46 protein-coding genes and 1 tRNA gene (1 of these 47 only partly in view) are annotated in these 57,005 nt (G+C 68.5%); 29 read left to right on the top strand and 18 right to left on the bottom strand.

The features are described 5' to 3' along the window. On the top strand, positions 1-5,200 hold the 3' portion of the coding sequence (locus tag FOB47_RS20530) for a DUF294 nucleotidyltransferase-like domain-containing protein (protein ID WP_174781969.1). It extends 164 nt beyond the left edge of the window; 5,200 of the gene's 5,364 nt are visible here — the last part of the coding sequence; the start codon falls outside the window, past its left edge; the stop codon is at positions 5,198-5,200. A 35-nt stretch (positions 5,201-5,235) separates the two neighbouring features. Here the strand turns inward: FOB47_RS20530 and FOB47_RS20525 are convergent, their stop codons facing one another. Further along, positions 5,236-6,063, bottom strand: coding sequence for a slipin family protein (locus tag FOB47_RS20525; protein ID WP_174781968.1), 828 nt, complete (start codon positions 6,061-6,063; stop codon positions 5,236-5,238). Further along, positions 6,060-7,610, bottom strand: a complete 1,551-nt coding sequence (locus tag FOB47_RS20520) for an NfeD family protein (protein ID WP_217488926.1) — start codon at positions 7,608-7,610, stop codon at positions 6,060-6,062. The genes FOB47_RS20525 and FOB47_RS20520 overlap by 4 nt, the downstream gene beginning before the upstream one ends. Positions 7,611-7,971: 361 nt before the next feature. On the opposite strand from FOB47_RS20520, the gene FOB47_RS20515 reads away from it, so the two are divergent. From FOB47_RS20515 to FOB47_RS20490, 6 genes are all read left to right on the top strand, one after another. After that, entirely contained in the window at positions 7,972-9,198 is a 1,227-nt protein-coding gene (locus FOB47_RS20515) for a YbfB/YjiJ family MFS transporter (RefSeq protein WP_244959486.1), read from the top strand. Positions 9,199-9,320: 122 nt separating this feature from the next. Next, complete coding sequence (locus FOB47_RS20510; RefSeq protein WP_174781965.1) at positions 9,321-10,106, top strand: class II aldolase/adducin family protein; 786 nt, start codon at positions 9,321-9,323, stop codon at positions 10,104-10,106. 54 nt (positions 10,107-10,160) lie between these two features. Then, positions 10,161-10,349 (top strand): 4-oxalocrotonate tautomerase, encoded by a 189-nt coding sequence (locus tag FOB47_RS20505; RefSeq protein WP_006578927.1) that lies wholly within the window; start codon positions 10,161-10,163, stop codon positions 10,347-10,349. 88 nt (positions 10,350-10,437) lie between these two features. Continuing rightward, positions 10,438-11,469, top strand: coding sequence for a threonine aldolase family protein (locus FOB47_RS20500; RefSeq protein WP_174781964.1), 1,032 nt, complete (start codon positions 10,438-10,440; stop codon positions 11,467-11,469). A 68-nt stretch (positions 11,470-11,537) separates the two neighbouring features. Further along, positions 11,538-12,125 (top strand): NUDIX domain-containing protein, encoded by a 588-nt coding sequence (locus tag FOB47_RS20495; RefSeq protein WP_174781963.1) that lies wholly within the window; start codon positions 11,538-11,540, stop codon positions 12,123-12,125. A 55-nt stretch (positions 12,126-12,180) separates the two neighbouring features. Beyond that, entirely contained in the window at positions 12,181-12,408 is a 228-nt protein-coding gene (locus FOB47_RS20490) for a sulfurtransferase TusA family protein (RefSeq protein WP_006578930.1), read from the top strand. Positions 12,409-12,500: 92 nt separating this feature from the next. Here FOB47_RS20490 and FOB47_RS20485 read toward each other — a convergent pair whose 3' ends face one another. The 4 genes from FOB47_RS20485 to FOB47_RS20470 form a co-directional block, all read right to left on the bottom strand. Beyond that, positions 12,501-12,914 carry a HEPN domain-containing protein gene (locus tag FOB47_RS20485; protein ID WP_244959347.1) on the bottom strand — a complete coding sequence of 138 codons (414 nt, stop codon included), beginning with the start codon at positions 12,912-12,914 and terminating at the stop codon, positions 12,501-12,503. Beyond that, positions 12,911-13,249 carry a nucleotidyltransferase domain-containing protein gene (locus FOB47_RS20480; protein WP_174781962.1) on the bottom strand — a complete coding sequence of 113 codons (339 nt, stop codon included), beginning with the start codon at positions 13,247-13,249 and terminating at the stop codon, positions 12,911-12,913. Before FOB47_RS20480 ends, FOB47_RS20485 begins: the two co-directional genes overlap by 4 nt. A gap of 160 nt (positions 13,250-13,409) precedes the next feature. Continuing rightward, a complete protein-coding gene (galU, locus tag FOB47_RS20475) occupies positions 13,410-14,279 on the bottom strand; it encodes a UTP--glucose-1-phosphate uridylyltransferase GalU (RefSeq protein WP_006578933.1) in 870 nt (289 codons plus the stop codon). 146 nt (positions 14,280-14,425) lie between these two features. Then, positions 14,426-17,293, bottom strand: a complete 2,868-nt coding sequence (locus tag FOB47_RS20470) for a valine--tRNA ligase (protein WP_174781961.1) — start codon at positions 17,291-17,293, stop codon at positions 14,426-14,428. A gap of 369 nt (positions 17,294-17,662) precedes the next feature. Here FOB47_RS20470 and FOB47_RS20465 point away from each other — a divergent pair, with 369 nt between their 5' ends. Both FOB47_RS20465 and FOB47_RS20460 read left to right on the top strand, forming a co-directional pair. Then, positions 17,663-18,361: a TetR/AcrR family transcriptional regulator gene (locus tag FOB47_RS20465; protein WP_174781960.1), complete on the top strand. Its 699-nt coding sequence runs from the start codon at positions 17,663-17,665 to the stop codon at positions 18,359-18,361. A 100-nt stretch (positions 18,362-18,461) separates the two neighbouring features. After that, complete coding sequence (locus tag FOB47_RS20460) at positions 18,462-20,822, top strand: UvrD-helicase domain-containing protein (RefSeq protein ID WP_174781959.1); 2,361 nt, start codon at positions 18,462-18,464, stop codon at positions 20,820-20,822. 84 nt (positions 20,823-20,906) lie between these two features. On the opposite strand, the gene FOB47_RS20455 is transcribed toward FOB47_RS20460, so the two are convergent. The 4 genes from FOB47_RS20455 to FOB47_RS20440 all read right to left on the bottom strand — a co-directional run bounded on the left by FOB47_RS20455 (position 20,907) and on the right by FOB47_RS20440 (position 24,516). Further along, complete coding sequence (locus FOB47_RS20455) at positions 20,907-21,698, bottom strand: BPSS1780 family membrane protein (RefSeq protein WP_053823160.1); 792 nt, start codon at positions 21,696-21,698, stop codon at positions 20,907-20,909. A gap of 67 nt (positions 21,699-21,765) precedes the next feature. Beyond that, a complete protein-coding gene (locus FOB47_RS20450; protein ID WP_174781958.1) occupies positions 21,766-22,749 on the bottom strand; it encodes a homoserine kinase in 984 nt (327 codons plus the stop codon). A gap of 179 nt (positions 22,750-22,928) precedes the next feature. Beyond that, positions 22,929-23,369: a hypothetical protein gene (locus FOB47_RS20445; RefSeq protein WP_390884864.1), complete on the bottom strand. Its 441-nt coding sequence runs from the start codon at positions 23,367-23,369 to the stop codon at positions 22,929-22,931. Positions 23,370-23,547: 178 nt separating this feature from the next. Then, complete coding sequence (locus FOB47_RS20440) at positions 23,548-24,516, bottom strand: LOG family protein (protein ID WP_151022577.1); 969 nt, start codon at positions 24,514-24,516, stop codon at positions 23,548-23,550. 4 nt (positions 24,517-24,520) lie between these two features. On the opposite strand from FOB47_RS20440, the gene polA reads away from it, so the two are divergent. The 6 genes from polA (at position 24,521) to FOB47_RS20410 (ending at position 32,002) form a co-directional block, all read left to right on the top strand. Next, positions 24,521-27,334 carry a DNA polymerase I gene (gene polA, locus FOB47_RS20435; RefSeq protein WP_174781956.1) on the top strand — a complete coding sequence of 938 codons (2,814 nt, stop codon included), beginning with the start codon at positions 24,521-24,523 and terminating at the stop codon, positions 27,332-27,334. 127 nt (positions 27,335-27,461) lie between these two features. Next, the gene (locus FOB47_RS20430; protein ID WP_053822242.1) at positions 27,462-28,790 is read left to right on the top strand and encodes an NAD(P)/FAD-dependent oxidoreductase; all 1,329 of its coding nucleotides are present in this window, start codon (positions 27,462-27,464) and stop codon (positions 28,788-28,790) included. 217 nt (positions 28,791-29,007) lie between these two features. Next, a complete protein-coding gene (locus FOB47_RS20425; RefSeq protein WP_174781955.1) occupies positions 29,008-29,883 on the top strand; it encodes a dienelactone hydrolase family protein in 876 nt (291 codons plus the stop codon). A gap of 105 nt (positions 29,884-29,988) precedes the next feature. After that, positions 29,989-30,546 carry a nucleotidyltransferase domain-containing protein gene (locus tag FOB47_RS20420; protein WP_244959346.1) on the top strand — a complete coding sequence of 186 codons (558 nt, stop codon included), beginning with the start codon at positions 29,989-29,991 and terminating at the stop codon, positions 30,544-30,546. After that, the gene (locus FOB47_RS20415) at positions 30,530-30,943 is read left to right on the top strand and encodes a hypothetical protein (RefSeq protein WP_244959345.1); all 414 of its coding nucleotides are present in this window, start codon (positions 30,530-30,532) and stop codon (positions 30,941-30,943) included. Before FOB47_RS20420 ends, FOB47_RS20415 begins: the two co-directional genes overlap by 17 nt. A gap of 213 nt (positions 30,944-31,156) precedes the next feature. Next, on the top strand, positions 31,157-32,002 hold the full coding sequence (locus tag FOB47_RS20410; protein WP_151022622.1) for a ZIP family metal transporter: 846 nt from the start codon (positions 31,157-31,159) through the stop codon (positions 32,000-32,002). Between the two features lie 64 nt (positions 32,003-32,066). Here the strand turns inward: FOB47_RS20410 and FOB47_RS20405 are convergent, their stop codons facing one another. From FOB47_RS20405 to FOB47_RS20395, 3 genes are all read right to left on the bottom strand, one after another. Then, entirely contained in the window at positions 32,067-32,945 is an 879-nt protein-coding gene (locus FOB47_RS20405) for a sulfurtransferase (protein WP_174781953.1), read from the bottom strand. A 183-nt stretch (positions 32,946-33,128) separates the two neighbouring features. Further along, entirely contained in the window at positions 33,129-34,049 is a 921-nt protein-coding gene (locus FOB47_RS20400; protein WP_174781952.1) for a DMT family transporter, read from the bottom strand. Between the two features lie 275 nt (positions 34,050-34,324). Continuing rightward, positions 34,325-35,428 carry an aromatic ring-hydroxylating oxygenase subunit alpha gene (locus FOB47_RS20395; RefSeq protein WP_053822238.1) on the bottom strand — a complete coding sequence of 368 codons (1,104 nt, stop codon included), beginning with the start codon at positions 35,426-35,428 and terminating at the stop codon, positions 34,325-34,327. 337 nt (positions 35,429-35,765) lie between these two features. Between FOB47_RS20395 and FOB47_RS20390 the strand changes: the two genes are divergently transcribed. The 3 genes from FOB47_RS20390 to dxs all read left to right on the top strand — a co-directional run bounded on the left by FOB47_RS20390 (position 35,766) and on the right by dxs (position 38,940). Then, a complete protein-coding gene (locus tag FOB47_RS20390; protein WP_053822237.1) occupies positions 35,766-36,050 on the top strand; it encodes an exodeoxyribonuclease VII small subunit in 285 nt (94 codons plus the stop codon). Beyond that, positions 36,047-36,931: a polyprenyl synthetase family protein gene (locus FOB47_RS20385; RefSeq protein WP_053822236.1), complete on the top strand. Its 885-nt coding sequence runs from the start codon at positions 36,047-36,049 to the stop codon at positions 36,929-36,931. The genes FOB47_RS20390 and FOB47_RS20385 overlap by 4 nt, the downstream gene beginning before the upstream one ends. A gap of 71 nt (positions 36,932-37,002) precedes the next feature. Beyond that, positions 37,003-38,940, top strand: a complete 1,938-nt coding sequence (gene dxs, locus FOB47_RS20380) for a 1-deoxy-D-xylulose-5-phosphate synthase (RefSeq protein WP_174781951.1) — start codon at positions 37,003-37,005, stop codon at positions 38,938-38,940. Positions 38,941-39,007: 67 nt separating this feature from the next. Here the strand turns inward: dxs and FOB47_RS20375 are convergent, their stop codons facing one another. Then, a complete protein-coding gene (locus FOB47_RS20375; protein ID WP_158507263.1) occupies positions 39,008-39,148 on the bottom strand; it encodes a hypothetical protein in 141 nt (46 codons plus the stop codon). Here FOB47_RS20375 and folE2 point away from each other — a divergent pair. Next, entirely contained in the window at positions 39,147-39,950 is an 804-nt protein-coding gene (gene folE2 / locus FOB47_RS20370; RefSeq protein ID WP_053822234.1) for a GTP cyclohydrolase FolE2, read from the top strand. The two genes, FOB47_RS20375 and folE2, sit on opposite strands and share 2 nt — an antisense overlap. A gap of 129 nt (positions 39,951-40,079) precedes the next feature. Here folE2 and tsaD read toward each other — a convergent pair whose 3' ends face one another. Beyond that, the gene (tsaD, locus tag FOB47_RS20365; RefSeq protein WP_053822233.1) at positions 40,080-41,114 is read right to left on the bottom strand and encodes a tRNA (adenosine(37)-N6)-threonylcarbamoyltransferase complex transferase subunit TsaD; all 1,035 of its coding nucleotides are present in this window, start codon (positions 41,112-41,114) and stop codon (positions 40,080-40,082) included. A gap of 254 nt (positions 41,115-41,368) precedes the next feature. Between tsaD and FOB47_RS20360 the strand changes: the two genes are divergently transcribed. From FOB47_RS20360 to FOB47_RS20320, 9 genes are all read left to right on the top strand, one after another. Then, a complete protein-coding gene (locus tag FOB47_RS20360; protein ID WP_244959344.1) occupies positions 41,369-42,586 on the top strand; it encodes a BaiN/RdsA family NAD(P)/FAD-dependent oxidoreductase in 1,218 nt (405 codons plus the stop codon). 71 nt (positions 42,587-42,657) lie between these two features. Beyond that, complete coding sequence (gene rpsU / locus FOB47_RS20355; protein ID WP_006576196.1) at positions 42,658-42,870, top strand: 30S ribosomal protein S21; 213 nt, start codon at positions 42,658-42,660, stop codon at positions 42,868-42,870. A gap of 152 nt (positions 42,871-43,022) precedes the next feature. Continuing rightward, a complete protein-coding gene (locus FOB47_RS20350; protein ID WP_053822232.1) occupies positions 43,023-43,472 on the top strand; it encodes a GatB/YqeY domain-containing protein in 450 nt (149 codons plus the stop codon). Between the two features lie 188 nt (positions 43,473-43,660). Then, entirely contained in the window at positions 43,661-45,472 is a 1,812-nt protein-coding gene (dnaG, locus tag FOB47_RS20345; RefSeq protein WP_174781949.1) for a DNA primase, read from the top strand. 216 nt (positions 45,473-45,688) lie between these two features. Then, complete coding sequence (gene rpoD, locus FOB47_RS20340; protein WP_144425818.1) at positions 45,689-48,268, top strand: RNA polymerase sigma factor RpoD; 2,580 nt, start codon at positions 45,689-45,691, stop codon at positions 48,266-48,268. A gap of 59 nt (positions 48,269-48,327) precedes the next feature. After that, positions 48,328-48,406: transfer RNA gene (locus FOB47_RS20335), tRNA-Ile, on the top strand. 147 nt (positions 48,407-48,553) lie between these two features. Beyond that, complete coding sequence (locus FOB47_RS20330; protein WP_053822229.1) at positions 48,554-48,772, top strand: KTSC domain-containing protein; 219 nt, start codon at positions 48,554-48,556, stop codon at positions 48,770-48,772. Next, positions 48,769-49,560, top strand: a complete 792-nt coding sequence (locus FOB47_RS20325; RefSeq protein ID WP_244959343.1) for a CPBP family intramembrane glutamic endopeptidase — start codon at positions 48,769-48,771, stop codon at positions 49,558-49,560. Before FOB47_RS20330 ends, FOB47_RS20325 begins: the two co-directional genes overlap by 4 nt. A gap of 133 nt (positions 49,561-49,693) precedes the next feature. Next, complete coding sequence (locus tag FOB47_RS20320) at positions 49,694-52,087, top strand: DNA polymerase II (RefSeq protein WP_174781948.1); 2,394 nt, start codon at positions 49,694-49,696, stop codon at positions 52,085-52,087. Between the two features lie 64 nt (positions 52,088-52,151). Here the strand turns inward: FOB47_RS20320 and FOB47_RS20315 are convergent, their stop codons facing one another. From FOB47_RS20315 to FOB47_RS20305, 3 genes are all read right to left on the bottom strand, one after another. Beyond that, entirely contained in the window at positions 52,152-52,838 is a 687-nt protein-coding gene (locus tag FOB47_RS20315; RefSeq protein ID WP_174781947.1) for a hydrolase, read from the bottom strand. A 170-nt stretch (positions 52,839-53,008) separates the two neighbouring features. Beyond that, complete coding sequence (locus tag FOB47_RS20310) at positions 53,009-53,962, bottom strand: LysR family transcriptional regulator (RefSeq protein WP_053822226.1); 954 nt, start codon at positions 53,960-53,962, stop codon at positions 53,009-53,011. Between the two features lie 209 nt (positions 53,963-54,171). Further along, positions 54,172-54,957 carry an IclR family transcriptional regulator domain-containing protein gene (locus tag FOB47_RS20305; RefSeq protein WP_174781946.1) on the bottom strand — a complete coding sequence of 262 codons (786 nt, stop codon included), beginning with the start codon at positions 54,955-54,957 and terminating at the stop codon, positions 54,172-54,174. A gap of 268 nt (positions 54,958-55,225) precedes the next feature. Between FOB47_RS20305 and FOB47_RS20300 the strand changes: the two genes are divergently transcribed. Next, a complete protein-coding gene (locus FOB47_RS20300) occupies positions 55,226-56,914 on the top strand; it encodes an acyl CoA:acetate/3-ketoacid CoA transferase (RefSeq protein WP_174781945.1) in 1,689 nt (562 codons plus the stop codon). Positions 56,915-57,005: the final 91 nt, after the last annotated feature.

Here is a 57,005-nt window from a genome sequence, read left to right as displayed (position 1 = left end):
GCTGCGCGAAGCCGTCTTCGCCGGCGACCGGCGGCGCGTCAAGGATCTGCTGGCCGGCAGGCCCGCGTTGGCATGCACCGCCGACGACGACGGCGACGCGCCGCTGCACTGGGCGGTGCGCGCCGCGGCGCGCCACGACGCCGACGACTGGCGCGTGATCGTGACCTGCCTGCTGGAGGCGGGTGCCGACTGCACGGCCAGGAACCGGCAGGGTTTGACCCCGCTCGATCTCGCCGCGCAGGTGCCGTACGACCCGGCAGTGCTGGGCGCGCTGCGTGCCGGCGATGCGCGTGCGGAGCAGGACAGCGCCGGCGAGGCTGGCGATGCCGAGGGCCGCATCGACGAGGGCGCCGCGGCCGGCGGCGACGGCATGACCGTCCAGCAAGGCCTGCACGGCATCGCGGCCATGCTGCGCGCGCCAGTGCAACCGGCTGTTGGCGAGGCGTGGCTGCTGCGCAGGCTGTCCGCGCTGTATCGGGACGCCGATGCCGACTGCGCCAAGTCCTGTCTGTCCTGCCTGCGCCTGCTGCTGCAGCGGTACCCGGCGCTGGACCGGACCCGCCGCGACGACATGGTGGCGTTGTACGAGGCGCTGGTGCGGGTGTGGATGCGCGGCAGCCATTGGAACGAGGGCTATTGCTACGCGCATCATGCGCGGCGCCTGCTGCCCGCCGGCGCGCGCGGCGGCGCGGTACTCGATGCGGCGATCGACCGGCTCGAAGCGGCAATGGTGCGCGAGCATCTGTCGCAGTGGACGCCACGGGCGCAGGTGCTGCTGCGTGCCGCGCTGTTCGATCTCGGCACGCAATGCGCGTCGGCGGCCGCGCCAATACGCATGCTCGAGCGCGCGCATTGCCTGTTCCAGGCGCTCGCGCGCATGGAATCGTTGATGGCCGTGCACGGCATGGCGCTCGCGCCGGAGGAGGACCCGCGCGAGGCCCTGCCGACACGCCAACTGTCCGGCGCGATTGCCACGGCGCTGGACGGCCTGCGCCGGACCGCCAAGGGGGCGGCCGAATTCATCGATGTCGCGCAGCGCGTGCTGCTGCTGGCGGAATCGGCCGGCGCGATCGGCCTGCATGCGCACGGCGCGGCGTGGTGCGACAGCGTGGTGCGCAACGTCGTGCAGGAGGAGTGCGTGGCCGCGCTCAAGAGCTACTACTGCGGGGCGCATCGGGCCATGGCGCAGACCTTGCGCAGCGGCTCGGCGGCATTGGCCGCGCCCGCCGAGCCGCCGCGGGCGCTGTGGCGCGCGCTGCGCGACAGCCTCGATGCCTTGCGGGCGCAGGCAGCGGCCGATCTGGCGCAGGTGGAACTGCCCGAGGCAAGCGATCGCGCGGCACTGTGCGATTGGCAGACCCCGCTGCCCATCGAGGCGCTGCAGGAACGGCTGACCGCGCGTTACAGGACGCTGGTCGCGCAGATCGCGCGCGCCTGCCGGCACTGGATGATGGCCGAGCCGCCGTGCGCGTTCGCGATCGTCGGGCTGGGCTCGATGAGCCGCGGCGACATGAGTCCGTATTCGGACTTCGAATATGCGCTGCTGCTGGCCGAGCCGGCGCCGGCCGACAGCCTCGCGCACGCCTGGTTCGTCCGGTTCCGGCGGCTGTTTGACCTGGCGGTCTGCAGTCTCGGCGAAACGGCGCCGGGCGCCGACCATCCGTTGCCGGCGCCGGGCGGATTCGAGATCGATGCAGGCGTGCGCGTGGCGGCGCCGGGGCTGGCCTGGGCCGGCACGCCGGAGCAGCTTGCCGACGCGCTGCGCCAGCGCAGCACGGCCAACGCCAACGCCCATCCGGATGCGGACCAGGGTCTGTATTTCTCGTTGTTGACGCCCTGCCTGGCGCATGGCGAGCCCGCGCTGATACGGCGGCTGTCGGCGGCGATGGCGGCCGTGCTCGACGTGCCGTTGCGCGCGGACGATCCCGGACAGCTGTGCGCGCGCGAGGATCTCGCGCTGCGACAGCTGCAGGCCGACATGATGCGGCTCGGCGAGGCGGCGGCGCGTCCCGCCGTCAGCGGCTTCGACCTCAAGCATGGCTATCGGGGGCCGCTGGTGCATACGCTGACGTCGCTGGCGCTGCTGTCAGGCCACCATCAAGCGCCGCCGCGCACGGCGCTGGCACGGCTCGATGCGCTCAAGCGGTTCTCGGCGCCGTTCCTGGCGGACTGGCGCTGGGCCATCGCGGTGGTGCAGACGCTGCGCTGCCGGCTGCAACTGCAGGCGCGCCGGCGCGAGGAGCTGGCCGATGCGGCATGGAGCCAGTCGGAGCGCCGCCTGCTGCAGGCGGTGCAGGACCGCGTGGTGCGGCCGCTGCGGGCGGAGCTGTCGGTGCTCGCCGGCATCGGTCAGGTTCCTTCGTGGCCGGTCGGCGAGGCGGTGCGTGCGCTGCGCCGGCTCGACGACTGCGATCCGGCACTGCATCCGCTCGTGCCCGGTGGGGCGGCCCGGCCGCTGTCGCTGGAGGCAACGCGAAGCCTGGCCGCCACGCTGGCGGTGCGGCGTGCCCCGGCGGCCGAACTGCGCCGTCATTACGAGGCCGCGATGGCAGGAGTGCCGCGCGAGGACGCCATGCGGCGCTGGGGCGTCTGGCGCGATGCGCTGTGCGCGGTGCCCGGCAACGAAGGACGGATGCGCACGCTCGGGATCGTGCCGTGGCCCGACGGCTGGCGTGCGCAATGGGCGGAACGGCAGGCCGCGTTTCGCGCGCGCCTGGACGGCTGGCTGGTCGATGGCGGCAGTCAGGCAAGGGCGGTGTGGGGCGCCGCATGGGATGCCGTGCAGGTGCGTATCGCAGCGTCGCAGGGCATCGTGGTACGCACGCTGGCGCCGCAGATCTCGCGCCAGTTGTTCGACGAGCACGGCAATGTCCTGCCGAAGCCCGCCGGCCAGCCGGGCGCGCACCGCGTGCTGCCGGTCCGTTTCGAGGCGGAAGGGCGCGAGCACGTCCACTGGGTCAAGTTCGATGTGCAGACGGCGGGCAGCGAGGCGATATGGCACGCGCTGGACCGCCGCGTGACCGGTGGGCGGGGCATGCCGGCCAGCGTGCCGATGCAGCTGTGCAGCGGCACGCGGATCTTCGACGTGCAGGTCATCGAGGACGTCGCGGGCCGCTCGCTGGCACAGCTGCTGCGCGAAGAGCCCACCGCGTTGCGCGCCATCCATCCCGCCTCGTTCACGCGGGCGCTGCTGCGCGAATTGGTCGGCGGGCCCGGCGAGCAGGCCGGCGATCCAGCGGATGACCATGTCGTGGTCGAGCGCGGCTCCCGGCACTCGTTGAAGCGGATCGGCAACGGGCCGGCCGCACTGGCCGCGATGGGGCTGGCCGCACCCGGGCGGAGCGCGCTGCCGGTGCGCACCCATCTGCTGTGCCTGGACCAGATGATGCAGCCGCTCGATCTGGCGGTGCTCGAGGAGGTGGGCCGGCTGCAGCCGGACGCGGTGCTGCGCGGCTGGCTCGAGGATGCGGCCCGCCTGCAGCAGGACCTCGGGGCGTTGTTTCCCGGCCCGGATGGTAGAGGGGGGAACGAGGTGTGGCCGCACGCGGGCCTGGTCGGCGCGATTCCGGCGGACGCGCTGCCAGAGCTGCGGCAGCGTGTCGAGACCGTCGTCGGCATGGCGGCCCTGGCCGCGCGCCTGCGCATTGCGCCGACCGGCCTGGCATGGTTGCGCAGTGTCGAGCCGGAACTGGCGGCGCCCTATGTGGCGGCGTTCGAGCGCCATCCGGTGCGCGCCAGCGAGCCGGCGGCACCGGGGCTGCGTTTTGCCAGTATTGATGAGGCGCTTGCGCGCCGGGACGCGCATGGACGCTATGGCGGCACGGATGCGGCCACGCATGCCGCCCGCTTCGCCCTGACGGCGATCCATCCGCGGCCCCAGCCGTTGCCGTGGCGGCCGTCCGATGCGATGCAGACCGCGCCGGGCGGCACCATGTCGGCCATCCGCGCGTTGTCGCGGCTGGCCCAGGCGCCCGCGCGGGATCTTGCCGCGATCGTGCTCGGCGTGCTGGGCGGACGCGATGGCGCCGCGCGGACCTTCGCCACGCTGCCGGCGCGCCAGCGCATCGCGGCGTTCGACGCGATCGGCATGGCGCTGCATGCCGACGCGCGCGCCATCGCGGTCGACGACCAGCGCCGATTGCTGACGGCGCTGGCCGGCACGCCGCTGGCCTGCCTGGATCTGAGCCCCTTCGCCGCGGCGCTGACCGACGCGCTGCTGGAAACGCTGCTGGCCGGCACCGGCTCGTCGCTGCGTCGGCTGGACCTGAGCGGCTGCTCGCGGCTGACGCCGCAGGCGCTGCGTCACGTGCAGGCGTATGCGCCGGCGTTGCGTACGCTGGACGTGCGCGCGATGCGGATGCCGGGCGACTGGATGCCGGGCGATCCGACGCTCGCCGAGCGCGCCGCCGCGCCGCTGGTCGCGCAGCCCGGCCCGCCGCAATCGCCGCTGCTGCATCTGCCCGCGCTCGAAGCGCTCGATCTGCGCGACAACGGCGCGCTGCAGACCGTGCGGCTCGACGCGCCGGCGCTGCGGGTGCTGCGGCTGGACGGCTGCGCGGCGCTGCGCGAACTGCGGCTCGATGGCGCACGGCGGCTGAGCCGGCTCGACGCGCGCGGATGCATCGCGTTGCCCGAGCCGGCGCTGCGCGCGCTGGCGCGCGACAACCCCGCGCTGGACGAGGTGCAGCTCGCGGGCTGCGGCCAGCTGCGCCATGCGGCGCTATGCGAGGCGCATCCCTGGTTGCTGGCGTGGCCATGGGACGGCTGGACGGAACGTGGCCTCGCGCGCCTGCGCGAGTCGCTGTCCCGGCCCGACGGCGGCGCCTACCGGCCGATGCCGCGCTACGTGGTCCGGCAGGTCAACGAGTGGCTGCGCGAACGCGAACGGGCGGTGCAGGCGCTGAACCGGGTCTATCGCGACGCGAGCACGCCGCGGCGGCTGCGCGAGGCCGCCGAGGCGGCGCTGCTGGGCCGCGAGAGCGTGGCGCAGCGCGAGGCGGGCCAGGCCGCCGCCACGCTGATCGGCAATGCCACCGATTCGCAGCCGGCGCTGGGTATCGCCATGCTGCTGCCGGCGCTGTCTGCGGCCGGCAGGGAGGACAGCCGCATCGCGGCGGCGGCCGCGCTGGGCAGCCTGATTGCCATCCCTTCGCGCGACGATGTCGCGCGGTGGGCGCAGCGCGATGCCGCATCGCGGTAGCGGTGCGGTAGCGGTGCGGGGCCGGCCGCGCCGGCTCAATGCGGCGGCTCGTTGCTGTCCGCCGCACGGGCGGCGGGGCCCGCCGCCGCCGGCTCCGCGCCCGTGCCCGTGGTGCGCAGATGCGGCCGCAACGCCTCCATCATCTCGATCGGCACCGGAAACACGATGGTCGAGCTGCGATCGCCCGCTACCTGCGTCAGCGTCTGCAGATAGCGCAGCTGCATCGCCTGCGGCTGCCGGGACAGCATCTGCGCCGCCTCCAGCAGCTTCTCGGAGGCCTGCAGCTCGCCCTCTGCGTGGATCACCTTGGCGCGCCGCTCGCGCTCGGCCTCGGCCTGGCGCGCAATCGCCCGCACCATCGATTCGTTCAGGTCGACATGCTTGATCTCGACGTTGGAGACCTTGATGCCCCAGGCGTCGGTCTGCGCGTCCAGCACCTTCTGGATGTCCAGGTTCAGCTTCTCGCGCTCGGACAGCATCTCGTCCAGATCGTGCTTGCCGAGCACCGCGCGCAGCGTGGTCTGGGCAAGCTGGCTGGTGGCCTCGAGAAAGTTGGCCACCTGGATGATCGCGTTCTGCGGATCGACGACGCGGAAGTAGACCACCGCGTTGACCTTGACCGAGACGTTGTCGCGCGAGATCACGTCCTGGGCCGGCACGTCCATCACCACGGTGCGCAGATCGACCCGCACCATCTGCTGGATCACCGGCAGCACCAGCACCAGCCCCGGGCCCTTGACGCGCCAGAACCGGCCCAGCATGAACACCACGCCGCGTTCGTACTCGCGCAGCACGCGGAAGGCGGAGAGAATCAGCAGGGCCAGCAGGATGACGAGGGTGCCGGCGCTGAGGCTGAAGATCATGGTCGGTCTCCTTGTGGGGACGTGGGGGACGTGGGGGAGGGCGGCGGCGGCCGCGTCGGCGATGCATCGGCGGCCAGACTGTCGGCGGGCTCGACGTCGAGCACCAGCCCCTGGCGGCCGGTCACGCGCACGGCCTGGCCGGTCTGCAGCGGCGCCGCGCTGCGCACGCGCCAGCGTTCGCCCTGCACCTCGGCCCAGCCGTCGTCGATGATGCGGCCGGCATTGCCGACCACGCGGGTGTCGGCGATCACCGCGGGCTGGCGGCGCGCGCGCACGGCGGCCGCCGACACGCCGAAGCTGAGCGCGGCGGCGGCCAGCGACAGCGTGCCGATCATCCACAGCGGCACGCCGAAGCCGGGGATGTCGGTGTCGATCAGCATCACGGCGCCCAGCGCGAATGCGACGATGCCGCCCAGGCCGAGCGCGCCGAAGCTCGGCAGGAAGGCCTCGGCGACCATGCAGCCGATGCCCAGCGCGATCAGCGCCAGGCCGGCGTAATTGATCGGCAGCATCTGCAGCGCGAACAGCGCCAGCAGCAGGCAGATCGCGCCGGCCACGCCGGGCAGCACCATGCCGGGTGTCGAGAACTCGAAGATCAGCCCGTAGATGCCGATCATCATCAGGATCAGCGCGACGCTCGGCTCGGTCAGCACGGCCAGCAGCCGATAGCGCCAGTCGGGTTCGAGCTCGACCACGCTGGCCTGCGCGGTGCGCAGCGTGCGCGACGCGCCGGCCGCGACCACGGCGCGCCCGTCGACCGCGCGCAGCAGCGCCGGCACGTCGGGCGCGATCAGGTCGACCACGCGCTGCGCCGCGGCTTCGTCGGCCGACAGGCTGACCGCCTCGCGCACCGCGCGCTCGGCCCATTCGGCATTGCGCCCGCGCAGCTGAGCCAGGCCGCGGATATAGGCGGCGGCATCGTGCAGCTGCTTGCGCTCGAGGGTGTCGAGCCTGTCGTCTTCCTTGCTGTCCTTGTCCTTGCGGTCCGAGGCGGCGCCGGCCGGCGCGCTGGCGGCGCCCGCGGAAGCCGGACCGCGATCGGCCGGCCGCTCGGCGCGCTGGCGCCGCTCCAGCTCCCGTTCCCGCTCCCGCTCCGGACCGCCGATGCCGAGCCGCACCGGGCTGGCGGCGCCCAGATTGGTGCCCGGCGCCATCGCGGCCAGATGGCTGGCGTACAGGATGTAGGTGCCGGCGCTGGCGGCGCGTGCCCCGCCCGGATAGACGTAGCCGAGCACCGGTACCGGGCTGGCGAGGATGTCCTGGATGATCTGCCGCATCGACGGGTCCAGGCCGCCGGGCGTGTCCATCTCGAGCACGATCAGCTGGGCGCCGGCCTGGCGGGCCTGCTCGAAGCCGCGCCGCACGAAGCTGGCGCTGGCCGGGCCCACCGCGCCCTTGAGCGGGATCAGGTAGACCGGCGCGGCCGCCGCGGGCTGCGCACGCGCGCGGTCCGCCGTGCCGCCTGGCTGCGCCAGGGCCAGCGTCATGCCGACGATCAGCAGCAGGGCGGCGGCGAACCGCCGCGCGAAGCTTGCCTGTGCGTTCATGGGTCTGCGCGCGCGAATGGGAAGGAGCGTGGACACCGCGGCCACGCCGTGCCAACGCTGCGCGAAAGCGCGACAGCGGCTCAACGACCGGCCTGTCTTTCCCGCGAAGGCGGAAATCCAGCGTCGTCGAACGTCGCTGGGCTCCCGCATGCGCGGGGACGACGAGGTGCGTCAGCCGTCCAGGGCACGTTGCGGCGCCGATTCCAGTGTAGGCGACACGACACCGCTTGCCCGGGACGGTGGCGTGGTCTTGGCGGCGCCGCCGTCGCGCCTTGCCGGCTGCGGGTACGATGGCGGGATTGCCGACGCGCCAGAACGGAGAATCCGCATCGTGTCAGTCTCGCCTTCCCGCAATCCCGAGCTGGTCGACGGCGCGCTCGCCGGCAGCCAGGCCGGCCGTCCCGGCGCCTGGGCGGTCGCGCTCGGCGGCCTCGTTTCGCTGGCCGTCGCCATGGGCATCGGCCGCTTCGCCTTCACCCCATTGCTGCCGATGATGCTGCACGACGGCAGCGTGACGCTGCATCAGGGCGGCTGGATCGCGACCTGGAACTACATCGGCTATTTCGCCGGCGCGCTGGCCTGCCTGCTGATCCGCCCCGATGCGGCGCGCATGGTGCGCTGGGGGCTGGCCGCCACCGTCGCGCTGACGCTGGCGATGGCGCTGCCGCTGGGCATGCTGTCGTGGTCGCTGTGGCGGGCCGCGGCCGGCGTCGCCAGCGCGTTCGTGCTGGTCTATACCGCGGCCTGGTGCATGCAGCGGCTGGCCGAGGCGGGCAAGCCGGCGCTCGGCGGCCTGATCTTCTGCGGGCCGGGCATCGGCATCGTCGCCACCGGGGTATCGGCCTTCGGCATGGTCGGCATGAACTGGAGCGCGGCCTGGGGCTGGATCGCGTTCGGCGTGCTGGCGCTGCTGCTGGTGGCGGCCGTATGGCGCATCTTCCGGCCCGACGCGGCGCCCCGCACGGCCGCGGCGTCGGCCTCGGCCGCCGCCGCACCGGCGCGGATGGCGGCGATGTCGGGCGAGGCCTGGGCGCTGACCGTGGCCTACGGGCTGGCGGGCTTCGGCTACATCATCACCGCGACCTTCCTGCCGGTGATCGCGCGCGAGGCGATGCCCGGCTCGCTGTGGGCGGACCTGTTCTGGCCGCTGTTCGGCGCCGCGGTGGCGCTTGGCGCGCTGACGGCCGTGCGCATCGGCGTGCGGCACGACAACCGCGTGCTGCTGGCGCTGGCCTATGGCATGCAGGCGACGGGCGTCGCGATCGCGGCGGTATGGCCGACGCTGGCCGGCTTCGCGCTGAGCAGCCTGCTGGCCGGCCTGCCGTTCACCGCGCTGGTGCTGTTCGCCATGCACGAGGCGCGGCGGCTCGCCGGCGACCAGGCGCCGCGGCTGATCGGGCTGATGACGGCCGCCTACGGGCTCGGGCAGATCGTCGGGCCGCCGTTCGCGACCGCGCTGGTGGCCCGCACCGGCGGCTTTGCCGCGTCGTTGGCGGGGGCGGCGCTGGCGCTGCTGGTCGGCGCGCTGATCTATCTGTGGCTGCGCCGGGTCGCCCCGTTGCCGTCCGCCGCGGCGCCGCAGGCCTGAGCCGGTCACCTGAGCCGGCTGGGGCGGTCCACGGGCCCGCGCGCTTCGGCTACAGTATCGCCTTCGCCGCCATCGGCGGCCGGCTTCCGGGCCGGCATCGCCGAGCGCGCAAGGAGCCATCGATGTCCTTTGCCCTGCAACCCGCCCGCGCCACCGGCGCTTCCGCCAACGCTCCGGCCGCCATGTCGGACGCGGAGCGCCGCGTGCGCGTCGACCTGGCCGCGGCGTATCGGCTATGCGCGCTGGCCGGCTGGGACGACCTGATCTACACGCATATCTCGGCCACGGTGCCGGGCGAGCCGGACCACTTCCTGATCAATCCGTTCGGCCATGCCTTCGACGAGATCCGCGCGTCCGACCTGGTCAAGATCAACGGCCGCGGCGAGGTCGTCGGCGACAGCGCGCACCCGGTCAACGTGACCGGGTTTGCGCTGCACGCGGCGGTGCACGCCGCGCGTCCGGACGCGGTCTGCGTGATGCACCTGCACAATACCGCCGGCGTTGCCGTATCGGCCCAGGCCGACGGCTTGCTGCCGCTGTCGCAGCATGCGATGCGCTTCCATGGCCGGCTGGCCTATCACGACTACGAGGGCCTGGCCTTCACGCCGGCCGAGGGCGCGCGGCTGACCGCCTCGCTGGGCGGCCATCCCGCGATGCTGCTGCGCAACCACGGCACGCTGACGGTCGGCCGTACCGTGGCCGAGGCCTATGTGCTGATGGCCACGCTGATCAAGGCCTGCGAGATCCAGCTCGGCGCGCTGACCGCGACGCGCGTGGTGCTGCCCACGGTCGAGGTCGCGACGCGGACCTCGGCGCAGCTCGACGACGGCGGCGCCGTCGAGGGCGAGCTGGAATGGCCGTCGCTGCTGCGCAAACTCGATAAAATCGATCCTTCCTTTCGGGACTGAGGCCGCGACCGCCGCAGTCCGCGCACCATCCATCGATAACAACAGGAGCCATCCATGCCGACTTTCCACGTAGAGATGTTCGAGGGCCGCACCGTCGAGCAGAAGCGCAAGTTCGTCGAGGAAGTGACCCGCGTCACCTGCGAAACCCTCGGCTGCTCGGCCGGCGCGGTCGACATCATCATCACCGACGTCAAGCGCGAGAACTGGGCCACCGGCGGGGAGCTGTGGGCCGACAAGAAGTAACGCGCGCAATCCTCGGCATCATCGCCATCCTCGTTCCTTTCCCCGGGCATCCACGAACCGGCGCGTCGCGCCCCTGTACGGAACCGTCATGCAGCATTTCGCCTCGGACAATTACGCCGGCTTCTGCCCGGAATCGCTGAAGTACTTCCTCGAAGCCAACGGCAGCGGGCACGAGCAGGCCTACGGCGACGATTCGTGGACGCAGAAGGTCTGCGACCGGATCCGCGACCTGTTCCAGACCGACTGCGAAGTGTTCTTCGTGTTCAACGGCACGGCGGCCAATTCGCTGGCGCTGTCGGCGCTGTGCCAGTCGTATCACTCCGTGATCTGTCACGAGCTCGCGCACATCGAGACCGACGAGTGCGGCGGGCCGGAATTCTTCTCCAATGGCTCGAAGCTGCTGACCGCGCCGGGCGCCAACGGCAAGCTGACGTCGGACGCGGTCGAGGCGCTGGTCACGCGCCGCAACGACATCCACTATCCGAAGCCCAAGGTGGTGTCGCTGACGCAGTCGACCGAGGTCGGCACCGTCTATACGGTCGAGGAAGTGCGTGCGATCTCGGCGATCGCCAAGCGGCGCCAGCTGCGGGTCCATATGGACGGCGCGCGCTTTGCGAACGCGGTGGCGTCGCTCGGCGTGCATCCGTCCGAGATCACCTGGCGCGCCGGCGTCGACGTGCTGTGTTTCGGCGGCACCAAGAACGGCCTGCCGGTCGGCGAGGCGGTGGTGTTCTTCGACCGCAAGCTGGCCGAGGACTTCGCCTATCGCGTCAAGCAGGCCGGCCAGCTGGCCTCGAAGATGCGCTTCATTTCGGCGCCGTGGCTGGGTCTGCTGGAAAACGACGTGTGGCTGGCCAACGCGCGCCATGCCAATGCGATGGCGCAGCTGCTGCACGATCGCATCGCCAGCATTCCCGGCGTGCGCATCATGTTCCCGACCCAGGCCAATGCCGTGTTCGCCGAGCTGCCGCTGCCGGCGATCGAGGCGCTGCGCGCGCGCGGCTGGCGCTTCTATACGTTCATCGGCGCCGGCGGCTGCCGCTTCATGTGCTCGTGGGATCTGCAGCCCGAGACCGTCGAGGCGCTGGCGGCGGACATGCGCCAGGTCTGCGCCGCGTGATCGCGGTCTGACTCCGGCGCGCTGCGCCTTCTAACAGCATTGAGCAAACCGCAAACAGGAATCGAGCCATGCCCTCCTATCGCTACTGTCCCCATTGCGGCACGCCGCTGATGGCGCTGCCGATGTCCGGGCGCGAACGCATGGCCTGCGTGCAGGACGGCTGCCAGTTCGTCCAGTGGGACAACCCGCTGCCCGTGCTGGCCGCCGTGGTCGAGTACGAGGGCAAGCTGCTGCTGGCACGCAATGCCGCGTGGCCGCCGTCGATGTACGCGCTGGTCACCGGTTTTCTGGAGCGCGACGAAACGCCGGAGGCCGGCGTGGCGCGCGAGCTGAAGGAAGAGACCAATCTCGATGCGCAGTCGGTGTCGCTGATCGGCGTCTACGAATTCATGCGCAAGAACGAACTGATCATCGCCTATCACGTGCGCGCCACCGGCACCATCGCGCTGTCGGAGGAGCTGGCCGACTACAAGCTGGTGGCGCCGGAAAAGATGCGGATCTGGAGTGCCGGCACCGGCTTCGCGGTGGCCGACTGGCTGGCCGCGCGCGGCTATCCGGTGCGCTTCTTCGACCGCCAGACCGGCGAGGACATCCCCGACCCGCGCGAGGCCCTGCGGGCGGAGGGCACCGGCGCGACGCTACAATACCGGCCATGAAGCCTCACGGAAGGCTTGCCGACATCGCCCATACCAAGGAAGCAAGGAAGAGACCATGGAGTTCCAGAAGGAAGTGGACGCGCGCGGGCTGAACTGCCCGCTGCCGATTTTGCGGACCAAGAAGGCGCTGGCCGATATGGCGAGCGGCGAAGTGCTGAAGGTGCTGGCCACCGACCCGGGCGCGACCCGCGACTTCCAGGCCTTCGCCAAGCAGACCGGCAACGAGCTGCTGTCGCACCAGGAAGTCGACAAGGTGTTCGTGTTCTATATGAAGCGCCGGTAAGCCGTTCAGCGGTCCGCGCCGCAGACGACAAAGCCGCCCGAGGGCGGCTTTGTTTTTGGGTTGCAGCGCAGATCCGTTGCCCGTAGCGATCGTTAGCCGCGGCCGTCGTCGGCCGGCGGAAACGCCGCTCGCATCGCAGCGACGAAGACTTCTGCTTGCTGAACGATCTCGTTTGCGTCGGCGAGTTCGACAGAGTCGCTCCTGTAATCGGCTACCAAGCGAACTTCTTCCGCACGCTTCAGAAGCCGCCCCATCTCTTTCGGTATCGGCCCCTGTTTGATCAGATGGTTTCCGAATGCCTTGATCAGGCCGCTGTGCGTCTTGCCGATATCGGCTTTTACCGCTGCGCCTGAGGCAAGCAACGCGGCTCTCGCTGCGTCGAACATGGCGTAGTAGGCCCGATTACACGCACCATCCACATCGCCGAGATCCAACAGCGCACGGGCCGATGCGCAAGCGCGGTCCGCCTTCGCCATCAATGCCGCGGGCGTCAATTTACCGTTCACAGCCGGACACCCTCCGCGGCGATATTCCGGAGCAGGGCAGGATTGTCGTACGCCTCGGGGTGCTCCCACTCATCCAGCCAGACGGGTAACGGCGAAATATTGACCCCAGTTTCGAGCAGGACATCGAAGGCGACGTCCGCCATCGCCAGTTTGGTTGGCAGAAATCGCTGATGTTCGCCGGCGAGAAGAACGGCTACATCGGCATCGCTGTCCGGGCGGTGCGTGCCACGTGCGCGGCTGCCGAACACGATGGCGCCCGCGGTCGGATAACGGCGGGATATCAGGCGCAGGAAGTGCCGGACGGCGGCTTCGGTGTCATGGTCGAGGCGATTCACGAGGGGCTCCCACGGCAAGTACTGCTCGCATACCGCAGCCATGATAGTGCAATGCCATCCGCTGGACCATATGGCCCATGGGTGGGGCGACAGCATGCGCTGCCGCCCTTGCGCGTCCCTTGTGCCACGGCGGCCGGGACAACGCTGACTTGCGATTCGTTCAGATCCGCTCGCGCAGATAGCTGCCGAACTCGTCGCGGACTTCGGGATGCTTCAGCGCGAATTCGACCATCGCCTTCAGATAGCCGAGCTTGCTGCCGCAGTCGTAGCGCACGCCCTGGTAGCGGTAGGCCAGCACCTGCTCCTGGCCCAGCAGCGACTGGATCGCGTCGGTCAGCTGGAACTCGCCGCCGGCGCCGGGCTTCAGGTTGCGGATATGTTCGAAGATGCGCGGGGTCAGGATGTAGCGGCCGACCACGCCCAGGTTCGACGGTGCCACTTCCGGGTCCGGCTTCTCGACGATGCCGGCGACCTTGATCACGCCTTCGTCCCACTCGCGGCCATCGACCACGCCGTAAGATTTACTCTGCTCGGGTGCAATTTCTTCCACACCCAGGATGGAGCAGTTGTAATGATTGTAGAGGTCGACCATCTGCTTCATCACCGGCGGCTGGCCGTCGAGCAGGTCATCGGCCAGCATCACGGCGAACGGCGTGTCGCCGACCAGCTTCTCGGCGCACAGCACCGCATGGCCCAGCCCGAGCGCTTCGGGCTGGCGCACATAGAAGCATTCCACATGCGACGGCTTGATCGAGCGGACGACTTCGAGCAGCGCCTGCTTGTTCTTCGCCTCCAGCTCGACCTCGAGCTCGTAGGCCTTGTCGAAATGGTCCTCGATCGCACGCTTGGAGCGGCCGGTCACGAAGATCATCTCCGTGATGCCGGCAGCCATCGCCTCTTCGACCGCATACTGGATCAGCGGCTTGTCCACCACGGGCAGCATTTCCTTGGGGCTCGCCTTGGTAGCGGGCAGGAAACGGGTGCCGAGCCCGGCTACCGGGAATACGGCCTTGGTGACGCGGGTTTCCATAAAAGAGGCTCCTTCTCAGTTTTGATGTCGTCAGCCTTGCGTCAAAGCAAGGCGCATGCCCTGAACCACGCTGCCGGCCTCGAGGCCGGCCCGGACACCGACATCGAGATCGCCGCCGACGCCGTCACCGACGCCGGCGGCCGACCTCATGCCGGCAGCCGTTGCAACTGGTCCTGCAGCTTGGCCAGCGTCTGCTCGAAATCGGCCAGCCGCTGGTTTTCCTGTTCGACCACCGCGGCCGGCGCCTTGGCCACGAAGCTCTCGTTGGCCAGCTTGCCGCGGGCCTTGGCGATCTCGCCGCCGATGCGCTGGATCTCCTTGCCCAGACGCACGCGTTCGGCGGCGACGTCGATCTCGATCTTCAGCAGCAGATGGCTGCCGCCGACGATGGCGACCGGGGCACCGGCGCCTTCGGCCATCAGGGTCTGCTCGTCTTCGAAGACGCGGACCTCGGAAAGTTTCGCCAGCGCCTGGATATAGTCCTTCGCCGCGTGCAGGAACGTGTTGTCGCCGTGCGCGTACAGCGGGATCCGCTGCGCCGGCGAGATGTTCATTTCGCCGCGCAGGTTGCGGCAGGCATCGACCATCGCCTTGAGCTGCGCGACCCAGGCCTCGGCCGTTTCGTCGATCTTCGCGGCGGCCGCCAGCGGGTAGGGCTGCAGCGCGATCGACTCGCTGCCGTCGCCCTTGCCGCGGCCGGCCAGCGGGCCGACCTTCTGCCACAGCTCTTCGGTGATGAACGGGATGATCGGATGCGCGAGACGCAGCACGGTCTCGAGCACGCGCAGCAGCGTGCGGCGCGTGGCGCGCTGCTGCGCCGGCGTGCCGTTCTGGATCTGCACCTTGGCCAGCTCCAGGTACCAGTCGCAATACTCGTCCCAGACGAACTTGTAGATCGCGTTGGCGATATTGTCGAAGCGGTATTCGGCGAAGCCCTTGTCGACCTCGGCCTCGACCCGCTGCAGCAGCGACACGATCCAGCGGTCGGCCTGCGAGAAGTCGAGATAGCCGTCCGGGCCGCAGTCCTGGTTGCACGGCCCCATGCCGCAGTCGTGCCCCTCGGTGTTCATCAGCACGAAGCGGGTCGCGTTCCACAGCTTGTTGCAGAAGTTGCGGTAGCCCTCGCAGCGGCCGGTGTCGAAGTTGATGTTGCGGCCGAGCGTGGCCAGCGAGGCGAAGGTGAAGCGCAGCGCGTCGGCGCCGAAGGCCGGAATGCCGTTGGGGAATTCCTTCTTCGTCTTGGCTTCGATCTTCGGCGCATCCTTGGGCCGGCGCAGGCCGGTGGTGCGCTTCTTCAGCAGTTCGGGCAGCTCGATGCCGTCGATCAGGTCGACCGGATCGAGCGTGTTGCCCTCGGACTTGCTCATCTTCTTGCCTTCGAAGTCGCGCACCAGGCCGTGCACGTACACGTCCTTGAACGGGACCTGGCCGGTGAAGTGCTTGGTCATCATGACCATGCGCGCGACCCAGAAGAAGATGATGTCGTAGCCAGTGACCAGCACCGACGACGGCAGGAAGTGCTGCAGCTCGGGCGTCTGCTCGGGCCAGCCCAGCGAGGAGAACGGCACCAGCGCCGACGAGAACCAGGTGTCCAGCACGTCCTCGTCGCGGCGCAGCGTTCCTTCGAAGCCGGCCGCCCGCGCCTGCGCGCGCGCTTCCTCTTCGGTGCGCGCGACGTAGCAGTTGCCGGCTTCGTCGTACCAGGCCGGGATCTGGTGGCCCCACCACAGCTGGCGCGAGATGCACCAGTCCTGGATATTGGCCAGCCACTGGTTGTAGGTACTGACCCAGTTTTCGGGGATCAGCCGGATCTCGCCGCTCTGCACGGCATCGAGCGCGACCTCGGCGATCGAGCGGCCGGGGTAGAAGGTGCCCTCGGGCGCCGGCTTGCTCATCGCGACGAACCACTGGTCGGTCAGCATCGGCTCGATCACGCTGCCGGTGCGCTCGCTCCTGGGCGTCATCAGCCTGTGCTTCTTGACCTCGACCAGCAGGCCCTGCGCGTCGAGGTCGGCGACGATGCGGCGGCGCGCCTCGTAGCGGTCCAGGCCCACGTACTGCGCCGGCGCGTTGTCGGCGATCTTCGCGTCCAGCGTCAGCACCGAGATCTGCGGCAGGTTGTGGCGCAGGCCGACCGCATAGTCGTTGAAGTCATGACCCGGCGTGACCTTGACCACGCCGGTACCGAATTCGCGGTCGACGTAGTCGTCGGCGATCACCGGGATCTCGCGATCGGTCAGCGGCAGCTTCGCCATCTTGCCGATCAGGTGCGCGTAGCGCTCGTCCTCGGGATGGACCATCAGCGCGACGTCGCCCAGCATCGTTTCCGGACGCGTGGTGGCCACCGTCAGATGGTTCAGGCCGGTGCGCGTGTCGGGCTCGACCAGCGGATAGCGGATATGCCAGAGCGAGCCTTCCTCCTCGACGCTCTCGACCTCCAGGTCCGATACGGCGGTGCCCAGCACCGGGTCCCAGTTGACCAGCCGCTTGCCCCGGTAGATCAGCCCCTGCTCGTGCAGCCGGACGAAGACCTCGGTGACCACGCGCGACATCTTCGGGTCCATCGTGAAATATTCGCGGCTCCAGTCGATCGACGCGCCCATGCGCCGCACCTGCCGCGTGATGGTCGATCCCGATTCCTCTTTCCAGGCCCACACCTTCTGCACGAAGGCCTCGCGGCCGAGGTCGTGCCGCGAGACGCCTTGCGCGTCGAGCTGGCGCTCGACCACGATCTGCGTCGCGATGCCGGCGTGGTCGGTGCCGGGTACCCACAGCGTGTTGGCGCCCCGCATGCGCGCGTGGCGGGCCAGGCCGTCCATGATGGTCTGGTTGAACGCGTGTCCCATGTGCAGCGTGCCGGTGACGTTGGGCGGCGGCAGCTGGATGGCGAAATCGGGCCGGTCCGGGTCGAGGGTGGGCTTGGCGATGCCCCGTTTTTCCCACTCGGGGCCCCATTTGGCCTCGATGGCGGCGGGTTCGAAGCTCTTGGCTAGGGACTGGTCTTGGGCGGTCATGCTGGGATGTCGATCGATGCGTGAAGGCCGAGCGAGCCGGTGCGGCTCTCGCGGTCTGGTGCGCGCCTGGCGGGCGCGGCCAAAGGGAGACAAGCCCTAAATTATAGGGGAGCCCGCTCGGTGACGCCCAAAATGCCCATGCGGGGCGCGCCTGCCCGCCGCGCGCCGCCTCATATCCACCGCAGGACGAACCGCAGTATCGCCGCTTCGACACCGCCGATGCGTTCGCTAGAGCACGGTCGCGGCACGCCGCGGGCCCTATCGTCTGCGTTGGGGGCTCGGGCAGGGGACGCCGCATGGCGGTCCGGGCGGGTTGCCGGGGCGCGGGCGGGCCCGGCGGTGCAGTCGGCCGACGGCCGGGTCGTGGACATGAGCCAGAACGAAAACGAACACAATCAGGGAGGCGCCGCCGGCCACAGCCTGGCGCCGCTGCTGCTGCGCCTGCGCCGGGCTCCGGTGCGGGCGCGCGGCCGGGTCACCTTCGAACGCATTCTCGATACCACCGCGTCGCTGCTGGACGAAGTCGGCGTCGAGCGGATCACCACCAATCTGATCGCCAGCCGCGCGGGCATCAATATCGCCACGCTGTACAAGTACTTTCCGAACAAGCTGTCGGTCATCAACGCGCTGTTCGAGCACCAGATGCGCCAACGCGCGGCCGATTCGCTGTCGGTGCTGCCGTCGGCGGGGACGGTGGGGGACTGGCGCGCGGTGGTCGATGCGGTGTTCGACCAGGTGCGCAGCGCGCGCAGCCGCCAGCCGGGCAGCATCGCGCTGCGCCGGGCGATGCAGTCGTCGCCGGAGCTGCGCCGCATCCACGATGCCACCAGCCGCGAGGTCGCCGAACTGCTGGCGCGCTGGCTGATGCAGAACCAGCAGGTCGCCGAGGACGACGCGCGGCTGACCGCGCGTTGCGCCATCGAGGTGCTGACCGCGCTGATGGATCTGGGCGAGGGCGAGGACGAGGCCGTGCGCGAGCGCATCCACGCCGAGGCCCGGCGCCTGCTGAAGGCCTGCCTGGCGCCGTGCTTCGAGCCGCGCGGGCGCGACGGCGCGGCGGTGCCATAGGGCGCGGGGCAGGGCCGCGGCCCGGCGCGACGGGCAGCGGTGGCGGGGGCCGGAGAGGGGCGCGCCGTTATAATGGCCCGATTCCTCAAGGCCCCTCCCGATGTCCGACCTGCTTGCCAATCTGAACGCCGAACAACTTGCCGCCGTCACGCTGCCGGACGAACCGGCGCTGATCCTGGCGGGCGCGGGCAGCGGCAAGACGCGGGTGCTGACCACGCGGATCGCGTGGCTGATCCAGAACGGCCGGGTGTCGCCGGCGGGCATCCTCGCGGTGACCTTCACCAACAAGGCCGCCAAGGAGATGCAGACGCGGCTGTCGTCGATGCTGCCGATCAATACGCGCGGCATGTGGATCGGCACCTTCCACGGGCTGTGCAACCGCATGCTGCGCGCGCATTTCCGCGATGCCGGCCTGCCGCAGACCTTCTCGATCCTCGACAGCCAGGACCAGCTGTCCGCGCTCAAGCGCCTGCTGAAGTCGCTGAACGTAGACGACGAGAAGTACCCGGCCAAGAACCTGCAGTACTTCATCAACAGCGCGAAGGAGCAGGGCCTGCGCGCGGCCGACGTCGAGGCCAACGACGACTTCAACCGCCGTTTCGTCGATCTGTATGCGGCCTACGACGAGCAGTGCCAGCGCGAGGGCGTGGTCGATTTCGCCGAGCTGCTGCTGCGCTGCTACGAGCTGCTGCGCTACAACGACGCGATCCGCCAGCACTATCAGCACCGCTTCCGCCATGTGCTGGTCGACGAGTTCCAGGACACCAACGTGCTGCAGTACCAGTGGCTCAAGCTGCTGGCGGGCTTCGGCACCGGCAATGCGGCGGCGGTGTTCGCGGTCGGCGACGACGACCAGAGCATCTACGCGTTCCGCGGCGCCAATGTCGGCAACATGCGCGACTTCGAGCATGAATTCCGCGTGCGCCATCTGATCAAGCTGGAGCAGAACTACCGCTCGCACGGCCATATCCTGGACTCGGCCAACCACCTGATTGCCCACAACGCGCGCCGGCTCGGCAAGAACCTGCGCACCGACGCGGGCCACGGCGAGCCGGTGCGGGTGTTCCAGGCCGGCACCGACGGGCAGGAGGCCAGCTGGCTGGTCGAGGAGATCCGCGACCAGATCGCGCAGGGGGCCAGCCGCGCGGAAATCGCGATCCTGTATCGCAGCAACGCGCAGTCGCGGGTGATCGAGCACGCGCTGTTCTCCTCCGGCATTCCGTACCGCGTCTATGGCGGGCTGCGCTTCTTCGAACGGGCCGAGGTCAAGCACGCGCTGGCCTATCTGCAGCTGCTGGAGAATCCGCGCAACGACGCCGCCTTCGCCCGCGTGGTCAACTTCCCCGCCCGCGGCATCGGCGCGCGTTCGATCGAGTCGCTGCAGGACGCCGCGCGGCAGTACAACTGCGCGCTGTCGGAGGCGGTCGCCTATGTCGACGGCGCGGCCGGCGGCAAGCTGGCGTCGTTCGTGCGGCTGATCGACCAGATGCGCTTCGAGACCCGGCAGATGACGCTGGCCGAGACGGTCGAATACGTGATCAATACCAGCGGGCTGATCACGCATTACCAGGCCGAGAAGGAAGGCCAGGACCGCATCGAGAACCTGCGCGAACTGGTGACCGCGGCGCAGGCCTTCGTGGTCGAGGAGGGCTACGGCCTCGACGCGCCGGCCAGTGCGATCCCGGTCAGCCGCCGGCAGAGCCTCGATCGTCCGCTGCCCGCGCTGGCCGAGGGCGACCAGGAGCAGCAGGTGCTGGACCCCGAGGCGCTGCCCGAGGTGATGACGCCGCTGGTCGCCTTCCTGACCCACGCGTCGCTGGAGGCCGGCGACAACCAGGCCCAGGCCGGGCAGGACGCGGTGCAGATGATGACCGTGCACGCGGCCAAGGGGCTCGAATTCAATGTGGTGTTCATCACCGGCCTGGAGGAAGGGCTGTTCCCGCACGAGAACAGCATGCTCGACGCCGATGGCCTCGAGGAAGAGCGCCGGCTGATGTATGTGGCGATCACGCGGGCGCGCGAGCGGCTGTACCTGTCGTTCGCGCAGAGCCGCGTGCTGCATGGGCAGGTGCGCTACCACATCCGTTCGCGCTTCTTCGACGAGCTGCCCGAGGGCGCGCTGAAGTGGTTGACGCCGCCGGCGCAGAGCTACGGCGCGCAGCGGCGCCAGTCATCCGAAAGCGCGTGGGGGCGCGACTGGTACAAGCGGGCCGAGGACGTGCCCTATACCGGCAGCCGCGCGACCGGCGGCATGGATACCGGCAACGGCTACGCCGACCAGAAGCGGCAGGCCGAATCGGGCTGGCGCATCGGCCAGCAGGTCTTCCACAACAAGTTCGGCGAGGGCGTGATCAAGGCGCTGGAAGGCGAGGGCGCCGACGCGCGCGCCAATATCGAGTTCAAGCGCCACGGCGCCAAATGGCTGGCGCTGTCGGTGGCGAAGCTGGACGCGATCGATTGAGCGTGGAGGGGGGGCGAGCGCGGGCTTGCCCCCCCTTTCTTCCGGCCCCTCTCCCGCGCGGGAGAGGGGAGGCGACCCAGGGTGTCAGGCCGCCGGCGTGTCCCCGTTCGGCGGCGCGATGTTGAAGCAGCCGCGATAGGTCGCGTAGAACGAGCAGTACAGGATCGCCAGCATCAGCAGCGAATAGGGCGTGACCAGGAAGGAAAGCACGCCTTCGGCGCCGAAGGCGCTGAAGATCGCTTCGAGGAAGAAGGGGACCGCCACCAGCAGCAGCGCGAACAGCAGCGCATAGGTGAAGAAGGCTCCGCGGTTGCGCCAGCAGGCGGTCCAGCTGAAGAACAGCGCCTTGACCGGCGGCACGTTGTGCCAGGCGGCCAGCAGCGGCGCGAACCAGAACAACATCGCGATCGGCGTGTACAGCGCCGCGCCGATCAGCAGCGCGTAATACAGCTGGCGGATCGCCTCCTCGGTCGGCGGCTCTTCCTTGAGCAGCACCGGCAGCAGCGCGCGCATGTCGACCAGCGTGCCGGCGATCAGGCTGAGCACGAACACCAGCCCCGCATAGATGCCGCCCAGGATCAGCAGATGGCGCGCGGCCTGCTTGCCGTTGCTGCGAAAGCCGGCCAGCAGCACGGTGGGCATCACCTTGCGGTTCTGGATCACCTCGCGGCACGCGGTCATGATGCCGACCGACAGGCCCGGCGTCAGCACCAGCAGCGCGACGATGCCGATCAGCGGAATGAAGATCGCGATCTGCGCGGCGATCAGATAAATGAACAGCAGCATCAGGAAGGTCAGCGGGTTCTTGCGGAACAGCCACAGACCCTGGCGGAACCAGACGTAGCCTTCCTTGGCGGGGACTTCCAGTAGTTGCATGACGAATCGGGTCCGAATCAGTGCGGCGATCAGGTGCGACAAGCGGGGCTGCCGGCGGCGGCGCCCGTCAGGTCCAGGGAAGCGCGGTGGCGGCGATGCGCCGGCGCAGGATGCGTTCGAAGTGGGTCGGGTCGTGCGGCTGCAGCATGTCGGCCTCGCGCGGCAGATGGTAGTCCCACAGCCGCGAGACCCAGAAGCGCAGCGCGCCGGCGCGCAGCATGTGCTGCCAGTGCGCGGCTTCGACCGCGTCCAGCGGTCTGACCGCATGATAAGCCCGCAGCAGCGCCGTCGCGCGCGGCGCATCCAGTTCGCCGCTGGCCAGGTCGATGCACCAGTCGTTGACGGTCACGGCCAGATCGAACAGCCATTTGTCGTCGCCGGCGAAGTAGAAATCGAAGAAGCCGCCCAGCCTCGACTGGCCGTTGCCGGCATCCTCGAACAGCACGTTGTCGCGGAACAGGTCGCAGTGGCAGGGGCCGCCCGGCAGTGCGGCATAGTCGGCGCCGCCGAAGAACGCGCTCTGGAACGCGAGCTCGTCCTGCAGCAGCGCGCGCTGGCTGTCGTCCAGGAAGGGCAGGATCTCGCCCTCGGTCTCGCGCCACCACGCGAGGCTGCGCAGGTTCGGCTGCTGGCGCGGATAGCCCCGGCCTGCCAGGTGCATGCGCGCCAGCATGTCGCCGACCTCGGCGCATTGCTGCGCGTTCGGCGACAGCTGCGAGCTGCCCGGCAGCCGCGTGACGATGGTGGCGGGCTTGCCCTTGAGCGTGCGCAGGATCTCGCCGTCCTTGCCCGGCATCGGCGCCGGCACGCGGATGCCGCGCTCGGCCAGATGCGCCATCAGGTGCAGGTAATACGGCAGCTGTTCGAAATGCAGGCGCTCGAAGATGGTCAGCACGTAGTCGCGCGTCTGGCCGTCCCGCTCCATCGTCACGAAGAAATTGCTGTTCTCGATGCCCGAGGGAATGCCGCGCAGCGCGCGCAGCGAACCGAGGTCGTAGTCGAGCAGCCATTGCGCGATCTCGTCGTGCGAGACCGTGGTGAATACAGCCATACTGTCTTGTCTGGTTGGAACCGGATGTAAAGCCGGATGGCGCCGGCGGGCAGGGCCCGCGGCATGCCGTGGCGCCGCGGGCAGCGGCGTCCGGCGCGGCCCGGAAGCGAACCCCCGGGCCGGGAGCGGTGAAACGTCGGATGGCGCGCGCGGGCGGGGCTGCCCCGTCCGCGGCAGGCTCAGAACTGCAGCACGCGCACCGAAGGCACGCGATTGACTTCCCGTTCGCGGATGCGCGGCGAGCTGTCCTCGGGACGGCTCATCTGGTACTGCGTGCCCGCGCCGGACCTCACTTCGATATCGACCTGCTGGCCGCGGCGGTCGCGGTATTCGCGCACCTGCGTGCCATCGGCCTCGTTCAGCTGGAAGCTCGGCTCGCGCGGATGATTGAGCTGGGTCTTCGCCGACGGCGCGATGGGCTGGTTGTTGATCTCGTTCAGTTCCTGCTGGGTCAGCGCGCCGTTGTCGTCGGCGGCCTGCTGTGCGGACTGCTGTGCCAGCGCGGCCGGCGCGGCGATCAGCGCGAGCACCGTCGCGGCCAGCGTCAGGCCGCGTCGCGCAACCCCGGGCAGGGGCTCCGGCTCGTCCGCGCTGGCGGCCGGAAAGGAATGGGAGGTCATCTCGGGCTCCTGTGCGATGCGCGCGGCGTGCCGGCGCATCCGAATGGGCGCCGCGCGCGGCGGGACCGGGCGCGACTCGGGCATCAGGCTTGCATTCTAGCAATTCCTGCCGCCCGCGGGCCCGTGGCGAGGCGGTTCGGGCACTCGGAACGAGCGGGCGGCGGCCCGCCGGCGCCACTCACAGGTAGAACATCTCTTCCTTCGGCGGGATCGGCGTATCGCCGCCGCGGCGCTCGTAGTAGTCGTAGACGGCTTCCAGCACCTCGTGCGGCTCGTCGACGATCTGCATCAGATCGAGGTCGTGCTCGGCGATCAGGCCCATCGGCAGCAGCGTGAAGCGGAACCAGTCGAGCAGGCCCTTCCAGAAGCGGCTGCCGACCATCACCACCGGTACCGCGCGCGACTTGCCGGTCTGCACCAGCGTCAGCACCTCGGCCAGTTCGTCGAGCGTGCCGAAGCCGCCCGGCATCACGATGAAGGCGTCCGAGTTCTTGACGAAGGTCACCTTGCGCGTGAAGAAATGGCGGAAGCGCATGGCGATGTCCTGGTACGGATTGCCCTGCTGTTCGTGCGGCAGCTCGATATTGAGGCCGACGCTCGCCGACTTGCCCGCGTGCGCGCCCTTGTTGGCCGCCTCCATGATGCCGGGGCCGCCGCCGGAGATCACGGCGAAGCCCGCGTCGGAGAACAGCCGGGCGATGTCGATGGTCTGCTGGTAGTACGGCGAATCCTCGCGCAGCCGCGCGCTGCCGTAGATCGAGACGGCCGGCCGGACTTCGGACAGGTACTCGGTCGCCTCGATGAACTCTGCCATAATCGTGAACATTTGCCACGAGGCGCGCGCCTTCTTGGCGGTCGCGCGGTCTTCGTCGGCCAGCGCACGCAGGCTGGGAATCATCTTGCGCGGGTTGGACCGCGCCGCCTTGGCGGACGCCGGTGCATCGGCGGGCGAGGCGGTATCGCCCGGGCCATCGTCGGCGGGGCCGACGGTAACGTTCACATCCATATCCGCAGCCGTGGTGATCTTGCCTTCGTTGGCACGGACCGCCGCGGTCACGGGGTTGCTGCGGCTGCCGGCCACGCCGTTGGCGTGGTCGGGGGCGGTGGAATCACCGCTTGCCGCGGCACCAGTCAATTTCGAGTCCATGGGAATGTCGGATAGTCCTAAAACACTGCTGCTCGTCGATGGGTCGAGCTATCTGTATCGCGCTTATCACGCGCTGCCGGATCTGCGCAACGGCGAAGGCCTGCCCACGGGGGCCATCTACGGCATGATCAACATGCTGCGCAAGCTGCGCAACGATTACCCGGCAGAGTATAGCGCCTGCGTGTTCGACGCCAAGGGCAAGACCTTCCGCGATGCGCTGTACCCCGCATACAAGGAACATCGCCCCTCGATGCCCGACGATCTCGCCAGGCAGATCGAGCCGATCCACGAGGCAGTGCGCGCGCTGGGCTGGCCGATCGTCGTCGTCGATGGTGTCGAGGCCGACGACGTGATCGGCTCGCTGGCCTGCCAGGCCACCGCCGAAGGCATCCGCACCGTGGTGTCGACCGGCGACAAGGACCTGGCGCAGCTGGTGAACGACAGCGTCACGCTGGTCAATACGATGAGCGGCGAAATCCTCGATCCTGCCGGCGTGCTGGCCAAGTTCGGCGTGCCGCCCGAGCGCATCGTCGACTATCTGTCGCTGATCGGCGATGCGGTCGACAACGTGCCGGGCGTGCCCAAGGTCGGCCCGAAGACCGCGGTCAAATGGCTGACCGAATACGGCACGCTCGACGGCATCATCGCCAACGCGGACAAGATCAAGGGCGTGGTCGGCGAGAACCTGCGCAATACGCTCGAGTGGCTGCCGCGTGCGCGCGAGCTGGTGACGGTGAAGATCGACTGCGACCTGTCCGAGCCGATCCCCGATTTCCATGCGCTGCGCGACATGGGCGAGGACAAGGAGAAGCTGGTTGCGTTCTTCTCGCGCTACGGCTTCAAGACGTGGCTGCGCGAGCTGACCGGCGAAAAGCTGCCCGACGCGCGCGCGCAGGCCGCCGCCGCGGCCTCGCGCAACGGTGCGGGCCAGGGCAGCCTGTTCGATGGGCCCGGCGCGGCAGCGGGCGACGCGGCGCCGGCCGAAGCGCCGCCAGCCGAGATCCGCTACGAGACCGTGGTCACCGAATCGGCGCTCGAGGAATGGGCGCGCCGCATCGAACGCGCCGAGCTGACCTGCATCGATACCGAGACCACGTCGATCGATCCGATGCAGGCGCAGCTGGTCGGCATCTCGCTGTCGGTCGAGCCCGGCATCGCCTGCTATATCCCGGTTGCGCACCAGGGCCCCGATGTCGCCGGCATGGAAGGCCGCGGCCAGCTGCCGCGCGAGCTCGTGCTGGCGCGGCTGCGCGCGTGGCTGGAAGATCCGGCGCGCTACAAGGTCGGCCAGCATCTGAAGTACGACGTCCATGTGTTTGCCAACCACGGCATCGCGCTGCGGGGCATTCGCCATGACACGATGCTGCAGAGCTACGTGCTGGCCTCGCACCGCAATCACGGCATGGACAGTCTCGCCGAACGGCTGCTGAACCTGAAGACGCTGACCTACGAGGAGGTCTGCGGCAAGGGCGTCAACCAGCTGTGCTTCGATCAGATCGATCTGGCGCGCGCGACCGAGTACGCGGCCGAGGACGCCGACGTGACGCTGCGCCTGCATCGCAAGATGTACCCGCAGCTGGAGGCGGCAGGCGGCCTGCGCTTCGTCTACGAGCGCATCGAGATGCCGGTGTCGGTGGTGCTGCAGAAGATCGAGCGCAATGGCGTGCTGATCGATGCGCCGCGCCTGGCCGCGCAGAGCGCCGAATTGGGTCAGCGCATGATGGAACTGGAGCAGCGCGCCTACGAGGCCGCCGGCCAGCCGTTCAATCTGGGCTCGCCCAAGCAGATCGGCGAGATCCTGTTCGGGCGGATGCAGCTGCCGGTCGTCAAGAAGACCAGCAGCGGCGCACCGTCGACCGACGAAGAGGTGCTGCAGAAGCTGGCCGAGGACTATCCGCTGCCGCGGCTGCTGCTCGACTATCGGGCGCTGTCCAAGCTGAAGTCGACCTACACCGACAAGCTGCCGCGCATGGTCAACCCGGCCACCGGCCGCGTGCATACCAGCTACGGCCAGGCCACCGCGGTGACGGGCCGGCTGGCGTCGACCGAGCCGAACCTGCAGAACATCCCGGTGCGCACCGAAGAAGGCCGGCGCATTCGCGAGGCCTTCATCGCGTCGCCGGACCATGCGATCGTGTCGGCCGACTATTCGCAGATCGAGCTGCGGATCATGGCCCATATCTCGGGCGACGAGAACCTGCTCGGCGCCTTTGCGCGCGGCGACGACATCCACCGCGCGACCGCGGCCGAGATCTTCGGCGTGGCGGCCGATGCGGTCAGCAGCGAGCAACGCCGCTATGCCAAGGTCATCAACTTCGGCCTGATCTACGGCATGAGCGCGTTCGGCCTGGCCAGCAATCTGGGCATCGAACGGGAGGCGGCCAAGCACTATATCGACCGCTATTTCATGCGCTATCCCGGCGTCGCGCGCTACATGGAAGAAACGCGCCAGACCGCGCGCGAGCAGGGCTATGTCGAGACCGTGTTCGGCCGCCGGCTCTGGCTGCCGGACATCAATGGCGGCAACGGCCCGCGCCGCCAGGCGGCCGAGCGCGCGGCGATCAATGCGCCGATGCAGGGCACCGCGGCCGATCTGATTAAGCTGTCGATGATCGCGGTGCAGGACTGGATCGAACGCGAGTCGCTCGGCACGCGGCAGATCATGCAGGTGCACGACGAACTGGTGCTGGAGGTGCCGACCGCCGAACTGGAGCTGGTGCGCACGCGCCTGCCGGAACTGATGTGCGGCGTGGCCGAGCTGCGCGTGCCGCTGGTCGCCGAGACCGGTGTCGGCGCGAACTGGGAAGAAGCGCACTGAGCGAAAGGGGCCTCACCCCGGCCCCGTCTTGCCAAGTTTGCTGCATTGCAGCAAACTGACGCAGAAGAATGCAAGCGGCAGTACCCGCCGGCGAGCCGGCGGTCCGACCATCCAGAACGGATAGAACATGCAAACAAGCGCGCATCGGATTGTCGTAGTCGGCGGTGGAGCAGGTGGGCTGGAACTGGTAACGCGTCTCGGCGACAAGCTGGGCAAGCGCGGCGCCGCGCATGTCACGCTGGTGGACCGTTCGCCCACGCACATCTGGAAGCCGCTGCTGCACGAGGTCGCCGCCGGCAGCATGGATCAGAACACCCACCAGCTCGAATATGCCGCGCAGGCGCTCTGGCACCATTTCGAGTTCCAGCAGGGCGAACTGACGGGCCTGGATCGCGCGCGCAAGACCATCTCGGTGGCCGCCTGCGTCGATCAGGACGGCATCGAATTGCTGCCCGCGCGCGAGATTCCGTATGACACGCTGGTGCTGGCCATCGGATCGATCACGCATTTCTTCGGCACGCCGGGCGCGGCCGAGCATGCGATCGCGCTCGATACCGTCGAGCAGGCGGAGCGCTTCCGCCGCCGGCTGATTTCCGCCTGCGTGCGGGCCCAGAACGGGCTGGCGCGGGACGACGACGATGGCGATGGACGCCCCGACGTCGATGTCGTGATCGTCGGCGCCGGCGCGACCGGCGTCGAGCTGTCCGCCGAGCTGCGCAATACCGCGCAGGTGCTGAACGCCTACGGGCTGCATCGCCTGGACCCGCGCCGCGACATCCATATCACGCTGATCGAGGGCGGCCCGCGCATCCTGCCGGCGCTCTCCGAGCGGGTGTCGAAGGAAACCGCCGAGCTGCTGGGCAAGCTGGACGTGCGCATGCTGGTCGGCGAGCGTGTCACCGAGATCGCGCCCGATGCGGTACTGACGGCCAGCGGCAAGCGGATCCCCGCCGAGCTGACGGTCTGGGCGGCGGGCATCACGGCGCCGCCGGTGCTGAAGACGCTCGACCTGCCGTTGAGCCGGCAGGGCCAGATCGTCGTCAAGCAGACGCTGCAGAGCGAGGGCGACCCGGACATCTTTGCGTTCGGCGATTGCGCCAGCTGCCCGTGGCCCGCCAAGCAGACCACGGTGCCGCCGCGCGCGCAGGCCGCGCACCAGCAGGCCAGCTTCCTGTACGACGCGCTGCGCGCGCGGCTGGAAGGACGGCCATTGCCCGAATTCCAGTTCAAGGATCTCGGCTCGCTGGTGTCGCTGGGCCGCTTTACCGCGGTCGGCAATCTGATGGGCGGGCTGATCGGCGGCTCGATGTTCATCGAGGGACTGATGGCGCGGCTGATGTACACCTCGCTGTATCGGATGCATGTGATGGCGCTGCATGGCGCCGTGCGCATGGCGCTCGATACGGTGGCCCACTGGCTGCGCAGCAAGACCCATCCGCGCGTGAAGCTGCACTGAGCGATTCGCCGCCGCGTGGCCAAGGTGCGGCGGGGTGCGGCAGGGCGACAAGGCGCGAGAAGGCGCGACAAGGCACAGCGAGTCGACGGCGCGGCTCCCGCGGGCCGCCGCCCTGCAGCGTGCGTTGGACACCATGTTTGCTTAGAATCGCCTTCCTGATGCTCCGGCTCGTCCGCTGGCGCAGCGTCCGCCCGTTCGCCAACATCAGGAGACCCGCATGCTCAAGCCCGAAGTGGAAAGCCTCGTACCCGGCCAGACGTTCGACCGGCGCAGCTTCGTCAAGACCGCCCTCGGCTCTGCCTTCGCCGCCGCCGCGCTGCCGGTCACCGCGCAGGCGATCAAGACCGATTTCGAAGGGCTGACGGCGGGCGAAGTCACGATCCCGTCCGGCGACTTCAAGATGCCGATCTACCGCGCGATGCCGCAAGGCAAGCGCGATCTGCCGGTGGTGCTGGTGATCAGCGAGATCTTCGGCGTGCACGAGTACATCGCCGACACCTGCCGGCGCCTGGCCAAGCAGGGCTATCTGGCGATCGCGCCGGAGCTGTTCGCGCGCCAGGGCGATCCGACCAGCTTCGGCACGATCCAGGAACTGCAACGCGAGATCATCGCGAAGACGCCGGACAGCGAGGTGCTGGGCGACCTCGATGCGGCGGTCGCATGGGCCGGCGCCAATGGCGGCAATGTCGGCAAGCTCGGCATCACCGGCTTCTGCTGGGGCGGACGCATCGTCTGGCTCTACGCCGCGCACAGCACGCAGCTGAAGGCGGGCGTCGCCTGGTACGGCCGGCTCGGCGGCGACACCACGCCGCTGCAGCCCCGCCATCCGCTCGATATCGCCGCGCAGCTGAAGGCGCCTGTGCTTGGCCTGTACGGCGGCAAGGACACCGGCATCCCGCTCGAAGCCGTCCACAAGATGAAGACGGCGCTGGCCGCGGCCAGCAATCCGGCCGCCAAGGCCTCGAAATTCATCGTCTACTCCGAGTCCGGCCACGCCTTCCATGCCGACTACCGGCCCAGCTATCGCGAGGCAGACGCGAAGGACGGATGGCAGAAGTGCCTGGCCTGGTTCAAGGAGCATGGGGTGGCGTAGCGCATAGGCCAGGCATCTCGCCTTCGGCGCGACGCTTCGCTCGCGAATCCCTATAATGGGTACGATCGTACCTAAATTGGGGATATAGTGGGACTGGCCGATTTCATGTTCGTACCCGCGGTTCAGCGCGTGTTGGCACGTGTGTACGGCGAGCCGACACGCACTTTCACACTCAGTGAACTGATCGAGCATGCCGGAGGAGGGCGCGGCAACAGCCAGCGCCACGTCCAGCGGCTGATCGATGCCGGCGTGCTGTCGGAGCAGCCAAGACGCGGCAACCAACGGGTCATTCGCGCCAATACCGCGTTTGCGCTCTATCCCGAGCTGCAGAGCATCTGCAGCAAGTCGTTTGGCCTGGTCGAACCGATACGGGCTGCCTTGCGGCCATTGGCCGGCGAAATCGCGGAAGCCTTCCTCTTTGGCTCCGTAGCGCGGCAAGAGGACAGCCATCGCAGCGATATCGATCTGATGGTGATTGGGACGGCGCCGATGATGGCGCTAATGGACGCAATGCTGAAAATCGAGGTGGAACTTGGTCGCCCTGTACATCTGAATGCGTACTCTCCTGCCGAATGGGCGGATCTCGTGAGCAAGGACCCCGTCGTTGCGCGAATTGCCGCCGGTTCGATCGTGAGGGTGCTCCCTGATGTCCCGGCCACATGAATATCAAAATCTGATTCGTCTCAACTGCTTTGCCGAACAACCGCGAACGCCGGGCGCGCTCGAGGCCTATTTGGCCAATGCACGTGCTTATTTGGCTGCCGGCCGGCAACTGGATGCCGACGAAGCGCCCATGCCGGTCTTTTCCATCGCATACGAAGGGTTTTTCCAGGTAGTCCAGGCAGTGCTGGAATTCCACGAGGTACGGATTCGCGATGCCGGTCGCAATATGGCGATTCAGCGCGTCTGTGCGGACCTGGGAATGACCAACGCTGAATTCGCTTTCGTGGTCAACGCCCACATGCGGCGCAATGGCACCAGCTATACCTCTCCCTTTCCTCCCATTTCGGCGAGTCAGGCAACAGCCCTGCTGTCGATACTCGACAAATCAAATACTTGAAAGCGGCCCAGCGCTTGACCGGCACAGCGGGGGGTGCACAGCAATAGCGAGGCGACGAACTGCCAGCATGCCGCAGGCCCATTGCAAAATTCCCCGACCTCCGTACAATGCGGGCTTTGCGCCTCTTGCAACAGTGTTGCGTTTATACGGACCGATGCGGCCTGGCCGCGTGGCCGGCGACGACACAGGCAGGGGCGAACCCTCCGGGAGCCCATCATCTTTTCCACGCTCGTCTTGATCCTGCTGGCCACCACGATTTCCGGCGTGGGCAGCATTCTCGGTGCCGCCTTGCTGTCGCTGACCGCGGCGTCGCGCGCGGTGGAGCGCATGGTCAGTTTTTCGGTCGGCGTGCTGCTGGCCACCGCCTTGCTGCACTCGCTGCCGGAGGCGTTCGCCTCGGGCGCCGACCCGCGCGCGCTGTTCGGCACGCTGCTGGCGGGCCTGCTCGGCTTCTTCCTGCTGGAGAAGATCTCGCTGCTGCGCCATTCGCACCACCACGAGGGCGACGGCCATCATCACCATCACGGGCATGATCGCGAGGAGGCCGGCCGCAGCGGCCTGACGATCCTGGTCGGCGACACCTTCCATAATTTCGCCGACGGCATCGTGATCGCCGCGGCGTTCCTGGCCGATCCCAAGATCGGCATCGTCACCGCGCTGGCGATCGCCGCGCACGAGATCCCGCAGGAAGTCGGCGACTTCATCGTGCTGCTCAACGCCGGATTCTCGAAGGCGCGCGCGTTTGCCTTCAATCTGCTGTCGAGCCTGGCCGCGGTGGCCGGCGGTCTGGTGGGGTACTTCCTGCTCGACGAGATGAGCGGCTGGGTACCGTATGTGCTGGTGATCGCCGCCAGCAGCTTCCTCTATATCGCGGTCAGCGACCTGATGCCGCAGATGCAGCGCAAGCCGCGCTGGCGCGAGTCGATCGTGCAGGTGGTGCTGGTGGCCGCCGGCATCGCGGCGATCGTCTGGGTGACCGACGGCGTCCACGATCACCACGGCCACGGCGAGGCCGGCCATGGCGGGGCCGGCCATGCGCATGCGCACGCCGACCATTGAGTGGAACCGGCCGCCGCGCCACGCGGGCGGCTGATTGCGCCAGCGGCGGCCTGCCGCCTGCGGTCTACCGGTCCCCGGTCGCGACCGGCCGCGCCGGATCGGCGCACCACTCGCTCCACGAGCCGGGATAAAGCGCCGCGCCCGAGAGTCCCGCGACTTCCAGCGCCAGCAGGTTGTGGCAGGCGGTGACACCGGAGCCGCACTGCATCACCGCGCGCTCGGCCGGGGTCGCACCCAGCACGCCGCCGAATTCGCCGCGCAGCGCCTCGGCAGGCTTGAAGCGGCCGTCGGGCTGCAGATTGTCCTTGAAGCAGCGGTTGACCGCGCCGGGAATATGGCCGCCGACCGGGTCCAGCGTTTCGTTCTCACCGCGGAAGCGATCCGGCGCGCGGGCATCGACGACCAGCCGCGACGGCGACTGCAGATTGGCCATCAGCGTATCCGCGTCGACGGTGCCGACCAGCGAAGGGCGCCGGGTCAGGTTGCCGCCGGCATGGGCTTCGGGCTCCGGCGTGGTGCCGCTCTCCAGCGGCAGGCCGGCGGCGATCCACGCCTGCTTGCCGCCGTCGAGCACGGCCACCGCTTCGTGGCCGATCCAGCGCAGCAGCCACCAGGCACGGGCCGCATACATGCCGCCCTGCGCGTCGTAGACCACCACCTGGCTGTCGTCGTTGACGCCGAGCGCGCGCAGGCGCGCGGTCAGCGCGTCGGGATCGGGCAGCGGATGACGGCCGTTGCGGCCGGTCTTCTCGCCCGACAGCTCGTTGTCCAGATGCAGGTAGAAGGCGCCGGGCAGATGGCTCTGATGGTAGGCCGCGCGGCCGGCGGCCGGATCTGCCAGGTCGAAGGAGCAATCGATCAGCACGCTGTGCCGGCCCGTGTCCTGGCGCAGCGCATGCAGGTCGGGGCACGAGATCAGCGTGGTCCAAACGGCTTGGGGCATCGTAAAACCTGTCTAGTGGCGACGGATCGTCGAGGAATCCCGATGATCGCCGAAAGTGGCGCCTGCCGCCATCGGAGCGAGGCTGACGCGGGGCGGGTTCTGGCGGCGCGCCGTGCCGCTGGTGCCGGCCTGGTGTTCCCCCTTTCCCGCTTGCGGGAGAGGGGAGTTCCAGGGTCCGGGGGCCTACACCTCGGGGTGGACCTCCGCTTCGGCCGACTTGACCGGCGTCGCCGCCGTCGGCTGGCTGGTGCTTTCGCGCGCGCGGGTCAGCGTGGTGGCGATGCCGCTGGCGATGATCAGGCCCATGCCCAGCCACGACAGCCAGTTCAGCGCATCGTTCCAGATGATCATGCCCCACAGGCTCGAGAACACGATGCCGGCGTATTGCAGATTGGCGGTCAGCAGCGTGTTGCCGCGCTTGTAGGCGCGCGTCATCGCGGTCTGGCCGAGGGTGGCCAGGATGCCGATGCCCAGCAGCAGGCCGGCGCCTTGCCAGGTATGGCTGCTGACGCCCGAGAACATCATCCAGACCACTCCGGCCAGCGTGCCGACCAGCGAGAAATAGAACACGATGCGGCCCTCGGGCTCGCCCAGCTGGCCCAGCTGCCTGACCTCGACATAGGCCAGCGCGGTGAACATGCCCGAGATCAGTCCGACCAGGCCGCCGGTCAGCTGATCCTTGCCGACCGACGGCTGCAGCAGGCAGATGACGCCGGCGAACGACATCACGATCGCGCCGATCAGCTTGCGGTCCGCGCCGCCCGCGGTGCCGGCCAGCGCGGCGCCGGCGCCGACGATCAGCGCGATCCAGACCGGCGACATGTAGTTCAGCGTCATCGCCGTGGCCAGCGGCAGCAGGCTGATCGACGCGAACCACAGCATCAGCGCGGTCACGCCGAACAGGCTGCGCTTGATATGTGTGGTCATATGCGGCGTACGCACCGAGGTGCCGCCGGAGGCGAGGATCGCCCAGATGATCAGCATGCTGATCAGGCTGCGGTAGAACACGATCTCGCCGGTGGTGTACATCTCGGAAGCCAGCTTGACGCCCACCCCCATCAACGAGAACGAGAAGGCGGCGAACAGCATCCAGAGCGATTGCATGGCGAGGGAAGGCGAGAACGGCGGGGAAGTCGGTATCCGCGGCGCCGCGCCAGTCGGGCGCGGCAGCGTGCCGGGCGGCAAGTGAGGTGACAGCCGCTTGGCGAGCCGATTGTAGCAGTGCTGATGCAATGCACCAAAGCCCGATGGGCGGTCATCGCCCAACAGCTTGCAAGGCGGCGTGCGAAGCGGTGGCGCCCGGGCGGCGCAATGAAAAACGGACCGCCGTGGCGGTCCGTCTTCATTCAGGCACGGCGTCAGGACAGCCCGCCGGTCGTTCAGGCCACCGACCCCATCGCGCGCCGATACCACTCGTGGAAGTGCTGCATGCCGTCTTCCATCGGCGACTGGTACGGGCCGACCTCGTTCTCGCCGCGCTTCATCAGCGCCAGCCGGCCGGCGTCCATGCGCTCGGCGATCTCGTCGTCCTCGATGCAGGTCTCCATATAGGCGGCCCGCTCGGCCTCGACGAACTCGCGCTCGAACAGCACGATTTCCTCGGGGTAGTAGAACTCCACGACGTTGCGGGTCTTGCGCGGGCCCATCGGGTGCAGCGTCGAGATGACCAGCACGTTCGGGTACCACTCGACCATCACGTTCGGGTAGTAGGTCAGCCAGATCGCGCCATGCTTGGGCAGCTCGCCGTTGTTGAAGCGCAGCACGGCGTCGTGCCACTTCTGGTAGGTCGCGCTGCCGGGCCGCTTCAGGCCGGCGTGCAGGCCCACGGTCTGCACGCTGTACTGTTCGCCGAACTCCCACTTCAGGTCGTCGCAGGACACGAAGCTGCCCAGGCCCGGGTGGAACGGCACGACGTGGTAGTCCTCGAGGTAGACCTCGATGAAGGTCTTCCAGTTGTAGTCGCAGTCGTGTACCTCGACGTGGTCCAGCATGTAGCCGTCGAAGTTCAGGTCCTGCGAGACGCCCAGGCGCGCGAGATCGGCGCGCACGTCGCGCTCGCCCTCGAACAGCAGGCCGTTCCAGTTCTGCAGCGGCGAACGTTTCAGGTGCAGGCAGGGCTGCTGGGCGAAATGCGGGGCGCCGAGCAGCTCGCCCTTCAGATCGTAGGTCCAGCGGTGCAGCGGGCAGACGATATTGGAGGCGTTGCCGCGGCCGTTCAGCATGATGGCCTGACGGTGGCGGCAGACGTTGGACATCAGTTCGATGCCCTCCGGGTTGCGCACCAGCATGCGGCCCTCTTCCTCGGCGGCGAGCGTATGGTAGTCGCCGACTTCGGGCACCATCAGCTCATGGCCGACATAGGCGGGGCCCTTCTTGAACAGCAGATCCAGTTCCTGTTGATGCAAGGCCTCGTCGAAGTACGCACGGACGGGCAGCTGTGTATCAGCCGGCGCAAGCTTCAGCGCGGTGCTGAGATTGGACATTATCCCCACTCCCTAATAAACAGGCGAAAGCAGTGAACAACCCAACCATCGAAATTGAAATCGATATGGGAAAGACGGTCAGACCGTGGCCCGCGGGCATGGTGCCCCGGTTTCCGCTGACGAACCGGGGATTGTACCCCAGCCGGGGGATAAGGGTCTGATTTTTTTGCCTTTTTGGCGCGACCGCAAACATTGGTCGGCTATAAAGTGGCGTTTTATCCTCATGCGGAGCGAGTGCGGCCCGGTGTGCCGACCCCGCCGCGCCGACCCCTCCATCGGTTCGGGCTTGGGCCGGGCGATTTGCCGTAAAATCGCGGTTTCTGAATCGAAACCCCATATGCCAAAGACAACCACCGTGCCGGCCGGCGACGGCGACCAGCTTCCTGCCAGCGCGCCGCCGGCCTCGTACGAGGCCGCCATGGCCGAGCTCGAAGCGCTGGTCACCAGCATGGAAAGCGGGGCGCTGCCGCTCGAGGAATCGCTGGCGGCCTACCGGCGCGGTGCCGAACTGGTCAAGTATTGCCAGCAGATGCTCGAACGCATCGAGCAGCAGGTCAAGGTGCTGGAGGGCGATGCGCTCAAGCCCCTGGCCGACCCGGCCAGCCAGGCAGACACCGAATGACCGCCTTCGCGCAGTGGATGCAGGACCGCGCCGCCCGTACCGAGGCGGCGCTGGCGGCCGCGTTGCCGGCGGCGGAGCGGCTGCCGGCGCGCCTGCACGAGGCGATGCGCTACGCGGCGATGGGCGGCGGCAAGCGGGTGCGCCCGCTGCTGGTCCATGCGGCCGGCGAGGTCGGCGGCGCCGACCCGAGCGCCTGCGATGCGGCGGCCTGCGCCGTCGAGATGATTCACGCCTATTCGCTGGTGCACGACGACATGCCCTGCATGGACGACGACGACCTGCGCCGTGGCCGGCCGACCGTGCACAAGGCCTATGACGAGGCCACCGCGCTGCTGGTCGGCGATGCGCTGCAAACCCAGGCGTTCATCGTGCTGGCCGAGACCGATACGCTCGAGCCCGCGGCGCGGCTGCGGCTGGTCGGCGAGCTGGCGCGCGCCTCGGGTTCGGCCGGCATGGCCGGCGGCCAGGCCATCGATCTGCAGCATGTCGGCCAGCCGATGTCGCTGGATCAGCTCGAGACGATGCATCGGATGAAGACCGGCGCATTGCTGCGCGCCAGCATCCGCATGGGCGCGCTGTGCGGCCGCATCGACGAGGCAGGACTGGCGGCGCTGGACCGCTACGCCGCCGCGATCGGTTTGGCGTTCCAGGTGGTAGACGATATTCTGGACGTTACCGCCGATACCGCCACACTGGGCAAGACCGCCGGCAAGGACGCCGAGCAGCACAAGCCGACCTATGTGTCGCTGCTGGGCCTGGAACCGGCCCGCGAGCTGGCCGCCCGGCTGCGCGACGACGCCCGCAAGGCGCTGGCCGAATTCGGCGACCGCGCGGCAAGGCTGGCGGACCTGGCCGACCTGATCGTGCTGCGCACGCATTGACGGCGCGCCGCGCGACCGATCGCCGTAAAACGACGAGCCGGACGGGAGAATCCGGCGGCAGGACGGATACCATGACTTACGCATTGCTCAATACCATCGACGACCCCGCGGACCTGCGCAAGCTCGACCGCCGCCAGCTGACCACGCTGGCCGACGAACTGCGCGCCTTCGTGCTGGAGTCGGTCTCGCAGACCGGCGGCCACCTGTCGTCGAATCTCGGCACGGTCGAGCTGACGATCGCGCTGCACTATGTGTTCGACACGCCGGTGGACCGGCTGGTGTGGGACGTCGGCCATCAAAGCTATCCGCACAAGATCCTGACCGGGCGGCGCGAGCGCATGAACACGCTGCGCCAGTGGAACGGCATCTCGGGCTTTCCCCGCCGCAGCGAGAGCGAGTACGACACCTTCGGCACCGCGCACTCGTCGACCTCGATCTCGGCCGCGCTCGGCATGGCGCTGGGCGCCCGCACGCTGGGCGAGCAGCGCGTGTCGATCGCGGTGATCGGCGACGGCGCGATGACCGCCGGCATGGCGTTCGAGGCGATGAACAACGCCGGCGTCTACAAGGACCTGCCGCTGGTGGTGGTGCTGAACGACAACGACATGTCGATCTCGCCGCCGGTCGGCGCGCTGAACCGGCATCTGGCGCGCCTGCTCAGCGGCCAGTTCTATGCGGCAACCAAGAAGGGCATCGAGCGCGTGCTGTCGGTCGCGCCGCCGGTGCTCGAATTCGCCAAGCGCTTCGAGGAACATGCCAAGGGCATGGTGGTGCCGGCGACGCTGTTCGAGGAGTTCGGCTTCAACTACATCGGGCCGATCGACGGCCACGATCTCGATTCGCTGGTGCCGACGCTGCAGAACATCCGGCGCCGCGCGCTCGAGGGCGCCGGCCCGCAATTCCTGCATGTCGTCACCAAGAAGGGCCAGGGCTACAAGCTGGCCGAGGCCGATCCGATCCTCTATCACGGCCCGGGCAAGTTCAATCCGGCCGAGGGCATCCGCCCGGCCACCAAGCCGGCGCGCAAGACGTATACGCAGGTATTCGGCGAATGGCTGTGCGACCAGGCCGCGGCCGATCCGCGGCTGATCGGCATCACGCCGGCGATGCGCGAAGGCTCGGGGCTGGTCGAATTCGAGCAGCGTTTCCCGGACCGCTACTACGACGTGGGCATCGCCGAGCAGCATGCGGTGACCTTCGCCGGCGGCATGGCGTGCGAGGGCCTGAAGCCCGTGGTCGCGATCTACTCGACGTTCCTGCAGCGCGGTTACGACCAGCTGATCCACGACGTCGCGCTGCAGAACCTGCCGGTGGTGTTCGCACTGGACCGCGCAGGACTGGTCGGCGCCGATGGCGCGACGCACGCGGGTGCCTACGATATTGCCTACCTGCGCTGCATCCCCAACATGATGGTGATGACGCCGGCGGACGAGAACGAGTGCCGCCAGCTGCTGAGCACGGCCTTCGCGCAGGACTGCCCGACCGCGGTGCGCTATCCGCGCGGCGCCGGCCCGGGCGTGGCCACGGCGGCCTCGCTGGAGACGCTGCCGGTCGGCAAGGGCGAGATGCGGCGCAGCTGCGGCGCGCGCGCCGGCCAGCGGGTCGCCGTGCTGGCTTTCGGCTCGATGCTGCATCCCGCGCTGGGGGCGGCCGACAGGCTCGACGCCGCGGTGGCCAACATGCGCTTCGTCAAGCCGCTCGACGTGGAGCTGGTCAAGACGCTGGCGCGCGAGCACGACTACCTGGTCACGGTGGAGGAGGGCGTGGTGATGGGCGGCGCCGGCAGCGCGGTGCTCGAGGCGCTGGCCGCGGCCGGCATCGAGATCCCGGTGCTGCAGCTGGGTCTGCCCGACCACTTCATCGACCACGGCGATCCCGCCTTCCTGCTGTCGCAATGCGGCCTCGATGCGGCCGGCATCGAACGCTCGGTGCGCGAGCGATTCGGCCTGACGGCGCCCGCCGCCGCAGCCGCTTCCACCGCATCCGCGGCGGCGACCAAGGCCGCCTGAGCGGTCGTCCGCACGCCCCCGCACCGGCGGCTGCAAGCCCGGTGCGGGCGGCATCACCCGAATTCCCTTAGAATCGCTGGTTTTCGTGTTCGCAGCTGCGGGCTGGCGCCGCCGTGTTTTCCGGCGCGCCCGTGGTTTCACACTCGTTGCGCGGCAAGGTGACTGCGAAGATGCCGCGACCGTAAAGGAAACCGAGGAAATCCGTCATGAATGACATCAATCCGGCCTTCGTGATGCCCGATGTGCAATCGAGCCTGGACACGCGCCAGATCCCGATCCAGCGCGTGGGCGTGCGCGGCGTGCGCTATCCGCTCACGATGCGTACTCCCGGCGGCGTGCATCCGACCGTCGGCACCTTCAATCTCGACGTGCATCTGCCCGCCGACCAGAAGGGCACCCACATGTCGCGTTTCGTCGCGTTGCTCGAGGACGAGCGCGAGCCGCTGGACCTGGCCGCGTTCCGCGCGTTGGTGGGCAAGATGCTGCAGCGGCTCGAAGCGCAGGCCGGCCGCATCGAGGTCACGTTCCCGTATTTCATCAACAAGATCGCGCCGGTGTCCGGCGTCGCTTCGCTGATGGACTACGAAGTCACGCTGATCGGCGAAGCGCGCGATGGCGTCACCAAGGTCTGGCTGAAGGCGCTGGTGCCGGTCACCAGCCTGTGCCCGTGCTCGAAGAAGATCTCGCAGTACGGCGCGCACAATCAGCGCTCGCACATCACGATGTGCGTCGAGCTGGCCGCCGATCTGCCGGTGGAGACGCTGGTGCGGATGGCCGAGGAAGAGGCTTCGTGCGAGCTGTGGGGTTTGCTCAAGCGTCCGGACGAGAAATACGTGACGGAGCGCGCCTACGAGAACCCGAAGTTCGTCGAGGACCTGGTGCGCGATATCGCGATGCGGCTCAATGCCGACGAGCGCATCGTGGCCTACGTGCTCGAGGCGGAGAACTTCGAGTCGATCCACAACCACAGCGCGTATGCGGTGATCGAGCGCGACAAGCGGCTGAGCTAGTTGCCGAACCTGTCGTCCCCGCGCACGCGGGGACCCGGGATTTCAAACGACCGCATGCGCGGGAACGACGACGCCACCCGATGGGTGGCGTTTTTTTTGTCCCGCGTAGTCAGGTGCCCAGCGCGCGGATCAATGTGCCGCCGGCAGCCGCAGATCGGCCAGGTCCCAGCGCGGCGTGACGCCGTAGCCGTACTCGCGCTGCGCCAGTTGCGGCGCGGCCTGCAGCCGCATCGCGCCGGCAAAGGCGATCATCGCACCGTTGTCGGTGCAGAACGCCAGGTCCGGATAGAAGACCTGCGCGCGGCGCCTGGCCGCCAGTTCGTCGAGCCGCTCGCGCAGTTGCCGGTTGGCGCCGACGCCGCCGGCGACCACCAGCCGCTTGTGGCCGGTCGCCTTCAGCGCCGCCATCGACTTGGCCGCGAGCACGTCGACGATCGCGTCGACGAAGGCGCGCGCGAGGTTGGCGCGGTCCTGCTCGCAGATATTGCCCAGCTTGCGCGCCTGCGTCAGCACGGCGGTCTTCAGGCCGGCGAACGAGAAATCCAGATTGCCCGAATGCAGCATCGGCCGGGGCAGCTCGTACGCGCCCGGCAGGCCGAACTCGGCCAGCCGCGACACTTCCGGCCCGCCCGGATAGCCCAGGCCGAGCAGCTTGGCGGTCTTGTCGAAGGCCTCGCCCGCCGCGTCGTCCAGCGTCTCGCCGAGCAGCGCGTAGTCGCCGATGCCGCGCACTTCCATCAGCTGCGTGTGGCCGCCCGATACCAGCAGCGCAACGAAGGGGAAGGCGGGCGGATTCGGCGTCAGCAGCGGCGACAGCAGATGGCCCTCCAGATGGTGGACGCCGAGCATCGGCACATCGAGGGCGAATCCCAGCGCGTTGGCTACCGAGGCGCCGACCAGCAGCGCGCCGGCCAGTCCCGGGCCCTGCGTGAAGGCGATCGCGTCGATATCGCCGCGCTGGCGTCCGGCTTCGTCCAGCACCTGCTGCAGCAACGGCAGCACGCGGCGGATATGGTCGCGCGACGCGAGCTCCGGCACCACGCCGCCGTAGTCGCGATGCATCGCAATCTGCGAGTGCAGCGCGTGCGCGAGCAGGCCGGCCTCGGTGTCGTAGAGGGCCAGGCCGGTTTCGTCACAGGAGGATTCGATGCCGAGAACGAGCATGGTGTGGAGCGGGATGGAAGCGGCGCCGAAGTCCAGCGCAAGCGGCTGCGGCGCAAAGCCTGCGAGGGTAGCACAGCGGGCCGCGGCGCGCTTTTCGCTACAATCGCCGATTCTTCAGCAGGATCGTCATGTCAGAGTCGCACTCAGCAGCGCAGCCCGCGGCGCACCCATTATCGCGCCGGCCGTCGCCGTCGTCGTCATCGTCCGGGGCCGGACGTTACGACGTCGCCGTGCTCGGCGCCGGGGCGGCGGGCATGATGTGTGCCGCGGTGGCGGGCCAGCAGGGCGCCCGCGTGGTGCTGATCGACCATGCCACGCGGCTCGCCGAGAAGATCCGCATCTCCGGCGGCGGGCGCTGCAATTTCACCAATCTGCACGCCGGTCCGGCCAATTACCTGTCCGACAACCCGCATTTTTGCCGCTCGGCGCTGGCGCGCTATACGCCCCAGGACTTCCTTGCGCTGATGCGGCGCCATCAGATCGACTGGCACGAAAAGCATCGCGGCCAACTGTTCTGCAACGACAGCGCCGAGCAGGTCATCGAGATGCTGCGTGCCGAGTGTGGCGCGGGCCAGGTGCACTGGCGCACCGGCTGCACCGTTGCCGAGGTCCGGCGCGAAGGGGACGATTTCTTGTTGCTGACGCCCGACGGCCCGGTGCGGGCGGGCGCCCTGGTCGTCGCGACCGGCGGGCTGTCGATCCCGAAGATCGGCGCCACCGATTTCGGCTACCGGATCGCCCGCCAGTTCGGCCTGCCGGTGGTCGAAACTCGGCCCGCGCTGGTGCCGCTGACTTTCGATGGCGCTGCCTGGCAGCCCTTTGCACCGCTGGCCGGGTTGTCCAGGGAGGTCGATATCGCGACCGGCAAGGGCAAGGAGGCCGGCGCCTTTCGCGAGGACCTGCTGTGGACGCACCGCGGGCTGTCCGGCCCGGCGGTGCTGCAGATCTCGAGCTATTGGCGTCCCGGCACGCCGATCACGATCGATCTGTTCGAGGGCGAGGATGCGGCGGCGTGGCTGCTCGAGGCCAAGAATGGCACCCGCAAGCATCTGGGCAATCTGCTGGCCGCGCGCATGCCGGCGCGGCTCGCCGACGCCTGGTGCCGCGCCGCCGGACTCGATGCGGCGAAGTTGCCGCACGATCTGCCGGACAAGGCGCTGCGCAAGCTGGGCGAGGCGCTGAACCGCTGGCAGCTGGTGCCCTCCGGTACCGAGGGCTATCGCAAGGCCGAGGTCACGCGCGGCGGCGTCGATACGCGCGCGCTGTCGTCCAGCACGATGATGGCGCGCTCGGTGCCGAACCTGTACTTCATCGGCGAGGTCGTCGATGTCACCGGGTGGCTCGGTGGCTACAATTTCCAGTGGGCCTGGGCGTCCGGCGTGGCCGCGGGAAAGGCGGTCGCGCAGAACGCCCGGAGCGACGCCGAGGCTTCCGGGACGCGGCCGGTTCTCGGTGGTAAACCGGAGAAGTAAACCGGCACGCTTGACGAATTTCGTGCTAGACTCCAAGTCTTCGTAAAACCGCTAACTCCTTTTTTTGGCACATGACCACGATTCGCCTCAAAGAAAACGAGCCGTTTGAAGTTGCGATGCGTCGCTTCAAGCGCACCATCGAAAAGAACGGTTTGATTACTGAACTGCGGGCGCGCGAGTTTTATGAAAAGCCGACGGCAGAGCGGAAGCGCAAGAAGGCGGCGGCGGTGAAGCGCCACTACAAGCGCATTCGCAGCCAGATGCTGCCGAAGAAGCTGTACTGATCGACCACTCGATCGGCTGATCGCCTTTCCGCGTCAGCATCCAGACCCGCTGTGGGCCTTGCTCCGGCGGGTTTTTGTGTTGGTGCTCCGCCTCCCTGTTCGCCCTCGCTCGTTGCCGTTTTGTGCTGACGAGTTCACCTGGAAAGATTGCCATGTCCCTCAAGCAACGAATCACCGATGACATGAAGGCCGCCATGCGGGCGCGCGAGTCGGAGCGGCTCGGCACGATCCGGCTGCTGCTGGCGGCGATCAAGCAGCGTGAAGTCGACGAGCGGACGGAACTGGACGACGCTGCCGTGCTGGCGGTGGTCGAGAAGCTGATCAAGCAGCGCAAGGATTCGATCTCGCAGTTCCAGCAGGCTGGCCGCACCGACCTGGTCGACAAGGAGAGCGCCGAGCTGGAGGTGCTGCAGGTCTACATGCCGGCTGCGCTGTCCGACGCCGAAGTGGCGGCCGAAGTCGCCAACGCGGTGGCGGAGAGCGGCGCCGCGGGTCCGCAGGACATGGGCAAGGTCATGGCCCTGTTGAAGGGCCGGCTGGCGGGCCGTGCCGATATGAGTGCCGTGTCGGCCCAGGTCAAGGCCGCCTTGACAGGCAAATAGCGCGCAGCGCCGGCGCGATCGCAATGCCGCAGCCCAGCATAGTGGCAATATAGTCACAAATTTCTGGCAAGCTGCGATCGACGCACTACAATAATTTCACTCTTCGCCGGGTGAGACACCGCCCGGCTTGCATTTCTACAAGGCCGCCCGAAGTTCGCGACGGCCGCGTCGTCAGGACGGCCAACCGGGTGATTCCGCAATCCTTCATTCAGGACCTGCTGAACCGCGTCGATATCGTCGATGTGGTGGGCAAGTATGTCCAGCTGAAGAAGGGCGGCGCGAACTTCATGGGGCTGTGCCCCTTCCATAACGAGAAGTCACCATCGTTCACAGTGTCGCCGGCCAAGCAGTTCTACCATTGCTTCGGCTGCGGCGCGCATGGGTCGGCCATCGGCTTCCTGATGGAGTATTCCGGGCAGAGCTATCCCGATGCGGTGCGCGAACTGGCGCAGTCGGTGGGCCTGACCGTCCCGGAGGAGCGCGACCGGCTGCCGCCGGCCCAGCGTGCCGAGCAGCAGGCGAAGTCGCTGGCGCTGTCCGACGCGATGACGCGGGCCAGCGAGTTCTATCGCCGCCAGTTGCGCGGGGCGCCGGCGGCGATCCAGTACCTGAAGGGCCGCGGCCTGACCGGCGAGATTGCGGCGCAGTTCGGCCTGGGCTACGCCCCGGACGACTGGCAGGGTCTGGAGCCGGTGTTCGGCAGCTATCGCGACGATGCCATCGCCGGGCCGCTGATCGAGGCCGGCCTGCTGATCGAGAGTGAGAAGCGCGACGCCGACGGCAAGCCGCGCCGCTACGACCGCTTTCGCGACCGCATCATGTTCCCGATCCGCAATACCAAGGGGCAGGTGATCGGCTTCGGCGGCCGCGTCATGGGGCAGGGCGAGCCGAAGTATCTGAATTCGCCCGAAACGCCGCTGTTCAGCAAGGGCGCCGAGCTGTACGGCCTGTTCGAGGCGCGGCATGCGATCCGGGAAACCGGCTATGTGCTGGTGGTCGAAGGCTATATGGACGTGGTGGCGCTGGCGCAACTGGGATTTGCCAACGCGGTCGCCACGCTGGGCACCGCCTGCACGCCCGTACACGTGCAGAAGCTGCTGCGCCAGACCGACGCGGTGGTGTTCTCGTTCGACGGCGATGCCGCCGGGCGCCGTGCCGCCCGCCGCGCGCTGGAGGCGTGCCTGCCCTATGTCGCCGACAACAAGACCATCCGCTTCCTGTTCCTGCCCGCCGAGCACGACCCCGACAGCTACGTCCGCGAGGAAGGCACCGAGGCCTTCGCCGCGCAGGTGCGCGATGCGATGCCGCTGTCGCGCTTCCTGCTGCAATGCGTGACCGAGGAGCAGGACCTGCGGCAGCCCGAGGGCCGTGCGCGTGCGCAGTACGAGGCCAAGCCGTTGCTCAAGGCGATGCCGCCCGGCGGCCTGCGCCTGCAGATCGTGCGCGAGCTGGCCGAGGCCACCGGCACCACCCCGGCCGAGATCGAGGTGGTGTGTGGGCTGGGCAGCGATGCCGCGCGCGTCGGCCGCTTCGCGCAGCCGCGCGCGCGGGCACGTCGGCAGGCGCCGGCGGGGCTGGAACAGCGCGTGCTGCAGCTGCTGATGCGCTATCCGGCGCTGTCGGCGCGGCTCGACGACGATGCGCGCGCGCTGCTGCTCGATGCCGAGGCCGGCGGATCCGAGGTGCTGGCCCATCTGGTCGCCAGCTGCGACGCCTTGCACGGCGAAATCAATTTCGCCGCCTTCAGCGAGCAGCTGGCGCAGTCGCCGTTCGCCGACGTCTATGCCAATGTGCGCGCCGGGGTGCTGCGCGAGGACATCGACGAGGAGCCGGCGACGCTGGAGTTCGACGCGGCGATCGCCAAGCTGCTGGTCGAGCCGCTGCAGCGCGAGTTGGCGCAGTTGCAGTCGGCGGTCGAGAACGGCACGGCGGACGAGGCGGGCAAGACGCGCATGCGCTGGCTGATCGCGGAGATCCACCGGCGCAAGCGGCTTGGTTGAAAAACGGAATTCGGCCGCCATACCGGAAACAGGTACGCGGCCAGGTGGCAGAAGGACAGCATAAACAAGGCAAAGTCCGTCGGTTTTGGGCTTAAGCCTTGATTTTTCAGGTGAAAACCTCACCTGTCGGGAAGGCCGGCTAGTGGCGACGTGCTACAATAGCCGGTTTGGATTGCGAAATCTTTCTCTCCAGTTCTGGTGAAAGTGAGCGTGCCAATGGCAAAGGCCAAAGCAACCGAAAAGGTTTCCACTAAGGCTCCCCGAGCGGGGAGCGGCAAGGCGTCGATACAAGCGACCGCGGCGGAAAAGCCCGCCGCGCGATCTGCGACGCAAGCCAGGTCTGCGCCAGCCAAGTCCGCGCGTCCCGCCAAGGCGGCCGCAACGACGACACCCACCAGAACCCGCGCATCCGAGAAACAGCCCTCGACTTCGGCACGCGAGAGCGGCAAGAACGCCAATGCAAGCGCGAGCGCAAGCGCGCATACGGCAACAGCGGGCGGCAAACGTGCCGCATCCGAACCTGTTAAAGGCAAGAGTATCCCCGTGGCGAAACAGCAGAACACCGAAGTCGAGAGCAAGCGAACGGCAGCCGCCGGCGCCAAGACCGCCAGCGCCAAGTCCGGCGCCACCGCGGCGGCGTCCAAGGCGCGCGCCGCCACCACCGCACCCGTAGCATCCCAGCGTCCCGCTGCGGCCGCCGCGCCGGAGCCGAAGAAGCGCGGCCGCAAGCCCAAGGCCGAGATGCTGCAAGACGACAGCCATACTGACGACGTGAACGACGAGCTTTACGAAGACGACACGCGTGCCGCCGCGCCGGCGGCCGCTCCGAAGACCGAGAAGCAGAAGGCCAAGGACCGCAAGGCCAAGGAAAAGGCGCTGCTCAAGGAGTTCGCCTCGGCCCAGCAGGGCACCGAGGAAGAGCTCGAGGCGCGCCGCCAGAAGCTCAAGGCGCTGATCAAGCTGGGCAAGTCGCGCGGCTACCTGACCTACGCCGAGATCAACGATCACCTGCCGGACGACATGGTCGATTCGGAAACGATCGACACGCTGGTCGCGACGCTCAACGACATCGGCATCGCCGTCTACGAGCAGGCGCCCGACGCCGAGACGCTGCTGCTCAACGACAATGCCCCGTCGGCCACCAGCGAGGAAGAGGCCGAGGAAGAGGCCGAAGCCGCGCTGTCGACGGTCGACTCCGAATTCGGCCGCACCACCGACCCGGTCCGCATGTACATGCGCGAGATGGGTACCGTCGAGCTGCTGACCCGCGAAGGCGAGATCGAGATCGCCAAGCGGATCGAGGCCGGCCTGAAGGACATGGTGATGGCGATCTCGGCCTGCCCGGTCACGATCTCCGAGATCCTGGCGCACGCCGAGCGCGTCGCCAATGACGAGATCAAGATCGACGAGTTCGTCGACGGCCTGATCGATCCGAATGCCGAGGAAGCGGTCGAGGAAGTCGGCGTGACGCCGGCGGCCGCCGCTGCCTCGGACGACGAGGAACTGGAATCGGACGACGAGGAAGCCGACGAGGACGAGGACGACGACGCCGCCGGCGGCGGTGCCTCGGCACGCCAGCTGGAAGAGCTCAAGGTCGCCGCGCTGGAGAAATTCCGCGTGATCGCCGACCAGTTCGACAAGATGCGCCGCGCCTTCGAGAAGGAAGGCTACAAGTCCAAGCCTTACATCAAGGCGCAGGAAGCGATCCAGAACGAACTGATGGGCATCCGCTTCACCGCCCGCAACGTCGAGCGCCTGTGCGACACGCTGCGCGGCCAGGTCGACGAAGTGCGCAAGCTCGAACGCGCGATCCTGAACATCGTGGTCGACAAGTGCGGCATGCCGCGCGCCGACTTCGTGGCCCGCTTCCCGGGCAACGAGACCAACCTGGACTGGATCCACACGGTCGTCGCCGACAACAAGCCGTACAGCCCGATCGTCGAGCGCAACGTGCCGGCCGTGCACGAGCTGCAGCAGAAGCTGATCGACCTGCAGGCGCGCGTGGTGCTGCCGCTGAAGGAACTGAAGGAAGTCAACCGCAAGATGTCCGAGGGCGAGAAGCGCGCCCGCGAGGCCAAGCGCGAGATGACCGAGGCCAACCTGCGTCTGGTGATCTCGATCGCCAAGAAGTACACCAACCGCGGTCTGCAGTTCCTCGACCTGATCCAGGAAGGCAACATCGGCCTGATGAAGGCGGTGGACAAGTTCGAATATCGCCGCGGCTACAAGTTCTCGACTTACGCGACCTGGTGGATCCGTCAGGCCATCACGCGTTCGATCGCCGATCAGGCGCGCACCATCCGTATCCCGGTGCACATGATCGAGACGATCAACAAGATGAACCGCATCTCGCGCCAGATCCTGCAGGAAACCGGCAACGAGCCGGATCCGGCGACGCTGGCCGAGAAGATGGAGATGCCCGAGGACAAGATCCGCAAGATCATGAAGATCGCCAAGGAGCCGATCTCGATGGAAACGCCGATCGGCGACGACGACGATTCCCATCTGGGCGACTTCATCGAGGACACCAACACGCTGGCGCCCGCCGAGGCCGCGCTGCACGGCTCGATGCGCGACGTGGTCAAGGACGTGCTCGACTCGCTGACGCCGCGCGAAGCCAAGGTGCTGCGCATGCGCTTCGGCATCGAAATGAGCACCGACCATACGCTGGAAGAGGTCGGCAAGCAGTTCGATGTCACCCGTGAACGGATCCGCCAGATCGAGGCCAAGGCACTGCGCAAGCTGCGCCACCCGAGCCGCTCCGACAAGCTGAAGAGCTTCCTGGAAGGCAGCTGATAGAACTGGATTGACCGCCGCATGTTTCCGAAGTAGAGCGGCGGTTCGAATCGGTTTCGGGGCCTCTAGCTCATGCCTGGTTAGAGCAGTGGACTCATAATCCATTGGTGCCGTGTTCGACTCACGGGAGGCCCACCACTGTAGTAAAAAGGGGTTACGTGCAAACGTAACCCCTTTTTGTTGGTGCTCCGGCATCGGCTCCGTCATTGGCTCCGTCATTGGCTTCGGCACTGGCCTGAGCACTGGCTTGAGCACTGCCTTCGGCACCGGATGAGAACGACAGCCATGCACCTCGATCCCGTCGAATCGTCCGTCGTGGCCGCCATCGGCTACGACTACCGCAAGCGCGTACTTGGCATCGAGTTCGTCAGCGGCAAGCTCTACCACTATCTCGACGTCCCGGCCAGCGTGTACCGCGATTTCATGGACGCCGACTCCAAGGGCGGATACTTCAACGACTACATCCTCGGCGCCTACGAATACGAGCCCATCCGCGAGCCATGATGCAGACCCAAGCGATCGACACGAAGCGAACCCCCGAGCGGACCGCTCAGCGAACCCTGAACCGCCGCCTCTTTCTCCTGACCTGGTGTGCCGGCCTTCCAGGCGTGATCGTCATGGCCTGGCTGGGCGTGCCGGTGCTGCTGCAGCACCAGGCCCTTCCCGTGCCGATGTGGATGGTGAGCCTGGCCAGCGGCGTGCAGAGCGCGCTGTTGGTCGCGCTGGCGGCCTTCGCCGGTGCCCGGCTCGCCGGCAAGGCCGGGCTGCGGGCGCCGGCCATGGCCGAGCTCGCGGCGGGCCGGGCGCCGTGGGGCGCGTTGCGTCCGCAGTGCTTGCCGGGCTTGATAGGAGGCCTGCTTGCCGGCGTATTGCTGTGGGGTTTGATCGCGACCGCGCCGCAAGCGGCGGCGCCGATTCACGGCGCGACGATGCCGCTGGCCGTGCGGCTGCTGTACGGCGGCGTGACCGAGGAAGTCCTGGTCCGATGGGGGCTGATGAGCCTGCTGGTGTGGGCGCTGTGGCGCGTATTCCGACGCGGTGCCGCCAACCCCGGCGCGGGGCTGGCCTGGATCGCGATCGCGCTCGGCGCGGTGGTGTTCGGCCTCGCGCATCTGCCCGCTGCGGCAGGGCTGGCCGGAGCGCTGACGTGGCCGGTGGTGCTGCATCTGACCGCGGCCAACGCGGCCTTCGGTGTGATCGCGGGCTTCCTGTTCTGGCGCTACGGTCTCGAGGCGGCGATCTTTGCCCACGTGGTGGCGCACCTGACGCTGGCCGCGATGGTCGGCAGGTAAGCGGCAGGCGAGCGGCAGGCGAGCGGCAGGTCAGCCTCCCTCGGCCGACGAAGCCCCATGTTAGACTCGCCGCCGATCCCCGGCCGCATGCGCCGGCGACGTCCAGATTCCGACCCTTCCCCGACACCCCACCGTGGTCCCGCCGCAGCACGGCTTCATCCTGACCCGCCATTGGCACGACACGCCGGCCGGCACCGAGATCGAAATCTGGCTGGCCACCGATGACGGTCCGCGGCGCCTGCGTTTGCCGCCGCAGCCGTGCGTCGCCTTTGTTCCCGAGGAGCAGCGCCCGCGCGTCGAGGCGCTGCTCGGCGGCGAGCCGCAGGCCGAAGTGAAGACCCTGGCGTTGCGGGACTTCAGGCTGCGCGCGGTCGCCGGCGTCTATTGCCGCCACTACCGGCAGCTGCTTCGCATCGAGAAGACGCTGCGGCAGGGCGGCATCGACGTCTACGAGGCCGACATCCGTCCGCCGGAGCGCTATCTGATGGAGCGCTTCATCACCGCGCCGGTGCAGTTTTCCGGGCGGGCCGACGCCGACGGCGCGCTGGTCGACGTGCAGATCAAGCCCGCCGCCAGCTACCGCCCGCGGCTGCGCTGCGTGTCGCTCGATATCGAGACCAGCATGCAGGGCGATCTCTATTCGATCGCGCTGGAAGGCTGCGGCGACCGCACGGTGCTGATGCTTGGCCCGCCGACCGGCAGCGATGCCGGCACGCAAGATCCCCGCCTCGACCCCCGCGTCGATTTCCACCTCGCATACTGCGACAGCCCCGCCGACATGCTGCACCGGCTGATCGCCTGGTTCGACCGCCATGACCCTGACGCGATCATCGGCTGGAACCTGGTCCAGTTCGACCTGCGCGTGCTGCGGCAGCATGCCGAGCAGTGGAAGGTGCCGCTGCGCCTGGGCCGCGGCGGCGCGCCGCTCGAATGGCGGCAGCACGGCACGCGCGAACACCATTACTTCGCCGCGCTGCCGGGCCGGCTGATCATCGACGGCATCGAGGCGATGCGCTCGGCGACCTGGAGCTTCGCCTCGTTCAGCCTGGAGTTCGTCGCGCGTTCGCTGCTGGGCGAGGGCAAGGACATCGACGATCCGTACGACCGCATGGACGCGATCGACCGCATGTTCGCGACCGACAAGGCCGCGCTGGCCCGCTACAACCTGAAGGACTGCGAGCTGGTCACGCGCATCTTCCACAAGGCCGAGCTGCTGCAGTTCCTGCTGGACCGCGCCACGGTCACGGGCCTGGAGGCCGATCGCAGCGGCGGCTCGGTGGCCGCCTTCACGCATCTGTATCTGCCGCGCATGCATCGGCTCGGCTATGTCGCGCCGAACCTGGGCGACCAGCCGGAGCAGGCCAGTCCCGGCGGCTTCGTGATGGACTCGCGCCCCGGGCTGTACGACTCGGTGCTGGTGCTCGACTACAAGAGCCTGTATCCGTCGATCATCCGTACCTTCCTGATCGATCCGGTCGGGCTGGTCGAGGGCATGCACAGCGACGACCCGGCCGCCACGGTGCCGGGCTTTCGCGGCGCGCGCTTCTCGCGCGTCAGCCACGCGCTGCCGGCCATCGTCGCCGAGATCTGGCAGGGACGCGATGCCGCCAAGCGCGACGGCAACAAGCCGCTGTCGCAGGCACTGAAGATCATCATGAACGCGTTCTACGGCGTGCTCGGCTCGACCGGCTGCCGCTTCTTCGATGCGCGGCTGGCCTCGTCGATCACGATGCGCGGCCACGAGATCATGCGCAGGACGCGCGAGCTGGTCGAGGAACGCGGCTATACCGTGATCTACGGCGATACCGATTCGACCTTCGTCGCGCTCGGCCACCGCCACGCCGACGATGAGGCGGACCGCATCGGCCGCGAGCTGGTCGCGCACATCAACGGCTGGTGGCGCGAGCACCTGCGCGCGGCATACGGCCTCGACAGCGCGCTGGAGATCCAGTACGAGACCCACTACCGGCGCTTCCTGATGCCGACCGTGCGCGGCGCCGAGGACGGCAGCAAGAAGCGCTATGCAGGGCTGGTGCGCGGCGCGGACGGCAGCGAGCAGATGGTGTTCAAGGGCCTGGAGGCGGTGCGCACCGACTGGTCGCCGCTGGCGCAGGCGTTCCAGCAGGAGTTGTATCGGCGCATCTTCCAGGGCGAGCCGTATGCCGACTATGTGCGCGATTACGTCGCGAAGCTGCTGAGCGGCGAGCTCGATGCGCTGCTGGTCTATCGCAAGCGCCTGCGCCGGCAGCTGGACGACTACCAGCGCAACGTGCCGCCGCATGTGCGCGCGGCGCGCCTCGCCGACGACTTCAACCGCGAGCGGGGCCGGCCGCTGCAATACCGGCAGGGCGCGTGGATCCAGTACGTGATGACGATCGCGGGGCCGGAACCGCTGGAAGTGCGGCGGGCCCCGATCGACTACGACCACTATCTGACCCGGCAGCTGCAGCCGGTCGCCGACGCGATCCTGCCCTTCGTCGGCGACGCCTTCGACAACGTGGTCAGCCGGCAGTTGGGGCTGTTCTAGTTGTTCCGGCTGTTCTGGCCCTGGCGCGACGTCGCGTTCGTACAGTTGTGCAGTCGTCAGTGGTTCAGTTCGCCGCTACCGGGGCGATCGACTCGTGCGGCGTGGCGGTGCGCTGCGCGGCCTTGTGGACCATCGTGTAGGCGTAGTCGATGCCCATGCCGTAGGCGCCCGAATGTTGCTGCGCCAGGCCGATCACGGCGTCGTAGGTGCCGCGGCGCGCCCAGTCGCGCTGCCATTCCAGTGCGACCTGCTGCCAGGTCACCGGCACCACGCCGGCCTGGATCATCCGCTGCATCGCGTAGTCGTGCGCTTCCTTCGAGGTGCCGCCCGATGCGTCCGCCACCATGTAGATCTCGTAGTCGCCTTCGAGCATCGCGCTCAGCGCGAAGGTGGTGTTGCAGACCTCGGTCCACAGTCCCGCCACCACCACCTTGCGGCGGCCGTTGGCCTTCAGTTCGTCGCGCACCTTCTGGTCGTCCCACGAGTTCATCGAGGTCCGCTCGAGCGTCTTCTGGTTCGGAAACACATCGAGCAGTTCGGGATAGGTGTAGCCCGAGAACGATTCGCTCTCGACCGTGGTGATGACGGTCGGAATCTCGAAGATCTTCGCAGCCTTGGCCAGGCCCACCACGTTGTTCTTCATCAGCTGGCGGTCCATCGACTGCACGCCGAAGGCCATCTGCGGCTGGTGGTCGATGATGATCAGCTGGCTGTTTTCCGGGGTCAGGACTTCGAGCTTCGGGTTCGACATGATGGTTCCTTTGGTGAGATTTGGTGAAATTCGTTGAATCCTTCGCGGCGCGCCTTGCTTCGGTGTTGTGCTGCGATGGGGTGAACTATACGGGCCAAGGGAACGAGAAAGCCGACCAGTTTGCGAAACAGTTATTCAGTATTTTTGAATTACGATCCGGGCCGCTTGCGTCAGGAGCCGGCGCGGGCGTCAGCGGCGGTGCCGTCCCGCAGCGTCGCTCCCGGCCATTTCCCTTCGCGCACCAGCGCGCGCGCGACATCGGTCAGCACCACGCGCGCGGCCAATGCGGCGGGGGACAGCTCGTCGTCGTTGAGGCTGACCAGCAGGTTCGGCCGGACCGCGCGCTCGTCGAGCAGCGGCACGCTGGCGAGCCGGTCGCTGTGGGTGCGGGCCAGCGCCGCGCCGGGCTGGATGGTCGCGCCCAGACCTCCTTGTACCGCGTCCATCAGCACCGCTAGCCCATCGACCTCGGCGACGATGCGCGGCTGCGCTCTGGCTTCGTGAAAGCAGCTCGTCACCAGTGCGCGCAGGCCATGCGTGCCGCTGGGCAGCACCAGCGGCAGACTGGCCAGCGAGGCCATCGCGACGCCTTCGCCGTCGGGCATGCCGGCCAGCGAGCGCACGCCGATCACGAACAGCCGCTCGTCGAGCAGCGGTTGCACGGTCCAGCGCTGCGCGGGTTCGTCGTTGAACAGCATCGCCAGATCGATCTGGCGGGCGTTCAGCATCGAAGCGAGATAGCCCGACAGGCTTTCGACCATGCGCAGCCGCACGTCCGGGTAGCGCTCCGCCATTGCGCGCATGAAGGGCAGGCCGAGCACGCTGGCGGTGGTGGGGGCCAGCCCGACGCTGACATGGCCGGACAGGCGCGCGTGCCGCGCGGCCTCCGCGGCATCGTCGATATGCCGCAGCGCCAGTTGCGCCTGGCGCCAGAAGGCGAGGCCGGCATCGGTCGGCACCACGCCACTGGAGGTCCGCTGCAGCAGCCGCGTCGACAGTTCGCTCTCGAGTCGGCTGATCTGCTGGCTCAGCGCCGAGGTGACGACGCCCAGTTCGAGCGCCGCCTTGCCCATGCTGCCGTGCTGCACCACGGTGACGAAGTAGCGCAGTTGTCTGAGTTCCATGCCGGATCCGCCGTGATGCTGTCCAAAGGCCGAATGGTAGCGAAGATGCCGATCAACCCTACAGGCGGGTGATGTGCGCGGGCCAAACCTTGAGCAAGATAGCGGCCGTGGGCTCGAACGCATGTCGGCCCCGCTACCACTGTGCCCCGCAGCTCCCCGGCTTGCGGGGCTTTTTTTGTCCTTGGGCCGGCGTCCGGGGGCCGCTGCGCTCAGCGCGCGCGCAGCACCGCCTCGATTGCCGCGGCCGCCTCGCGCAGCGGCGACAGATAGCGCTCGACCAGCGTGCCGGCATCGCGGCTGCCGAGCACCATGCTGAAGCCCAGGCCGGCGACCACCTTGCCGGTCTGGTCGTGCAGCGGCACCGAGATGCCGGCGAAGCCGTCGACCAGCTCGCTGACCAGCACGCAATGACCGTCCTCGCGTACCTGCGCCAGCGTGGCGCGCAGCGCCTCGCGCGAATCGATGGTGAACGGCGTCAGCTTGCGCAGCTCCGCGTGGGCCAGGTAGCGCTCCAACGCCCCGTCGTCCAGTCCGGCCAGCAGCACGCGCCCCAGCGAATGGGCGTAGGCCGGCATGCGCCGGCCGATCGCCATGTCCACGCGCAGGATCTGGCGCGGCTCCTCGCGGGCGACCAGCGCCACGGCGTCGTCGTCGAGCATGCCGACCGAACACGTCTCGCCGCAGCGGCTCGCCAGCGCACGCAGATGCGGCTGGGCCAGCCGCGGCAGGCTCATCGAGGCGAAATAGGCGTAGCCGAGCTCCATCACGCGCGGCGTCAGCGAAAACTGCCGGCCGTTCTGCGCCAGATAGCCGTTGTGGTGCAGGGTCAACAGCAGCCGGCGCGCCGCTGCCCGCGTGACATCGAGCCGATCCGCGACGTCCTGCATCGTCAGGCTCTCGACGCCGCTGGCGAACAGCCGCAGCAGCGCCAGCCCCTTGTTCAGGGAGTCGAGCAACTCATCCTTCTTCTGCGTCGGCGCCTCGGCTTCGGTCATGGCGGGGATCCTGGAGGAGCGTTGAGGTGGCTTGAAGTGACGGGAGATATACGTCGAGCGCGAATCGGGGCGATTTTAGTGCCGACTACGGGCTTGCGCGACCCGGCTGGTCGTCCGTATGATACGGCGTTCCGCGAACAAATGTTCGCAAAAACCACAACGCGACTTTTCCGTCCGATTTTTACGCCGACAAGCGCGCTCCGATGCCGGGCGCCGACGGCGACAGCGGCGCCCGCGGTTGGGGTGTGCCGACGCATCAGGAGACAGCATGAAGGTGATCACCGCGGACCAGGCGGCGGCCCTGGTACAGGACCGATGGACGGTGGCCAGCGCCGGCTTCGTCGGGGCCGGCCATGCCGAGGCGGTGACCGAGGCGCTCGAGCGGCGCTTCCTGCAGAGCGGCCTGCCGCGCGACCTGACGCTGGTCTATTCGGCGGGGCAGGGCGACCGCGGCGCACGCGGCGTCAATCACTTCGGCAATGCGGGCATGACCGCCTCGATCGTCGGCGGCCACTGGCGCTCGGCGACCCGGCTCGCCGACCTGGCGATGGCCGAGCAGTGCGAGGGCTACAACCTGCCGCAGGGCGTGCTGACCCACCTGTACCGCGCGATCGCCGGCGGCAAGCCCGGCGTGATGACGAAGATCGGGCTGCACACCTTCGTCGATCCGCGCAGCGAGCGCGATCCGCGCTACCACGGCGGTGCCGTCAACCGGCGCGCCCGCGAGGCGATCGCCGCGGGACGCGCCAACTGGGTCGAGGCGGTGTCCTTCCGCGGCGACGACTATCTGTTCTATCCGAGCTTCCCGATCCATTGCGCGCTGATCCGTTGTACCGCGGCCGATCCGCGCGGCAACCTGAGCACGCATCGCGAAGCCTTCCACCACGAGCTGCTGGCGATGGCGCAGGCCGCGCACAATTCCGGCGGCATCGTGATCGCGCAAGTCGAGCAGCTGGTCGACCATCACGACAACCTGCAGGCCATCCATGTGCCGGGCATCCTGGTCGACTACGTGGTAGTCAGCGAGGACCCGGCCCATCATCAGATGACGTTCGCCGAGCGCTTCAACCCGGCCTACGTGACGCCGTGGCGCGGCGAGGCGGCGGCGAACAACGCGGCGAAGGATGCAGCGCCGGCCCGTGTCGACGCCGATGCCGGCGTGGTGACCGATGCCGATCCCGCGCCCGCGGCGCTCGACGCCCGCACCATTGCGCAGCGTCGCGCGGTGCTGGAGCTCGCCAGGCGCCGGCCCCGGGTCGTCAATCTGGGTGTCGGCATGCCGGCGGCGGTCGGCATGCTGGCCGAACAGGCGGGGCTGGACGGCTTCACGCTGACCGTCGAGGCGGGCCCGATCGGCGGCACGCCGGCCGACGGCCTGAGCTTCGGTGCGTCCGCCTATCCCGAGGCGGTGATCGACCAGCCGTCGCAGTTCGATTTCTACGAGGGCGGCGGCATCGATCTGGCGATCCTCGGCCTGGCCGAGCTCGACGGCCATGGCAACGTCAACGTCAGCAAGTTCGGCGAGGGCGCGCAGGCGCTGATCGCCGGCGTCGGCGGCTTCATCAACATCACGCAGAGCGCCAAGGCCGTGGTCTTCATGGGCACGCTGACGGCCGGCGGACTCGAGGTCCGCGCCGAGGGCGGCCAGCTGCAGATCGCGCGCGAGGGCCGCGTCAGGAAGATCGTGCCGGAGGTCTCGCACCTGAGCTTCAACGGGCCGTATGTGGCCTCGCTCGGCGTGCCGGTGCTGTACATCACCGAGCGCGCGGTGTTCGAGATGCGCCCGGATGCCAGCGGAGAGGCGCGGCTGACGCTGATCGAGATCGCACCCGGCGTCGACCTGCAGCGCGATGTGCTGGCGCAGTGCGCGACGCCGATCGCGGTCGCGCCGGATCTGCGTCCGATGGACGCCTGCCTGTTCCGGCCCGGGCCGTTCTCGCTCGCGTCGGCGGGCTGACACGAGGCGACGCGGCACGCGCCGACGCGCCTATGCCTCCACGGGCCGGATAACGATTCGCGGGGCGGAGCATCGACCGCCCTTCCTCCAC

Source organism: Cupriavidus gilardii, assembly GCF_013347325.1.
In the GTDB taxonomy this organism is placed as follows: Bacteria; Pseudomonadota; Gammaproteobacteria; order Burkholderiales; family Burkholderiaceae; genus Cupriavidus; species Cupriavidus gilardii.
Note: the sequence above shows the minus strand (reverse complement) of the source record. Positions and strands in the feature narration are given on the sequence as shown.

What these genes read in the sequence shown, in the direction of transcription:
- FOB47_RS20430 (WP_053822242.1), top strand. Translation starts at nt 27,462, where the DNA reads ATGCAAACAAGCGCGCATCGGATTGTCGTAGTCGGCGGTGGAGCAGGT.
- FOB47_RS20400 (WP_174781952.1), bottom strand. Translation starts at nt 34,049, where the DNA reads ATGCAATCGCTCTGGATGCTGTTCGCCGCCTTCTCGTTCTCGTTGATG.
- FOB47_RS20500 (WP_174781964.1), top strand. Translation starts at nt 10,438, where the DNA reads ATGCAGCATTTCGCCTCGGACAATTACGCCGGCTTCTGCCCGGAATCG.
- FOB47_RS20350 (WP_053822232.1), top strand. Translation starts at nt 43,023, where the DNA reads ATGTCCCTCAAGCAACGAATCACCGATGACATGAAGGCCGCCATGCGG.
- FOB47_RS20325 (WP_244959343.1), top strand. Translation starts at nt 48,769, where the DNA reads ATGATGCAGACCCAAGCGATCGACACGAAGCGAACCCCCGAGCGGACC.
- rpoD (WP_144425818.1), top strand. Translation starts at nt 45,689, where the DNA reads ATGGCAAAGGCCAAAGCAACCGAAAAGGTTTCCACTAAGGCTCCCCGA.
- tsaD (WP_053822233.1), bottom strand. Translation starts at nt 41,114, where the DNA reads ATGCTCGTTCTCGGCATCGAATCCTCCTGTGACGAAACCGGCCTGGCC.
- FOB47_RS20415 (WP_244959345.1), top strand. Translation starts at nt 30,530, where the DNA reads ATGTCCCGGCCACATGAATATCAAAATCTGATTCGTCTCAACTGCTTT.
- FOB47_RS20385 (WP_053822236.1), top strand. Translation starts at nt 36,047, where the DNA reads ATGACCGCCTTCGCGCAGTGGATGCAGGACCGCGCCGCCCGTACCGAG.
- dxs (WP_174781951.1), top strand. Translation starts at nt 37,003, where the DNA reads ATGACTTACGCATTGCTCAATACCATCGACGACCCCGCGGACCTGCGC.
- folE2 (WP_053822234.1), top strand. Translation starts at nt 39,147, where the DNA reads ATGAATGACATCAATCCGGCCTTCGTGATGCCCGATGTGCAATCGAGC.
- FOB47_RS20445 (WP_390884864.1), bottom strand. Translation starts at nt 23,369, where the DNA reads ATGACCTCCCATTCCTTTCCGGCCGCCAGCGCGGACGAGCCGGAGCCC.
- FOB47_RS20490 (WP_006578930.1), top strand. Translation starts at nt 12,181, where the DNA reads ATGGAGTTCCAGAAGGAAGTGGACGCGCGCGGGCTGAACTGCCCGCTG.
- FOB47_RS20465 (WP_174781960.1), top strand. Translation starts at nt 17,663, where the DNA reads ATGAGCCAGAACGAAAACGAACACAATCAGGGAGGCGCCGCCGGCCAC.
- FOB47_RS20330 (WP_053822229.1), top strand. Translation starts at nt 48,554, where the DNA reads ATGCACCTCGATCCCGTCGAATCGTCCGTCGTGGCCGCCATCGGCTAC.
- FOB47_RS20460 (WP_174781959.1), top strand. Translation starts at nt 18,462, where the DNA reads ATGTCCGACCTGCTTGCCAATCTGAACGCCGAACAACTTGCCGCCGTC.
- FOB47_RS20510 (WP_174781965.1), top strand. Translation starts at nt 9,321, where the DNA reads ATGTCCTTTGCCCTGCAACCCGCCCGCGCCACCGGCGCTTCCGCCAAC.
- FOB47_RS20360 (WP_244959344.1), top strand. Translation starts at nt 41,369, where the DNA reads ATGATGTGTGCCGCGGTGGCGGGCCAGCAGGGCGCCCGCGTGGTGCTG.
- FOB47_RS20505 (WP_006578927.1), top strand. Translation starts at nt 10,161, where the DNA reads ATGCCGACTTTCCACGTAGAGATGTTCGAGGGCCGCACCGTCGAGCAG.
- FOB47_RS20495 (WP_174781963.1), top strand. Translation starts at nt 11,538, where the DNA reads ATGCCCTCCTATCGCTACTGTCCCCATTGCGGCACGCCGCTGATGGCG.
- FOB47_RS20440 (WP_151022577.1), bottom strand. Translation starts at nt 24,516, where the DNA reads ATGGACTCGAAATTGACTGGTGCCGCGGCAAGCGGTGATTCCACCGCC.
- FOB47_RS20520 (WP_217488926.1), bottom strand. Translation starts at nt 7,610, where the DNA reads ATGAACGCACAGGCAAGCTTCGCGCGGCGGTTCGCCGCCGCCCTGCTG.
- FOB47_RS20450 (WP_174781958.1), bottom strand. Translation starts at nt 22,749, where the DNA reads ATGGCTGTATTCACCACGGTCTCGCACGACGAGATCGCGCAATGGCTG.
- FOB47_RS20395 (WP_053822238.1), bottom strand. Translation starts at nt 35,428, where the DNA reads ATGTCCAATCTCAGCACCGCGCTGAAGCTTGCGCCGGCTGATACACAG.
- FOB47_RS20425 (WP_174781955.1), top strand. Translation starts at nt 29,008, where the DNA reads ATGCTCAAGCCCGAAGTGGAAAGCCTCGTACCCGGCCAGACGTTCGAC.
- FOB47_RS20375 (WP_158507263.1), bottom strand. Translation starts at nt 39,148, where the DNA reads ATGACGGATTTCCTCGGTTTCCTTTACGGTCGCGGCATCTTCGCAGTC.
- galU (WP_006578933.1), bottom strand. Translation starts at nt 14,279, where the DNA reads ATGGAAACCCGCGTCACCAAGGCCGTATTCCCGGTAGCCGGGCTCGGC.
- FOB47_RS20455 (WP_053823160.1), bottom strand. Translation starts at nt 21,698, where the DNA reads ATGCAACTACTGGAAGTCCCCGCCAAGGAAGGCTACGTCTGGTTCCGC.
- polA (WP_174781956.1), top strand. Translation starts at nt 24,521, where the DNA reads ATGTCGGATAGTCCTAAAACACTGCTGCTCGTCGATGGGTCGAGCTAT.
- FOB47_RS20310 (WP_053822226.1), bottom strand. Translation starts at nt 53,962, where the DNA reads ATGGAACTCAGACAACTGCGCTACTTCGTCACCGTGGTGCAGCACGGC.
- FOB47_RS20405 (WP_174781953.1), bottom strand. Translation starts at nt 32,945, where the DNA reads ATGCCCCAAGCCGTTTGGACCACGCTGATCTCGTGCCCCGACCTGCAT.
- rpsU (WP_006576196.1), top strand. Translation starts at nt 42,658, where the DNA reads ATGACCACGATTCGCCTCAAAGAAAACGAGCCGTTTGAAGTTGCGATG.
- FOB47_RS20390 (WP_053822237.1), top strand. Translation starts at nt 35,766, where the DNA reads ATGCCAAAGACAACCACCGTGCCGGCCGGCGACGGCGACCAGCTTCCT.
- FOB47_RS20315 (WP_174781947.1), bottom strand. Translation starts at nt 52,838, where the DNA reads ATGTCGAACCCGAAGCTCGAAGTCCTGACCCCGGAAAACAGCCAGCTG.
- FOB47_RS20420 (WP_244959346.1), top strand. Translation starts at nt 29,989, where the DNA reads ATGTTCGTACCCGCGGTTCAGCGCGTGTTGGCACGTGTGTACGGCGAG.
- FOB47_RS20470 (WP_174781961.1), bottom strand. Translation starts at nt 17,293, where the DNA reads ATGACCGCCCAAGACCAGTCCCTAGCCAAGAGCTTCGAACCCGCCGCC.
- FOB47_RS20300 (WP_174781945.1), top strand. Translation starts at nt 55,226, where the DNA reads ATGAAGGTGATCACCGCGGACCAGGCGGCGGCCCTGGTACAGGACCGA.
- FOB47_RS20525 (WP_174781968.1), bottom strand. Translation starts at nt 6,063, where the DNA reads ATGATCTTCAGCCTCAGCGCCGGCACCCTCGTCATCCTGCTGGCCCTG.
- FOB47_RS20305 (WP_174781946.1), bottom strand. Translation starts at nt 54,957, where the DNA reads ATGACCGAAGCCGAGGCGCCGACGCAGAAGAAGGATGAGTTGCTCGAC.